At 64.0% G+C, this 56,274-nt stretch carries 50 protein-coding genes and 6 pseudogenes (2 of these 56 only partly in view); 35 read left to right on the top strand and 21 right to left on the bottom strand.

Annotation, left to right across the window (positions count from 1 at the left end; translation table 11 throughout):
- The 7 genes and pseudogenes from ACVDG8_RS07315 to ACVDG8_RS07285 all read left to right on the top strand — a co-directional run.
- A pseudogene (locus ACVDG8_RS07315) lies at positions 1-809 on the top strand (helicase HerA-like C-terminal domain-containing protein) (it extends 715 nt beyond the left edge of the window).
- Positions 810-1,215: 406 nt separating this feature from the next.
- A complete protein-coding gene (locus ACVDG8_RS07310) occupies positions 1,216-1,626 on the top strand; it encodes an AraC family transcriptional regulator (protein ID WP_447254116.1) in 411 nt (136 codons plus the stop codon).
- 210 nt (positions 1,627-1,836) lie between these two features.
- The gene (locus tag ACVDG8_RS07305) at positions 1,837-2,295 is read left to right on the top strand and encodes a hypothetical protein (RefSeq protein WP_455707604.1); all 459 of its coding nucleotides are present in this window, start codon (positions 1,837-1,839) and stop codon (positions 2,293-2,295) included.
- Positions 2,292-7,098 (top strand): annotated as a pseudogene (locus ACVDG8_RS07300) (YadA-like family protein). Before ACVDG8_RS07305 ends, ACVDG8_RS07300 begins: the two are co-directional and overlap by 4 nt.
- Positions 7,099-7,106: 8 nt before the next feature.
- A pseudogene (locus tag ACVDG8_RS07295) lies at positions 7,107-7,681 on the top strand (invasion associated locus B family protein).
- A 45-nt stretch (positions 7,682-7,726) separates the two neighbouring features.
- A complete protein-coding gene (locus ACVDG8_RS07290; protein WP_447254113.1) occupies positions 7,727-8,449 on the top strand; it encodes a hypothetical protein in 723 nt (240 codons plus the stop codon).
- Between the two features lie 49 nt (positions 8,450-8,498).
- On the top strand, positions 8,499-8,972 hold the full coding sequence (locus tag ACVDG8_RS07285) for a DUF4189 domain-containing protein (RefSeq protein ID WP_447254112.1): 474 nt from the start codon (positions 8,499-8,501) through the stop codon (positions 8,970-8,972).
- A gap of 22 nt (positions 8,973-8,994) precedes the next feature.
- Here the strand turns inward: ACVDG8_RS07285 and ACVDG8_RS07280 are convergent, their stop codons facing one another.
- A complete protein-coding gene (locus ACVDG8_RS07280; protein WP_447254111.1) occupies positions 8,995-9,645 on the bottom strand; it encodes a LysE family translocator in 651 nt (216 codons plus the stop codon).
- Between the two features lie 29 nt (positions 9,646-9,674).
- Entirely contained in the window at positions 9,675-10,298 is a 624-nt protein-coding gene (locus ACVDG8_RS07275; RefSeq protein ID WP_447254110.1) for an FMN-binding negative transcriptional regulator, read from the bottom strand.
- Positions 10,299-10,375: 77 nt separating this feature from the next.
- Here ACVDG8_RS07275 and pdxR point away from each other — a divergent pair, with 77 nt between their 5' ends.
- Positions 10,376-11,803 carry a MocR-like pyridoxine biosynthesis transcription factor PdxR gene (gene pdxR / locus ACVDG8_RS07270; RefSeq protein ID WP_447254109.1) on the top strand — a complete coding sequence of 476 codons (1,428 nt, stop codon included), beginning with the start codon at positions 10,376-10,378 and terminating at the stop codon, positions 11,801-11,803.
- A gap of 94 nt (positions 11,804-11,897) precedes the next feature.
- Here the strand turns inward: pdxR and ACVDG8_RS07265 are convergent, their stop codons facing one another.
- Both ACVDG8_RS07265 and ACVDG8_RS07260 read right to left on the bottom strand, forming a co-directional pair.
- Positions 11,898-12,725 (bottom strand): L,D-transpeptidase family protein, encoded by an 828-nt coding sequence (locus tag ACVDG8_RS07265; RefSeq protein WP_447254108.1) that lies wholly within the window; start codon positions 12,723-12,725, stop codon positions 11,898-11,900.
- Between the two features lie 171 nt (positions 12,726-12,896).
- Positions 12,897-13,559, bottom strand: a complete 663-nt coding sequence (locus ACVDG8_RS07260) for a haloacid dehalogenase type II (RefSeq protein ID WP_447254107.1) — start codon at positions 13,557-13,559, stop codon at positions 12,897-12,899.
- 153 nt (positions 13,560-13,712) lie between these two features.
- On the opposite strand from ACVDG8_RS07260, the gene ACVDG8_RS07255 reads away from it, so the two are divergent.
- From ACVDG8_RS07255 to ACVDG8_RS07240, 4 genes are all read left to right on the top strand, one after another.
- Positions 13,713-14,591: a branched-chain amino acid aminotransferase gene (locus tag ACVDG8_RS07255; protein ID WP_455707603.1), complete on the top strand. Its 879-nt coding sequence runs from the start codon at positions 13,713-13,715 to the stop codon at positions 14,589-14,591.
- Between the two features lie 209 nt (positions 14,592-14,800).
- A complete protein-coding gene (locus ACVDG8_RS07250) occupies positions 14,801-15,403 on the top strand; it encodes a superoxide dismutase (RefSeq protein WP_447254106.1) in 603 nt (200 codons plus the stop codon).
- A 274-nt stretch (positions 15,404-15,677) separates the two neighbouring features.
- The gene (locus ACVDG8_RS07245) at positions 15,678-16,115 is read left to right on the top strand and encodes a c-type cytochrome (protein ID WP_447254105.1); all 438 of its coding nucleotides are present in this window, start codon (positions 15,678-15,680) and stop codon (positions 16,113-16,115) included.
- Between the two features lie 9 nt (positions 16,116-16,124).
- The gene (locus ACVDG8_RS07240; RefSeq protein ID WP_447254104.1) at positions 16,125-17,072 is read left to right on the top strand and encodes a c-type cytochrome; all 948 of its coding nucleotides are present in this window, start codon (positions 16,125-16,127) and stop codon (positions 17,070-17,072) included.
- 30 nt (positions 17,073-17,102) lie between these two features.
- Here ACVDG8_RS07240 and ACVDG8_RS07235 read toward each other — a convergent pair whose 3' ends face one another.
- A complete protein-coding gene (locus ACVDG8_RS07235; RefSeq protein ID WP_447254103.1) occupies positions 17,103-17,492 on the bottom strand; it encodes an SET domain-containing protein in 390 nt (129 codons plus the stop codon).
- Between the two features lie 118 nt (positions 17,493-17,610).
- A pseudogene (locus ACVDG8_RS07230) lies at positions 17,611-19,709 on the bottom strand (S9 family peptidase).
- Between the two features lie 108 nt (positions 19,710-19,817).
- Here ACVDG8_RS07230 and ACVDG8_RS07225 point away from each other — a divergent pair.
- Complete coding sequence (locus tag ACVDG8_RS07225) at positions 19,818-20,186, top strand: SH3 domain-containing protein (RefSeq protein ID WP_447254101.1); 369 nt, start codon at positions 19,818-19,820, stop codon at positions 20,184-20,186.
- Between the two features lie 409 nt (positions 20,187-20,595).
- Positions 20,596-21,021, top strand: a complete 426-nt coding sequence (locus ACVDG8_RS07220) for a MucR family transcriptional regulator (protein ID WP_447254100.1) — start codon at positions 20,596-20,598, stop codon at positions 21,019-21,021.
- Positions 21,022-21,125: 104 nt separating this feature from the next.
- Here ACVDG8_RS07220 and ACVDG8_RS07215 read toward each other — a convergent pair whose 3' ends face one another.
- On the bottom strand, positions 21,126-21,554 hold the full coding sequence (locus tag ACVDG8_RS07215) for a SufE family protein (RefSeq protein ID WP_447254099.1): 429 nt from the start codon (positions 21,552-21,554) through the stop codon (positions 21,126-21,128).
- Between the two features lie 162 nt (positions 21,555-21,716).
- Complete coding sequence (locus ACVDG8_RS07210) at positions 21,717-22,103, bottom strand: DUF5330 domain-containing protein (protein WP_447254098.1); 387 nt, start codon at positions 22,101-22,103, stop codon at positions 21,717-21,719.
- Between the two features lie 554 nt (positions 22,104-22,657).
- Between ACVDG8_RS07210 and ACVDG8_RS07205 the strand changes: the two genes are divergently transcribed.
- The 3 genes and pseudogenes from ACVDG8_RS07205 to ACVDG8_RS07195 all read left to right on the top strand — a co-directional run bounded on the left by ACVDG8_RS07205 (position 22,658) and on the right by ACVDG8_RS07195 (position 25,757).
- Positions 22,658-24,400 carry a sensor histidine kinase gene (locus ACVDG8_RS07205; protein ID WP_447257257.1) on the top strand — a complete coding sequence of 581 codons (1,743 nt, stop codon included), beginning with the start codon at positions 22,658-22,660 and terminating at the stop codon, positions 24,398-24,400.
- Positions 24,375-25,163, top strand: coding sequence for a peptidoglycan-binding domain-containing protein (locus ACVDG8_RS07200; RefSeq protein WP_447254097.1), 789 nt, complete (start codon positions 24,375-24,377; stop codon positions 25,161-25,163). Before ACVDG8_RS07205 ends, ACVDG8_RS07200 begins: the two co-directional genes overlap by 26 nt.
- A gap of 247 nt (positions 25,164-25,410) precedes the next feature.
- Positions 25,411-25,757, top strand: a pseudogene (locus ACVDG8_RS07195) (DUF1491 family protein).
- Positions 25,758-25,763: 6 nt separating this feature from the next.
- Here the strand turns inward: ACVDG8_RS07195 and ACVDG8_RS07190 are convergent.
- The 5 genes from ACVDG8_RS07190 to ACVDG8_RS07170 form a co-directional block, all read right to left on the bottom strand.
- Complete coding sequence (locus ACVDG8_RS07190; RefSeq protein ID WP_447254095.1) at positions 25,764-26,780, bottom strand: DUF2336 domain-containing protein; 1,017 nt, start codon at positions 26,778-26,780, stop codon at positions 25,764-25,766.
- Positions 26,781-27,230: 450 nt separating this feature from the next.
- The gene (locus ACVDG8_RS07185) at positions 27,231-27,779 is read right to left on the bottom strand and encodes a DUF1254 domain-containing protein (protein WP_447254094.1); all 549 of its coding nucleotides are present in this window, start codon (positions 27,777-27,779) and stop codon (positions 27,231-27,233) included.
- Positions 27,772-28,356, bottom strand: a complete 585-nt coding sequence (locus tag ACVDG8_RS07180) for a DUF1214 domain-containing protein (RefSeq protein ID WP_447254093.1) — start codon at positions 28,354-28,356, stop codon at positions 27,772-27,774. The genes ACVDG8_RS07185 and ACVDG8_RS07180 overlap by 8 nt, the downstream gene beginning before the upstream one ends.
- Positions 28,357-28,426: 70 nt before the next feature.
- Positions 28,427-30,583 (bottom strand): transglycosylase domain-containing protein, encoded by a 2,157-nt coding sequence (locus tag ACVDG8_RS07175; protein WP_447254092.1) that lies wholly within the window; start codon positions 30,581-30,583, stop codon positions 28,427-28,429.
- A 160-nt stretch (positions 30,584-30,743) separates the two neighbouring features.
- Positions 30,744-31,373 (bottom strand): TetR/AcrR family transcriptional regulator, encoded by a 630-nt coding sequence (locus ACVDG8_RS07170; RefSeq protein WP_455707602.1) that lies wholly within the window; start codon positions 31,371-31,373, stop codon positions 30,744-30,746.
- Between the two features lie 113 nt (positions 31,374-31,486).
- On the opposite strand from ACVDG8_RS07170, the gene ACVDG8_RS07165 reads away from it, so the two are divergent.
- Positions 31,487-33,898, top strand: coding sequence for a GcvT family protein (locus ACVDG8_RS07165; protein ID WP_447254090.1), 2,412 nt, complete (start codon positions 31,487-31,489; stop codon positions 33,896-33,898).
- Between the two features lie 12 nt (positions 33,899-33,910).
- On the top strand, positions 33,911-35,464 hold the full coding sequence (locus ACVDG8_RS07160; protein ID WP_447254089.1) for a trimethylamine methyltransferase family protein: 1,554 nt from the start codon (positions 33,911-33,913) through the stop codon (positions 35,462-35,464).
- A 50-nt stretch (positions 35,465-35,514) separates the two neighbouring features.
- Here ACVDG8_RS07160 and groL read toward each other — a convergent pair whose 3' ends face one another.
- Together groL and ACVDG8_RS07150 are read right to left on the bottom strand one after the other, a co-directional pair.
- On the bottom strand, positions 35,515-37,140 hold the full coding sequence (gene groL / locus ACVDG8_RS07155; protein ID WP_447254088.1) for a chaperonin GroEL: 1,626 nt from the start codon (positions 37,138-37,140) through the stop codon (positions 35,515-35,517).
- Positions 37,141-37,256: 116 nt separating this feature from the next.
- Positions 37,257-37,625, bottom strand: a complete 369-nt coding sequence (locus ACVDG8_RS07150; protein ID WP_447254087.1) for a co-chaperone GroES — start codon at positions 37,623-37,625, stop codon at positions 37,257-37,259.
- 247 nt (positions 37,626-37,872) lie between these two features.
- Between ACVDG8_RS07150 and ACVDG8_RS07145 the strand changes: the two genes are divergently transcribed.
- From ACVDG8_RS07145 to ACVDG8_RS07135, 3 genes are all read left to right on the top strand, one after another.
- Positions 37,873-38,136, top strand: a complete 264-nt coding sequence (locus ACVDG8_RS07145) for a hypothetical protein (protein WP_447254086.1) — start codon at positions 37,873-37,875, stop codon at positions 38,134-38,136.
- Positions 38,133-38,399, top strand: a complete 267-nt coding sequence (locus ACVDG8_RS07140; protein ID WP_447254085.1) for a DUF1488 domain-containing protein — start codon at positions 38,133-38,135, stop codon at positions 38,397-38,399. Before ACVDG8_RS07145 ends, ACVDG8_RS07140 begins: the two co-directional genes overlap by 4 nt.
- Positions 38,400-38,575: 176 nt before the next feature.
- Entirely contained in the window at positions 38,576-38,962 is a 387-nt protein-coding gene (locus ACVDG8_RS07135; protein ID WP_447254084.1) for a DUF3168 domain-containing protein, read from the top strand.
- 17 nt (positions 38,963-38,979) lie between these two features.
- Here ACVDG8_RS07135 and ACVDG8_RS07130 read toward each other — a convergent pair whose 3' ends face one another.
- On the bottom strand, positions 38,980-39,366 hold the full coding sequence (locus ACVDG8_RS07130) for an ester cyclase (RefSeq protein ID WP_447254083.1): 387 nt from the start codon (positions 39,364-39,366) through the stop codon (positions 38,980-38,982).
- 41 nt (positions 39,367-39,407) lie between these two features.
- Complete coding sequence (locus ACVDG8_RS07125) at positions 39,408-39,800, bottom strand: RidA family protein (RefSeq protein ID WP_447254082.1); 393 nt, start codon at positions 39,798-39,800, stop codon at positions 39,408-39,410.
- 458 nt (positions 39,801-40,258) lie between these two features.
- Between ACVDG8_RS07125 and ACVDG8_RS07120 the strand changes: the two genes are divergently transcribed.
- The 8 genes from ACVDG8_RS07120 (at position 40,259) to ACVDG8_RS07085 (ending at position 47,427) form a co-directional block, all read left to right on the top strand.
- On the top strand, positions 40,259-40,558 hold the full coding sequence (locus ACVDG8_RS07120; protein ID WP_447254081.1) for a hypothetical protein: 300 nt from the start codon (positions 40,259-40,261) through the stop codon (positions 40,556-40,558).
- Between the two features lie 63 nt (positions 40,559-40,621).
- Positions 40,622-41,287: a response regulator transcription factor gene (locus ACVDG8_RS07115; RefSeq protein ID WP_447254080.1), complete on the top strand. Its 666-nt coding sequence runs from the start codon at positions 40,622-40,624 to the stop codon at positions 41,285-41,287.
- 22 nt (positions 41,288-41,309) lie between these two features.
- Positions 41,310-42,698 (top strand): ATP-binding protein, encoded by a 1,389-nt coding sequence (locus ACVDG8_RS07110; RefSeq protein WP_447254079.1) that lies wholly within the window; start codon positions 41,310-41,312, stop codon positions 42,696-42,698.
- Between the two features lie 152 nt (positions 42,699-42,850).
- Entirely contained in the window at positions 42,851-43,288 is a 438-nt protein-coding gene (locus tag ACVDG8_RS07105; RefSeq protein WP_455707601.1) for a hypothetical protein, read from the top strand.
- Positions 43,289-43,396: 108 nt separating this feature from the next.
- Positions 43,397-44,533, top strand: coding sequence for a c-type cytochrome biogenesis protein CcmI (ccmI, locus tag ACVDG8_RS07100; RefSeq protein WP_447254077.1), 1,137 nt, complete (start codon positions 43,397-43,399; stop codon positions 44,531-44,533).
- A 4-nt stretch (positions 44,534-44,537) separates the two neighbouring features.
- Positions 44,538-44,978, top strand: coding sequence for a cytochrome c maturation protein CcmE (ccmE, locus tag ACVDG8_RS07095; protein ID WP_447254076.1), 441 nt, complete (start codon positions 44,538-44,540; stop codon positions 44,976-44,978).
- A 2-nt stretch (positions 44,979-44,980) separates the two neighbouring features.
- On the top strand, positions 44,981-46,969 hold the full coding sequence (locus tag ACVDG8_RS07090; protein WP_447254075.1) for a heme lyase CcmF/NrfE family subunit: 1,989 nt from the start codon (positions 44,981-44,983) through the stop codon (positions 46,967-46,969).
- The gene (locus tag ACVDG8_RS07085) at positions 46,966-47,427 is read left to right on the top strand and encodes a cytochrome c-type biogenesis protein (RefSeq protein ID WP_447254074.1); all 462 of its coding nucleotides are present in this window, start codon (positions 46,966-46,968) and stop codon (positions 47,425-47,427) included. The genes ACVDG8_RS07090 and ACVDG8_RS07085 overlap by 4 nt, the downstream gene beginning before the upstream one ends.
- Positions 47,428-47,560: 133 nt before the next feature.
- On the opposite strand, the gene ACVDG8_RS07080 is transcribed toward ACVDG8_RS07085, so the two are convergent.
- On the bottom strand, positions 47,561-47,689 hold the full coding sequence (locus ACVDG8_RS07080; RefSeq protein ID WP_447254073.1) for a hypothetical protein: 129 nt from the start codon (positions 47,687-47,689) through the stop codon (positions 47,561-47,563).
- Positions 47,690-47,897: 208 nt separating this feature from the next.
- Here ACVDG8_RS07080 and ACVDG8_RS07075 point away from each other — a divergent pair, with 208 nt between their 5' ends.
- The 5 genes and pseudogenes from ACVDG8_RS07075 (at position 47,898) to ACVDG8_RS07055 (ending at position 55,139) form a co-directional block, all read left to right on the top strand.
- Complete coding sequence (locus tag ACVDG8_RS07075; RefSeq protein ID WP_447254072.1) at positions 47,898-49,448, top strand: Do family serine endopeptidase; 1,551 nt, start codon at positions 47,898-47,900, stop codon at positions 49,446-49,448.
- Positions 49,449-49,702: 254 nt separating this feature from the next.
- Entirely contained in the window at positions 49,703-50,377 is a 675-nt protein-coding gene (locus ACVDG8_RS07070; protein ID WP_447254071.1) for a response regulator transcription factor, read from the top strand.
- Positions 50,378-50,385: 8 nt separating this feature from the next.
- Positions 50,386-51,855 carry an ATP-binding protein gene (locus ACVDG8_RS07065; protein WP_447254070.1) on the top strand — a complete coding sequence of 490 codons (1,470 nt, stop codon included), beginning with the start codon at positions 50,386-50,388 and terminating at the stop codon, positions 51,853-51,855.
- 55 nt (positions 51,856-51,910) lie between these two features.
- Positions 51,911-54,870 (top strand): annotated as a pseudogene (locus ACVDG8_RS07060) (bifunctional [glutamine synthetase] adenylyltransferase/[glutamine synthetase]-adenylyl-L-tyrosine phosphorylase).
- Positions 54,867-55,139 (top strand): hypothetical protein, encoded by a 273-nt coding sequence (locus ACVDG8_RS07055; RefSeq protein ID WP_447254069.1) that lies wholly within the window; start codon positions 54,867-54,869, stop codon positions 55,137-55,139. The pseudogene ACVDG8_RS07060 and the gene ACVDG8_RS07055 overlap by 4 nt, the downstream one beginning before the upstream one ends.
- Before the next feature lie 8 nt (positions 55,140-55,147).
- Here the strand turns inward: ACVDG8_RS07055 and ACVDG8_RS07050 are convergent, their stop codons facing one another.
- The 3 genes in view from ACVDG8_RS07050 to ACVDG8_RS07040 are tightly spaced (at most 28 nt apart) and all read right to left on the bottom strand, a layout consistent with a single transcriptional unit that may run on beyond the window.
- The gene (locus ACVDG8_RS07050) at positions 55,148-55,585 is read right to left on the bottom strand and encodes a type II toxin-antitoxin system PemK/MazF family toxin (protein ID WP_447254068.1); all 438 of its coding nucleotides are present in this window, start codon (positions 55,583-55,585) and stop codon (positions 55,148-55,150) included.
- On the bottom strand, positions 55,582-55,890 hold the full coding sequence (locus ACVDG8_RS07045) for a type II toxin-antitoxin system prevent-host-death family antitoxin (protein WP_447254067.1): 309 nt from the start codon (positions 55,888-55,890) through the stop codon (positions 55,582-55,584). The genes ACVDG8_RS07050 and ACVDG8_RS07045 overlap by 4 nt, the downstream gene beginning before the upstream one ends.
- Before the next feature lie 28 nt (positions 55,891-55,918).
- Positions 55,919-56,274: the end of a PAS domain-containing sensor histidine kinase gene (locus tag ACVDG8_RS07040; RefSeq protein ID WP_447254066.1), read on the bottom strand. The gene runs 1,966 nt beyond the window's last position; only the last 356 of its 2,322 coding nucleotides appear in the window; its start codon lies off the right edge, out of view; its stop codon occupies positions 55,919-55,921.

Here is a 56,274-nt window from a genome sequence, read left to right as displayed (position 1 = left end):
AACCCGAGGCTCTACGCCACCTTCCTGCTCTGGCTGATGTCGGAGCTGTTCGAGGAACTGCCCGAGGTCGGCGACCTCGACCAGCCGAAGCTGGTGTTCTTCTTCGACGAGGCGCATCTGTTGTTCGAGGACGCGCCGAAGGTGCTGATCGACCGCGTCGAGCAGGTGGTGCGGCTGATCCGCTCCAAGGGCGTCGGCGTCTATTTCGTCACGCAGAACCCGCTCGATATTCCCGAAAAGGTGCTGGCCCAGCTCGGCAACCGCGTCCAGCATGCGCTGCGCGCCTATACGCCGCGCGAACAGCAGGCGGTGCGCACGGCGGCCGATACGTTCCGGCCCAATCCCGATTTCGACTGTGCCACCGCCATCACCCAGCTTGCCACCGGCGAGGCGCTGGTCTCGATGCTGGAAGACAAGGGTATCCCTGCAATGGTTCAGCGCACGCTGATCCGCCCGCCATCCTCGCGCCTCGGGCCGATTACGCCGGACGAGCGGCGCAAGATCATCGGCGAGAGCCCGGTCGCCGGCCAGTACGACCAAGTGGTTGATCGCGAATCGGCTTTCGAGATACTGCAGAAGAAGGCCAAGGAGGCGCAGGACGCCGAGGCCCAGGCGCCGCAGCAAAAAGTGGCGGCTCGCGCTGGACGATCCCCGGCTTCGACGATGTTTTGGGAACAGGCAACCGGCGCTCTTCCAACCGCCAGACCGTCGCCGAAGCCGCGATCAAGTCCGTGGTGCGCTCGGTCGGCTCCTCTGTCGGCCGCGCCATCGTGCGCGGCATTCTGGGCAGCCTGTCGCGCGGACGCTAACCGCGACTGGTGTAAAGCTCATCTGATCGGCCGGCCTTCGGCGCATTCCATTGTGCGACCGGTCGCACCCTTGCGCATGCGCGCCGCGCCTTTGCAGCACCAGGCAAGCCGGCCGGCATCAGACATCGGTCCGCCCACGGAATTGCCCTTGCTCATTTGTCAGAGTTATCGGGCTAATCTGCGGCAAATAAGCCATAGTTCGCGCAAGAAAAGATTTTCCCTTCCGAACCGCAATTTCATGAAATACCGTATGACCCAAATCGTGCCTCTTGCATGGTTGCCGTGGGGGCACGCTCGCCGGCGCCGCCAACCATGCGCCTGATCACGAATTGTTTTGCCGAAGGAACCGAAAACGCGTGTTCAGGTTGGGCCAAGACGAGCGGGGGCTGACCATCAGGAGGCCGAGTTGCGGCGCAATGATGATCTGCCAGACCGGCTTGCGCAAACCGCTGCTGATAGACGCCCGTTGCTGAACGCGAAAGGCGGCCTGTCGGCCAGGCACACCCATCAAGTACAGCGCTTCTTGAGCGAGAACTTCTCGCGCAAGTTGTCGCTGGCGGAGATGGCGGCTGTGTGCGGTCTCTCCCCCTACCATTTCGCCCGAGCCTTTTCCAAGACGTTCGGGGTATCGCCGCATCAGTACGTTCTCACACTGCGCCTGGACCTGGCCGAAAAGCTGCTTGCAGAGAGCAGCATGTCGATCACGGACATCGCCGATTTGAGCGGGTTTTCGAGCCAGAGCCACTTCACCACCATGATGAAGAAATACCGTCAGGTGACGCCTTTGCAGGCCCGGGCAAGGCAAATCCGCTCGTAGCTCAGAGAATAAGAGGATGCTAATTGATTGACGTCTAAAATTAAGGCTCCTCATTAAAGATACGACTAAAGTAATAGTAAATTAACTCAAGGAGTTACTGCCTGGTTTTTGTAGCAACTCAGCAATTTATTGAAATACAGCTTTCGGGAATCGTGACCTTTATGTGGCAAGTTCGGCTTATCCCGATTTTCCGAGGGGTCTACGGGGACAATGCGCGACGATACGACCATTCGTCGGAGCCTTTCCGAGGAGATCGGCTACTGGCTGGAGTCGGCCTCCAGGACGCTTGAAAAGCGTTACGGCAACAGCGTGCCGCCGGCCAAGCAAGACATCCTGCTTGCCCATTATCTTTACGGTCTCACCGCGGTGGTTCACGCGGGCGACGCGCCCGCCGCCCATCTGGCGGCCGTGCGATCCTATCTGGGGCAGTTGATCCCGCAGGAACGGGTCGCAAGCGCGCTCCAGACTGTCCCCGAGGAGGGCGACTTCTGGCTTGCGAACGCGCTCGATCGCGTCGAGGCGGTCGGCGAAAAGCAGGGCCATGCGCTGCTGCTGGCGCGCGGCGCCGATATCGTCATTCCATTTTCGAGCAGAAACGCTTCGGCGGCAGGGTCGGCGGAACCTGTTGTCATCGAGCGCGACCCACTGAAGGAGGCACTCCGGCAATGAACTTCAAGCAAGGACGAACCATCCGGCGCGGATCGGCGCATTTCGCCGCAAGCTGGACTTCCGGCGCTGCCGACAGCCGCTCGCTTCGCCGTCGGTTGATGGCGACGCTGCGCTTGGCGCATCGCGTACTTGGCCTCGGCCGCAGGAACATGGGACTCGGAACGCTGGGCGTCGGCGGAGTGCTCGGGGCACAGCTTGCGGTGCTGGGGATCATGATCCCGCAGGCGGCGTTCGCGCAGGTTGCCATTGGCAACGGGGTTCTGACCAACGTCGCGAACTGCACGAGTCCCGCCGCAGGGGGGCAAAGCGTAGCGATCGGTTGTGCCACCAGCGCCACGGGCTCCGCCTCGACTGCCATCGGTGATGGCGCCAAGACGAATGGCAACAACGGCGTGGCGATAGGCACCGGTAACACCGCAACTGGCGATGCAGCGATCGCAATCGGTTATACGATGAGTGCCACTGGCCTCAACGCCATAGGCATAGGTGTGTTCGCGAACGCGACCGGCGTCAATGCTCTTGCCGTAGGCGGGAACGCCCGCGCGCTCGTGGACGGAGCATCAGCCTTTGGTGTCAACAGCACCGCAAACGGGGCGAACGCCGTCGCCCTCGGCTCGACGGCCAGCGCTTCGGGCGGTGCCTCGGTGGCGATCGGCTTGTCCTCCAACGCCTCATCCGCAAACGGTGCCGCCATAGCCATGGGGGTCGGCGCCAAGGCGAACGCAGGAACGGGCGGCGGTTCTCCCGTTGCCATTGGCACGAATGCCAATGCAAGCGGCACCGCTCCTGCCGGCTTCACGTTCGAGGCGGTAGCGCTGGGCACCGCCTCAACCGCAACGGGGGCATGGTCGGCCGCCGTCGGTTCGAGTTCTTCAGCGACCGGAACCGGGTCGAGCGCGTTCGGAACCTCTGCCACAGCGTCGGCGAACCAATCCACAGCAATCGGAAACGGGGCCGTGGCCTCCGCTGCCGGGACCACAGCAATGGGTTACCTCGCCAACGCCGCCGGGACGAATGCCGTCGCTGTCGGCATCCAGGCGAACGCGAGTGCCTTAAACTCCGTCTATCTTGGCTCGCGCACCCTTGCAGGAACGGGCTCCACAGCGCAGAGTGCCATCGGCATCGGCACCGATGTGACGGCGTCTCAGGCCGACGCCATGGCAATGGGGCGCGCAAGCAAGGCGACCGGTGCCACCAGCACGGCATTTGGTTTTCAGAGCCAGGCCACGGCGACCAACGCCATCGCCATTGGTCCCCAGGCAAATGCAACGGCGCAAAACTCAGCAGCGCTCGGCAACGTCGCCGTGGCCTCGGGCAATTTCTCGCTCGCCCTGGGCAATTCGGCCACGTCGAGCGGCGTGGGCTCGGTCGCGGCCGGTTCTGGAGCCCAGGCCACGGACACCTCGGCCACCGCGCTCGGCAACAACGCCACGGCGACCGCCGCGGGCGCAAGCGCTCTAGGGCTTGGGGCTACCGCGAGCGGCATCCGTGCCAGCGCGATCGGCCAGTCGGCCAACGCGAGCGCGCAGGACGCCATCGCCATGGGCACCAGCGCCAAGGCCAATTCGGCCCAGGCAGTCGCCATCGGCACATCCGCGACGGCGACCGGCGGCAAGGCTGTCTCCATCGGCGCCGGCAACACCGCTTACGGCGACGGCGCTGTCTCTATCGGCGACCCGAGCTATGCCAGCGGCACGGGCGCTTTCACCGGCGGCGCCAACAACATCGCCAACAGCGACGGCACGGCGACTGCCACCGCGGCCAATATGGCCAATGGTGCCGTCGCGATCGGCAACAGCAACAAGGCGATCGGCCAAGGCTCGGTGGCGCTCGGCAACGGCTCGACAGCCGGTGCGGCCGGTCTTGCCGGCAACGTCGCGCTGGGCAATGGCGCTACCGCGGCGGCAAGCTCCGGCGACGTGGCGCTTGGTTCGGGCTCAGTGACCGCCACGGCGGTCGGCACCAGCGGCGCGACGATCGGGACCACGGCCTACAGCTTCGCCGGCACCAATCCGTTGAGCACTGTCAGCGTCGGCGCGCTCGGCGCGGAGCGGACCATCACCAATGTCGCGGCAGGGCGGCTCAACAACGGCTCGACCGACGCGATCAACGGTTCGCAGCTCTTCGCGACCAATCAGCAGGTGACGCAGAACACCAGCGACATCGCCGCCAACACCGCCGACATCACCAATCTCGGCAATCAGATCAACAGCATCAGCACCGGCGGCATCAAGTATTTCCACGCCAATTCGACTGCCGCGGACTCCTCGGCGACCGGTACGGACTCCGTCGCGATCGGACCCGTCTCGACGGCGACTGGGACGAACGCGATCGCAGCCGGTGTCAATTCGAGCGCCTCCGACGCCAATGCTTCGGCCTTCGGCAGCGGCGCCGTCGCATCGGCCCTCGACGCAACGGCGATGGGGTACATATCAAAGGCCTCGGGCCAATACAGCACCGCCATCGGCGCCAACGCCAATGCCACGGCCACATCCAGCACGGCGATCGGCCAGAACGCGTTCGCAACTGGCATTCAAGCGACCGCCCTCGGCGTAGGAGCGAATGCCGGTGCCCAAAACGCGATCGCGCTCGGCGCCCTCTCCGTCGCGAGCAATACGGGCGACGTTGCGCTCGGCTCTGGCTCCGTGACCGCCGTAGCGGTCGGCACGCCCAATGCGGTGATCAACGGCACTACCTATGCCTTCCAGGGCACCACTCCGACCTCGACAGTCAGCATCGGGGCGCCCGGTGCGGAACGCACGCTCACCAATCTGGCGGCGGGTCGCATCAGCGGTTCCTCGACGGATGCGATCAATGGGTCTCAGCTCTTCGCCACCAACCAGGCCGTCGATGCCATTGGCGCCACGCTGAACAACATCAATGTCGGCGGCGGCATCAAATATTTCCACGCCAATTCGACGCTCGCCGATTCCCAGGCGCTGGGGACGGATTCCGTCGCGGTCGGCCCCAACGCCGTGGCCAACAATGCGGGCGACGTGGCGATCGGATTGAATTCGGCGTCCCGCACCACGACCGCGACCGGCGGCACGACGATCGGCGGGGTGAATTACACCTTCGCCGGCGGAACGCCGGCCGGCGCATTCTCGGTCGGCTCGGTGGGCGCCGAGCGCCAGATCCAGAACGTCGCGGCCGGGCAGTTGAATGGCAGCTCGACCGATGCGGTCAACGGCTCGCAGCTCTTCGCCACCAACCAGCAGGTGACGCAGAACACCACCGATATCGCCGCCAACACAGCGGACATCGCCGCCAACACCACCGACATCACCAATCTCGGCAACGCGATCAGCAACATCGCCGGCGACACCTCGACCGCCTATACCGACGCCAATGGCGAGGGCATCCGCTATGTGCGCACCAACGACAGCACACTGCCGGTCACCGATGCCTTCGCGCAGGGGATAGGCTCTTCCGCCCTCGGCTACCAGGCGACCGCGTCAGCCGCCGATTCTGCTGGCGCTTGGCCGCGGCACCCAGGCCACCGTCACCGGCGGCGTGGCGCTCGGCTCCGGCTCGGTGTCGGACCGCGCGGTCGCGCCGGTGTCGGGATCGATCCTCTCCGGCACCGGCCTCATTCCCTTCAACACCACCGACGCAACCTTGCTCGGCGCCGTCTCGGTCGGCACCTCCACTTCCTATCGCCAGATCATCAACGTGGCCGACGGCACGGAGGACCAGGACGCGGTCACGCTGCGCCAGTTGAAGGGCGCGCTGAGCTCGTTCGCGGTGACGGGGACCATGTACTTCCATGCCAATTCGACTGCCTCCGACTCGCTTGCGGTCGGTGTCGATTCGGTTGCGGTCGGGCCGCGCACGACCGTCAACGGCGACAATGGCATCGGCATCGGCAACGGCGCCATCGTGCAGCAGACGGCGCCTGGCGGCATCGCCATCGGCCAGACGGCGACCGTCAATCAGGCCGACAGCATCGCGCTGGGCACCAACTCGACCGCCAACGGCGCCCAGTCGATGGCGCTCGGCGCCGGCGCCACGGCCAACGAGCCGGGCAGCGTCGCCCTCGGCGCCGGCTCGAAGACGGCGGCGGCTGTCGCCACCACCGGCACCACGATCAACGGCGTCGCCTACACCTTCGCCGGGACAAATCCGACGAGCACGGTGAGTGTCGGCGATGTCGGCAAGGAGCGCACCGTCACCAATGTCGCGGCAGGCAGGATCAGCGGCACCTCGACCGACGCCATCAACGGCAGTCAGCTCTTCGCGACCAACCAGGCCGTCGAAGCAGTGCAGGGCAGTGTCGGCAATCTCAACGAGTTCGCGGTCCAGTACGACAAGAACACGGATGGCACCAAATCCAACTCGCTGACGCTGGTCGGCGGCGACGTGAATGCGCCGGTCGTCATCCACAATGTCGGTGCCGGCACCGCCAACACCGATGCGGTCAACGTCCAGCAGCTCAACACCGGGCTGGCGACCACGTTAGACAGCTCCAAGACCTATACCAACCAGGTGGCGGCCACCACGCTGCAGACGGCCAATGCCTATACCGACTCCAAGCTCAGCCAGCTCAACATGGACATGGACGAGGCTCGCGGCGAAGCGCGCCAGGCGGCGGCGATCGGCCTGGCTGCCGCTTCGCTGCGCTATGACGACCGTCCGGGCAAGCTCAGCGTGGCGGCCGGCGGCGGCTATTGGCGCGGCGAAGGGGCCGTCGCGTTCGGCGCCGGCTACACCAGCGAGGACGGCAGAGCCCGGGCAAACGTCTCCGGCACGACAGCGGGCGGACACTGGGGTGTTGGCGCCGGTGTCAGCTTTACCTTGAACTGAGTTTCTTCATGACTGGGCGCGCTTTCTCTGCTGTCGCGATGTGCATCACCTGCCTGCTCCTGTCTGGTCCGCGCGCCATCGGACAGGAGCAGGCCCCGTCCGCCTATCGGATCAAGCCGTCCGACGTCGCGGTGCCGCCCGACGTGAAGCTTGGCGAATACCAGCGGACCACGCGTCCGTTCGAGAACTGGACGCTGATCTGCGACGAGAACCTGCAGGCCAGGAAAAAGTCTGCAACATCAGCCAGTCCTTTATCGACCAGAACCAGGCCCAGATCTTCAGCTGGTCGCTCGCAGCTGACGAGAAAGGCAAGCCGTTCATGATATTGCGCGCTCCCAGCGCGACCGGCGCGGGCAGCAAGCTTTCGCTCAACATTGCCGGCCGCAAACAGCCGGTCGACGTTCAACTGCAGGCCTGCGACGCGTCAGTTTGCGTCGGCTACCTGCCGGTAGGCCCGGTCCTTCGCGAGCAGATCGGCAAGGAGACCACCGTCCATGTTTCCTATTCCCTGCCATCGGGAACGGCCGTCAGCCTCGATGCGCCTTTCAAGGGGCTTAAGACCGCCCTTTCGACGATTAAGTAGAAGACTAGGCAAGTAGAAGACTGGGCAAAGTAGAAAGACCGGACAATGACCCGCCAATCCATCGAGGAGAGAATCCTGACCCGCCCCGAGCCCGTCCCGTCGCAGTCGCCGCCGGCGAATCCGCAGCCCGCGCGGTCGGCCTGGCGCGTGTTGCGAAATGCAGCCCTGCTTGGCGCGTTCGCCATGCTGGTCGCGGCGGCGGTCGTCGCCGCGTTCCGTTTCTATCCCGCGCTTGGCACATTCGTTGCCGGCACCGCTTCAGCACAATCGCAAGCAGCCGCCGAGACCAAGCCTGAGACCGGCAAGCCCGTGGCGGGAGATGCTTCGGCCGGCAACACGCCGTTCCAGACGCATGCGAACCAAGCCGGCGTCCACACCTGCGCCAACCTCTTTGCCGCGCTCGGACAGGCGCTGACGACAGGTTCGACCTATTCGATCGAGACGCAATGGGACAAAGCCTCGCCGGACGCCCACACCCTGCAGGCGGTTGCCGGAATGAGCTACGACCTGCCGGACTACAAGACGCAGGCTGCCGGCGTCGTCTTCGCTTCGCCGGTCGGCCAGACCTGCGAGGGCAGCCTGGTGCGCGTCGCTCCTTTCCAGAAGTCCTGCCAGCAAGTCGCGCAGACCCTGCCGAAGGGAAGTGTAGCTGCGGACAATCTTTCGAATGCGATGCTTTTCAACCTGGCCGACAATGGTGGGCAGGCGCTGCTCGTCCCGAACGGAAACAGCTGCATCGTCGTCTCGGTCGCGCGCATGGCCGGTTAGCGGCCGGTGTTGCGATGAGTTCATGAATAGCCACAAACGGAGCACGAATATGCCGTTCACTCGTCGCCTCTCGTTCCCGCTGCTTGCCGCCCTGGCCGCATTTACGATCGCGGGCCACGCCGCCGACCTGGTTTCGCCGCCGCCGGTGCAGACCGACGAGGAAAAAGGCATCTGGGGTGCGATCGCCTATTCGCCGGACGATGGTCGGCACGGCTTCTTCTGGGGCGCCGACAAGAGGCAGGAAGCGGAGGACATCGCGCTCAAATATTGCCAGAATGCCAACGGCGCCGGTTGCCGGGTGGTCGAAGTATTCCGCAACCATCGCCATTGGGACGATGATGACGGCACCGGCTTTCCCTATGAGCATTGCGCGGCGCTGTCGGTCGGCAAAAGCCGTGGTCCGGCAACGCCGTTCTGGGGCGCTGCGTCCGCCACGACCCGCCACGAGGCGGAGGACAAGGCCACGGCGCAATGCGGCGGCGAGCAAAGAGAGTGCAAGATCCGCGAGTGGGTCTGCACCTGACAGGAGAGTCCCGTGGCGCCAATCAGAGGGCGGGGCGCCTGGCTATGGCAAGTCCGACGCCGAGCGCGATCATTGCTCCGCCGGATGCTTCCCGCAGGCGCCGTATCGCGCCCGAGCGCCCTGCAGCGCCTTGCCTGATGCGGCTCGCCGCAAAAGCGACCACGACATCGGCAAGCGTGTTGAGCGTCACCGATATGAAGCCGAGGATCATGAACTGCAGGGCGACGTGGCCGGCGCTCAGCTTCACGAATTGCGGAATGAAGGCCAGGAAGAAGGCGGCCGTCTTCGGGTTCAACGCCTCGACCAGCACGCCTTCGCGAAACGCGCGCCGGGCGCCGACGGCAGGCGCCGGCGTCCCGCCTTCCAGCATCGTCTTTGCCTCGTGGCGCGCGGACTGGAAGGTCCGAAAGCCCAGCCAGACGAGGTAGACGGCGCCGATCAGCTTCAGCGCCGTGAACAGCTCCGCGCTGGCGAGCACGAGGGCTGAAACGCCCAGGCTGCCGGCAAGCACGTGGACCATGCCGCCCAGCCCCGTCCCAAAACTCGAGGTAATGCCTTCCGCGCGTCCTCCAGCCAGCGTGCGCGCGGCGACATAGAAGATGCCCGGCCCCGGTGTAATGGCGAGCAGAAACGCCGCGGCAAAGTACAAGGTGAAAGGGGCCAGATCTGGCATGTTGGCCTCGCTGGCTATGATGTCGGCGGTCACAGAGGAATGAGCGGCGCGACCTCGCGGTCGGACGGCCGCTCGCTTGCCGCCAGGCCGGCAAGCACACCGGCGCGGTCGGCGGCGTTGCGGTTCTGGCTCATCTTGCGCTTGCCTTCGAGCCTCGTGATCGGCATGCGCAGCCCGACAATACCCTTCAACTGGGATTGGATGAAATCCGGCGGCGCGTCCGACACGGCCCAGGGCGCGGCGCGCCCACCCTCATGCAGATTGGTCAGGCGCGTCACGACTTCGAGCAGCCTGTCGGCGTCCTCGAAAAATTCGATCGGCCCATGGGCGTGGACGGCGACGTAGTTCCAGGTCGGGACGACCTTCCCGGTCTCCTGCTTGGTCTGGTACCAGGCCGGCGTCACATAAGCGTCCGGCCCCATGAAGATCGCCAGCCCATCCCCCAGCGGCGGCGCGCGCCAATGCGGATTTGCCTTTGCGACATGGCCGTAGATCACGCCATGCTCGCCCTCGCTGTCGTCAAGGAAAAGCGGCAGAGGCGTCGCCAGCGGGCCATCGGCCGTGGCGGTGACCAGAATTGCCAGCCGCGCCTCGCGGATCGTGGCCGTGAGGCTCTCCCTGTCGTCGTCGCGAAAGGCGGGCGGCGTGTACATGACAAAAACTCCTTGCGTTGCAAGAAAAGATGCCGGATTTCTGGCTTGCTTGGAATATCCAGTTTTGAAGGTTTTGTGTGGTCCAGTTGAAGCGGGACGGTGTCGCGCGCCAGATCATCGCGGCGATCAAGGAGCAGATCCACTGCGGCTCATATCGGCCGGGCGATCGCCTGCCGTCGACGCGGGCCTTCGCGGCCGAGTGGGGGGCGTCGCGAACCACGGTAACGGCCGCCTACAATCAGCTCGACGCCGAAGGCTATCTGATCATCCGGCATGGCGCGCGCGCCATCGTTGCCCCAGGGCTGGAGAGGGTATCAGGAGAGGTGCCTGTCGCATCCGCTTCGCCACGCAACCTCTCTGCATTCGCGAGACGGTTGCTGGCCCTGCCTCCGCCGGCGGAAGCGCTGCCCGCCCAGATTGCGGATTTCCGCTATGGCGACCTGTCCGGAGCGGACTTCCCGGTGCTGGCCTGGCGGCGGGCGTCGAACAAGGCCATCCTGCGGCGCCCCGCGCGGCTGCGTTATGGCGATCCTCACGGATCTTCGGTTCTGCGCAACGCGGTTCAGGCCTATCTCTGGCGCGCCCGCGGCATCAATTGTACGCCGGACCAGATCGTCATCGTCAACGGCTCGCAGCAGGGGCTGGACCTCTGCGCGCGGCTGCTGCTCGACCCCGGTGACCCCTTTGTGATCGAGAACCCGGGCTATCCCCTGGCACGTCACGCCTTCGTGGCGGCCGGAGGCATAGCTCTACCCGTCGATGTCGACGCCGATGGGCTAAGGACGGATTCGCTGCCGCCGGCCCGGCTCGCCTATGTGACGCCTTCGCATCAGTTTCCGCTCGGCGGCGTGCTCTCGGCGACACGGCGGCAATCTCTCCTGGCCTGGGCCGCTGGCATGGCGGCCTATGTTGTGGAGGACGACTATGACGGCGAATACCGCCACGATATCAGCCCCATTCCGCCGCTGCAGGCTCGCGACGCGGACGCGGTCATCTATGTCGGGACACTGTCCAAGACGCTGTCGCCCACCTTGCGGCTCGGCTATCTCATCTTGCCGGTCAGCCTGCGCCAGGCATTCAGCGAGGCGAAGCGACTGACCGATCGGCATGCTCCGATGCTGGAGCAGGAAGTGTTGGCCGAGCTGCTGACGAGCGGCGCTTACGAGCGTCACGTCCGCAGCATCCGCAGAAAAAACGCCGAGCGCAGAGATATCCTGCTGCAGGCGTTGAGCGACCGACTGGGGCTGCGGGTCACGGTTGCCGGAGCCGATACCGGTCTGCATGTCGTTGCCTGGATGAACGGCATCGGTGCCGAACGCGAACCGGCGATCATCGCTGCGGGTCGCGACGCCGGGATAGGCCTCTATCCTGTGTCACCGCTCTATGATCCGAGCGGGCCGCGACCCGAAACGGCCGGCTTCATTCTGGGTTACGCCGGGCTTGACGCGGAGGCGTTGCGCCGTGGCGTTGCGGTGCTGGCCACCATATTGGCCAAGCACCGCTGACCGGCCGGTGCATGTCGCCCAAAAGTGTGCAGCGGTTTTGGGAAAACGGCATGCACAGGAACAAGGGCTCAAAGCGCATCGCGCTTTGAGCCGGTCAGAAAATCTCGTTGGTGAGCCGCTTCACCGGGCCAAGCAGGACCGAACCCGTCGGCACGCCATTGTCGATCGGAATGGCCTGCCGGTCCGGCGTGTCAGCCTCCGGCGCGCCGACATTGGCCGTCACGACGACCGGCGTCTTGGTCGGCACGCGGTCGTAGAGGTCGATGATGTCCTGGTTCATCAGGCGAACGCAGCCCGACGACACGGACTTGCCGATCGAGAACCATTCCGGCGAGCCGTGCAGGCGATAGAGCGTGTCCTTGTTGCCCTGGAAGAGGTAGAGCGCACGCGCGCCGAGCGGGTTCTTCAAGCCGCCGGGCATGCCGCCATTCTTGGAACTGTATTGTGTCAGTTCAGGCTGGCGCGCGACCATCTCATCCGGCGGCGTCCATTTCGGCCATTTCTGCTTCCACTGCACGACAGCGTCGCCCGACCATTCGAAGCCGGCGCGGCCAAGGCCGACGCCGTAGCGGATCGCCTGGCCGCCTTCGCGCACCAGATAGAGGAAGTGGTTGGTGGTATCGACGACTATGGTGCCCGGACGCTGTCCGGTCGGATCGGGAACGATCTGGCGCAAGAATTGGTGATCGATCTTCTTGATCGGAATGGCCGGCAGGTCGAAGCCATTGTCCGACATCGGGCCGTACATCGTTTCATAGTCGCCGAGCGGCGGCTCGACATAGGCCTGCGGTGGCGGCGTTTGGATGGGAGCAGGGCCTTGATCACTGGTGGTGGTGCAGGCGGAGACCGCAACCGACGCAGCGCCAAGGGCTGTGAAATTGAGGAAGCCACGGCGGCTGATGCGGAAGGAAGCGTCTGACATGATTGCCTTTTCTAGGTCTTAATTCGCAAAAAAGCATGAATCCGAAGGCACAGCGCCGGTGGCATCCATAACAATCGACAGCGATAGGCGGTTCCAATTCAGGCCTGACAGTGGACAGAAAAAGGCGAAGCTGTGATCGCGCCACAGCTGTTGCACTGCAGCAACAGCGGCTCACACTCCCGCCAGCAGCCCTTCAAGCGAGGGCAGGATCAGCCCGGGCGGGAAATCCCGGTACTCGTCGGGCTGGTTGGCGCGGTTGATCCACACCGTGCGGAAGCCGAACTTGGCAGCGCCTGCAATATCCCAGCGGTTGGACGACTGGAACGACACCGCGCCGGGGTAGAGCCGCCAGCCGGTGACGACCATGTCGTAGACCGATGGATCGGTCTTGAAGCGCTTGACCTGGTCGACTGAAAAGACGTCGTCGAGGATCTGGTCGAGTGCCGCCGATTTGACCGCGGCGTTGAGCATCTCCGGCGAGCCGTTGGACAGGATGGCGAGCTTGGCGCCCGATGCCTTGAGCGCCTTCAGCACCGCCGGCACTTCCGGGTAGCAGTCGAGCCGCCAATAGGCTTCGAGCAGTTTGGCCTTGAGCGCCGGTTCGGCCGAAGGCACCTTCTTCAGGGCGAAGTCGAGCGCCTGCTCGGTCAATTGCCAGAAATCGGCATAAGAGCCCATCAGCGTCCTGACCCAGGAATATTCAAGCTGCTTGGCGCGCCAGATGTCCGACAGCAATTGCCCGTTCGGTCCGATCTCGCCGGCATGGCGGCGCACGGCGGCATGCACGTCGAACAACGTGCCGTAGGCGTCGAAGACATAGGCCGCATGGTGCATGGAGAAGAGTTTTGAGGCGAGGAGGGGCGTCGCGCAAGCGCTGATTTCAGGCCAAGTGCCTCTGGCCTCAACGAATTTCACCCATGTCGGTTGACGCCGCCCGCCAAAGCATCGTCCTATGCCGGCCTGCAATCACCCACGGGATGACGAACGATGACATTGGCGGCAGCAGCGCTAACCGCGACTTGGACCTATGTGGACGGCGACTGGTACGAGGGCAACGTCGCCATACTTGGACCGCGCAGCCATGCCATGTGGCTCGGCACCAGCGTCTTCGACGGCGGCCGCTGGTTCGAGGGCGTGGCGCCGGACCTTGAGCTGCATGCAGCGCGCGTCAACGCATCAGCCACCGCGCTTGGCCTGCAACCGTCGATGACGACCGAAGAGATCGTCGGTCTGACCTGGGACGGCTTGAAGAAGTTCGACGGCAAGACCGCCGTCTATATACGGCCGATGTACTGGGCCGAACATGGCGGCTATATGGGCGTGCCGGCCGATCCCGCATCGACCCGCTTCTGCCTCTGCCTCTATGAATCGCCGATGATCCCGCCCTCCGGCTTCTCGGTCGGCGTCTCGCCGTTCCGGCGCCCGACCTTCGAAACCATGCCGACCAACGCCAAGGCCGGCTGCCTCTACCCCAACAACGGCCGCGCCATCCTCGAGGCCAAGAACCGCGGCTTCGACAATGCGCTGGTGCTCGATATGCTGGGCAATGTCGCCGAGACCGGCACGTCCAACATCTTCCTTGTCAAGGACGGCCATGTCATCACGCCGGCCGCCAATGGCACGTTCCTGTCCGGCATTACCCGCGCCCGCACCATCAACCTGCTTGGCGATTATGGGTTCAAGACGACGGAAAAGGCGTTGTCGATCCGCGATTTCCTTGAAGCCGACGAGATTTTTTCGACCGGCAACCATTCCAAGGTCGTGCCGATCACGCGCATCGAAAACCGCGATTTGCAGCCCGGGCCGGTGGCCAAGAAGGCGCGCGACCTCTATTGGGATTGGGCCCATTCGACGCCCGCCGCGTGAGCCGCCGGAGCGTTTCACCGTTTTCACGAAAAACAGCGAACCGCTTCGCCTCTCTATTTTTAAGCGATTCCGGGCGGAAAACCGTTTCACACTTTTCCTGGAATTGCTCTAAAAGTCGCTCGGCGCTCCATTCCGGAGTTGCCCCGACCCATTCCAGACCTATCTTACTCCGGTAGTTTCACCGGCTTTTTCCACGAGGGAGTACACCCATGGCTTTTGAATTGCCCGCTCTGCCCTACGACTACGAGGCTCTGCAGCCTTACATGTCGAAGGAGACGCTGGAGTATCACCACGACAAGCACCACAAGGCCTATGTCGACAACGGCAACAAGCTCGCCGCCGAAGCCGGAATGGGCGACCTGTCGGTCGAAGAGGTGGTGAGGCAGTCCTTCGGCAAGAATGCCGGGCTCTTCAACAACGCCGCCCAGCACTACAACCACATCCACTTCTGGAAGTGGATGAAGAAGGGCGGCGGCGGCAACAAGCTGCCCGGCGCGCTGCAGAAGGCCGTCGACAACGATCTGGGTGGCTATGACAAGTTCAAGGCCGACTTCATCGCCGCCGGCACCACCCAGTTCGGCTCCGGCTGGGCCTGGGTATCGGTCAAGGACGGCAAGCTCGCTATCTCCAAGACCCCGAACGGCGAGAACCCGCTGGTCCACGGCGGCTCGCCGATCCTCGGCGTCGATGTTTGGGAGCATTCCTATTACATCGACTACCGCAACGCGCGGCCGAAATACCTCGAGGCCTTCGTCGACAGCCTGATCAACTGGGACCACGTCCTGGAGCTGTACGAGAAGGCCAAGGGTTGAGCTTTTAGCGAAAAGCCCCGGCATGCCGGGGCTTTTCTTTTCTGACGAGGCGCTAGCAAAAGCGGCCTGTAAAATCGTCACGAAGAAAGGGAATAATCCCACTGCGACGCCCGTTAACGTGTTGAGCAATTCCAGGAAAAGTGTGGAACGGTTAAGTTCGGCGACTTCGCCGTAACCCTCCGTCCGGAATTGCGCCAAACAAGGAAATAAGCATTTCACCGCGAAACGGTGAAATGCCTTGGTCGCGAACTCTCTTCATCACGGAGCCAATTGAATGAGAAAGCTTGTTGTCGCCATCTCTATGCTCGCCTTTGCCGGCACGGCCGCCTATGCCGATCCGATCAAGGACCGCCGGGACCTGATGAAAGAGCGCGGCAATCTTGCCGGCCAGATTTCGAAAATGGTCAAGGGCGAGACGCCTTTCGACGGCGCCGCCGCATTGGACGCACTGAAGGCGATGCAGGCCAATGCCGAGAAGTTCGATGTCGACACGCTATTCCCGGCCGGTTCCGACAAGGGCGACACCACCGCATCGCCGAAAATCTGGGAAGACATGGCCGGCTTCAAAGCGGCCGGGGATAAGTTCCTGGCCGACACCAAGGCCGCCGCCGCTGCCGCGCCGGCTGATGCCGCCGCCCTGAAGACGCAGCTCGGCGTGCTCGGCGGCGACTGCGGCGCCTGCCACCAGACTTACAGGATCAAGAAGAGCTGATCGCCTGACATGGCCTGGCTGAAGAAGCTTGCCGGCGCCGTCATCGTGCTTGGCGGCGCCGGAGCCGCCGCCGGCTGGGTCCTGTCGGCGCCGGTCAGGCTTGATGCCGCGACTGTCGCGCAGCTCGGCCCCGGCGACGCCGCCAAGGGCAAACGCATCTTCTATGCCGGCGGCTGCACCTCCTGCCATTCCAAGCCCGGCGCCGAAGGCGACGCCCGGTTGGAACTGGTCGGCGGTCTGGAGCTCAAGACGCCGTTCGGCACCTTCGTGCCGCCCAACATCTCGCAGGACCGGAAGGACGGCATCGGCAGCTGGAGCGAAGAGGATTTCGCCAACGCCATGCTGAAGGGCGTCTCGCCCTCCGGACAGCATTTCTATCCGGCCTTTCCTTATGTGTCCTACGCCCGCATGAAGCCGGCCGACATCGCCGACCTCTATGCCTTCCTGAAGACGCTGCCGGCGGTTGCCGGCAAGGCGCCGGATCACAAGCTGTCCTTCCCCTTCAACATCCGCCGCGGCATCGGCCTGTGGAAGCTTCTCTATCTCAGCCCTGAGCCGGTAATCGCGCTGCCCGCCGGCGCGCCGGACAACGTGCTGGCCGGCCGCTACCTGGTCGAAGGCCCAGGACATTGCGGCGAGTGCCACACGCCGCGCGACTTTGCCGGCGGCGTCAAGAAGACTGAGTGGCTCGCGGGTGCGGTCGCTGCAGAAGGCTCGGGCGTCGTGCCCAACATCACCTCGGCCGGGGGCGGCGTCAAGGACTGGTCGGACGCCGATATCGCCAACTATCTCGAAACCGGTTTCACGCCCGAATTCGATTCCGTCGGTGGCGCCATGGTCGAGGTCCAACGCAACATGGCGCAACTGACCGCCGACGACCGCGCCGCGATCGCCGCCTATCTCAAGGCGGTGCCGCCGCACCCGAACGGCTATCCGGCACGGAAGCCGGCGAGCTAGCTGGACCCAGCGGCTTTGGCCACCCGCGCCTTACAGGTGGCGGTCGCCGAGAAAATCGAAACCGCCGTCGAAGAAGTGGTTGTAGTTGCAGGTCAGTTCCTCGCCGGCCGCGATGTCGCGCAGCGCATAGGTTTCCTCCGGCGTGGACACGTCGCAGTTCGGATCGTCGTCATGGTTCATGTAGCGTGCGTCATCGGCCTCGAAGACGATGAAGCTCGGGTCGCGCCGATCCGGGTAGGAATAACGGTCGAGATAGGATTTCACCGGACCTGTCTGGCTCTCGTAGGTGTCGACGGGAATGCGGCGGTCGAACCTTGCGTCGAGCTTCCAGACCAGGGTGCCCTTGGCGATGCGGTTCTTGGCGAAGACGCCGATGCCCTGGATGGCGGATTTGTCGAGATAAGTGTCGACGAGCAGCATGATAGACCTTGTAAATGAATGCGCGGCGCGGCCCTGAAACAGGCCGCGCCCAAATGGACGGCGCCCAAATGGACGGCGCACTGCGTAACGCGCGCGCCTGGCAATTGCGAGTGGAAAATCAGGCCTTGCCGGTCACTTTCAAGGCATAGGCGTAAATGTAGGCGATCTCCTCCAGCCGCGAGAACCTGCCAGATGCGCCGGCATGGCCGGAGTCCATGTTGATCTTGAACAGAACCGGGTTGCCGCCCGCCTTGCGCTCGCGCAGCTTCGCCACCCATTTCGCCGGTTCCCAATAGGTGACGCGCGGGTCGGTCAGGCCGGCCAGCGCCAGGATCGGCGGGTAATCGAGCGCCGCCACATTGTCATAGGGCGAATAGGCGGCGATCGTCTTGTAGTCATCGGCGGACGCGATCGGGTTGCCCCATTCGGGCCATTCCGGCGGCGTCAGCGGCAGGCTGGCGTCGAGCATGGTGGTGAGCACGTCGACGAACGGCACTTCGGCGACGATGCCGCCGAAGTCGCCCGGCGCCATATTGGCGATCGCGCCCATCAGCATGCCGCCGGCCGAGCCGCCTTGCGCCACGACGCGGTCGTGCTGCGTGTAACGCTCGGCGACGAGATGGCGTCCGCAGGCGATGAAATCGGTAAACGTGTTCATCTTGTGCGAGCGCTTGCCGTCGTCATACCAGCCATAGCCCTTGTCCTTGCCGCCGCGCACATGCGCGATGGCGTAGACGAAGCCGCGGTCGACCAGCGAGAAACAATTGGTGTTGAACGCTGCCGGCACGGTGATGCCGTAGGAGCCGTAGCCATAGAGCAGGCAAGGCGCCGAGCCGTCGAGCGGCGTGTCGCGGTGATGCAGAAGCGAGATCGGCACCAATTCGCCATCGGCCGCCGGCGCCATCAGCCGGCGGGTGACGTAATGGTCCGCATCGTGGCCGGAGGGCACTTCCTGCGTCTTCAGCAAAACGCGTTCGCGCGTGCGCATGTTGTAGTCGAAGATCTGCGCCGGCGTCGTCATCGACGAATAGGTGAAGCGCATTGTCTCGGTGTCGTATTCGTAAGAGCCGGACAGGCCGAGCGAGAAGGCCTCCTCGTCGAAGGAGATGAAGTGCTCCTCGCCGCTTTTGCGGTCGCGCACGACAATGCGCGGCAGGCCGTCCTTGCGCTCCAGCCTGACCATGTGATGCTTGAAACCGAGCACCGACAGGATCAACCGTCCCGGCTCGTGCGGCACCAGTTCCTGCCAGTTGGCGCGCACCGGGTTTTCGACCGGCGCGGTCATGATCTTGAAATCCTTGGCGCCGTCGGCATTGGTCAGGATGAAGAAGACGTCGCCGCCTTCCTCGAGATCGTATTGCAGCCCGGTTTCGCGCACCGCCACCAGCCTGGGCTCAGCGGTTGGATCGTCGGCCGGCAGCAACGGTACTCCGACGTCTCATGGTCGTTGATGCCGATCATGATCCAGTCATTGGCACGCGTGCCGCCGACATCCATGAAGAAGCCGTGATCGGTCTCCTCATAGATCAGCCGGTCGTTTTCATGCTTGTCGCCGAGCGCGTGGAAGAACACTTTCGACGGGCGATGGTTGTCGTCGAGCCTTGTGTAGAAGAAGCCGTCATCGCCGGCGTTCCATACGCCGCCGCCACCGGTATCGGGAATCTGGTCGGCGAGTTCCTTGCCGCTCGCAACATCGCGCACGCGCAGCGTGAAGAACTCCGAGCCCTTGTCGTCGAAGGCCCAGAGCAGCCTCTTGTGGTCGGCCGAATGATCGACGCCGCCAAGGCGGAAATAGGCCTTGCCCTCGGCTTCCACGTCGCCGTCGAGCAGGATCTCGTCCGCCCCGCCGTCGCGCGGCGTGCGGAAATAGCGCGGCTGCTCGCCGCCTTGCCGGAACGACGAGCCATAGGCGAAAGGCCCGTCCTTCGTCGGCACGGTCGAATCGTCCTCCTTGATGCGGCCCTTCATCTCGGCAAACAGCTTGCCGCGCAGCTCCGCCGTGTCGGCCATCAACAGTGCCTGATAAGCGTTCTCGGCCTCGAGATGGGAGCGGATCCGGCCGTCGAGCAGGGAAGGGTCCCGGAACACCGCCTGCCAGTTGTCGGCCCGCATCCAGGCGTAGTCGTCGCTCCGCGTGATGCCGTGATGCGTATCGGAGACCGGATGTTTTTCTGGGATCGGCGGGGTCGCGATCGGGAAGGCTGAAGCTCTGGTCATTACGTCTCGCTGCGGAATTTGCTTGAATAACGAATGAACGCGCCGCTCAGCGGCCGTTCAAGGGTGGGATGCAAAGTGGTCTACAGAAGGTAAGTTCAAGGGGAATAGATGAAATCCTGTGCTCGCATAGTCGTGGCCGTCGCTGTTGCCGCGACGCTTCTGGCGTTTTCGGCCCAATCTCATGCAACCGCATTCGCCGCCTGGCAAGTGACGGGCGTGCCCTTCGGCGACACGCTCAATGCCCGCAAATACCCTTCCAACGCATCGCAGAAGCAGGCCGCCTATCCGAACGGCACGGTGCTGCAGATGACTGGACGCTGCACCGGCGGCGTGAACCTGCTCGACATCGCCGGTCAGCCGAAATCGAAGCAGCGCCAGACGATCCGCTACCGCTGGTGCGAGGTCTGGCACGATCCGGCGCAGAACGGCAACTTCGTCACCGGCTGGGTCTACGGCAAATACATCGCGCCCTATTGAGGATTTCTATTGCCTTGCGGTTGGGCTGACACAGATATTCATGCGCGCGGTGCACGGCAGGATTCCAGGCAGGCATAAAATGGGGGTTCAAGCATTGGCCAAGCATTGAGTACAGCGTGCAGTTGCGCCCGGATGTCTAAAGCGCGACTGACGCAACGTCAGGGCATGCCTTTGCGGCGGGAGAAATCTCGCGAAGTTACACGGTGCACGAATTTTTGAAGCTGAATCAGCAATATTTGATGAATATCGGTGAATAGAAGTCAATATGCGAATTGACTTACTTGCAACTCGGCGGCATGAAGATAACCGACGCGAATCGCCGGGCCTTTCCTGATGAAATTCGCGCGATGCCCGTTCCTAGAAAAAGGGCGCAGTTTTTAGAAACAACTCTCGTTGGGGCTTTAGAACTATGGAAATCGTCGAAACACCTTCGAAAAACGGTGATGCACTGATCGAGCTGACCGCCGATGTCGTCGCCGCCTATGTCAGCAACAACCCGGTACCGGTTGGCGAACTGCCAAACCTGATTGCCGATGTCCATGCCGCGCTCGGCCGTGTCGGTGGCACGCCGGAGCAGCCGTCGGCCGAGAAGCAAAAGCCGGCCGTCAACCCGAAGCGTTCCGTGCATGACGACTATATTGTCTGTCTTGAGGACGGCAAGAAATTCAAGTCGCTGAAGCGTCACCTGATGACCCACTACAATCTCACGCCCGAAGAATACCGTGAGAAGTGGGGCCTCGACGCCAACTACCCGATGGTCGCTCCCAACTATGCGGCTGCCCGTTCGCAGCTCGCCAAGAAAATGGGTCTCGGCCGCAAGCGCAAGGGCCGCTGACAAGTCAGCGCCTAGCTGACAAGCCAGCGCATAAAGCAGTTCGACGGCGCCCTTGTGGCGCCGTTTTGCATTAGAAGGTTCCCTGGTGTGTCGTTCGGTTCGGATCAGGCCGTCTGCTTCAACGCGGCTTCCGCATCGCGCTTGATGCGCTTGACCATCGAACGCAGGCCGTTGGCGCGCTGCGGCGACAGATGCTCGTCGAGGCCGAGCTCCTTCAGCGTCGCTTCGGCATCCGTCTTCTGGATTTCGCTTGCTGGCCGGCCCGAAAACAGCGCCAGCATGATGGCCACAAGGCCGCGCACGATATGGGCGTCGGAATCACCCCTGAAGCTGATCACCGGGTCGGCACCGGCGGCCTGTTCCGTGGTGAGCCACACCTGGCTGACGCAACCTGGCACCTTGTTGGCCGCGGTGCGCTCCTCATCGGGAAAGGGCGGCAGGCTCTCGCCGAGCTCGATCACATAGCGATAGCGATCTTCCCACTCGTCGAGCAGGGAAAAGTCGTTGCGGATGGTTTCGATCGAGGCGGTCATTGTCCCGCATATAGTGACGCGGCGCCGTCGCGTCACGGAAAAGAGAGCGCCGCGGGCGTCGAGAGGTCGGACGGGCCCGCGGCGTGAGCAATTCCAGGAAATGTGTGAAACCGTCCGGAGTTGCAACAAACTGAAGAGATCGAATGACGGTTGAGGATTGTCTTAGTTCTTGGCGGTCAACAGCACCGGGATGTTAACCTTGGCGGGCAGCACGATGTCCTCGACGCTGGCGGTGGTCATCTTGGCCGTATCGGTAACCTTCGTCTCGACCGCGCCTGCCTGCTCGGACTTGTCGTCGATCATGGCGGCGGCAATCTTGGCCGTTTCCTTGGCGCGAACGGTAATGGTGTACATGGCCGATTTGCCGGTCTCGCAGACGTCGGGCTTGCGCTCGCAAAGGCCGGCGATGTCGCCGACCGCCTCACGTGCCGCAAACAGCGCCTGGATCGGTCCGACGCTCTGCTGGCCATCCTCGCCAGGGCCGACGCCGAGCGGCAGCGCCAGCAGCACCAGCGAAAACCAGAAAGCCATCCTGATCAGAAAGCCCATCTTACTTGCCTCTCATCCGGGACGGATATGCATCCATCCGCAACGGATCATGCATCCATCGGCATGACCTCTTTTATGGGCACGATAATGGCACGGCCGCGCAAAGGACGGCTTGCGCGGAAGCCGCCAATTTTCCTCAAATTTTAGGCAAATTGGAAAGGACCGGTTTTTGGTTTCGGTTTGCCTTAAGTCTCATCAACTGCATTAACTTTATGATAACCATATATCTCATTGTTATTGAATGATTTTTCAAGAAATCTGAGGTAGCCGGCTTTTGTTTCTGGCCCATCCCGGCACAGGCTTGCGGCTAACCCGCCGTTTACCATGCCGCCAACTCGGCGTGCATTGGCGGGCCGGCGCGACAATATTTGGCGGGGGCGGGGCGTCGAGCTCGTTAGCCTTATCCATTCCTTAAACGCTGGATGCGAGTTTCAAGCCAATTAATGAGTCACCTGCGAAGCAGGGCGTTTTCACGACCGGGTACGCGTGCGTTGAGTTCGATTTCGGCCAGATACGTTCAATTGCCTGGCGCGGTTGCCGCCGGCTGCGAGCGCATGGTTCACCCGACTGTCACGGGTGAGGCCGAGCGCTTGCGCCAACTCCGCTTCATCGGCGTCATGCTGGCCGCCCCCTTCCTTGCCGCGGGCGCCGCGGTCACGCTGGTCACCTCGAGCCTGGGCGCGGCCGTCACGATCGCTGCCATCTTCGCCGCTTTCGGCCTCTGCTGGTTCGCAGCACTTCTGGTCGCGGCGACCGGCCATATAGCGTTAGCCGGCCGGGTTGCGATCGTGCTGGGCGGCATGGCGCTCGCCGGAGCCATCGCGGCGGCGGGCGGGTTGGCCTCGCCGGTCGCGCTGCTCGCCATCGCCTTGCCTGTCGAGGCGTGGTGGATCGCCGGATCGCGGCGCGCGGTCTTGTCCGGCGCGCTCGCCGCGCTTGCCGCCATTTTGTTACAGCCCTTTGCCGGCGAGGTCCTGCCGCTCGGCTCGACCAGCATCGCGACGTGGCACTGGCTGCTGCCGCTCGGCTGGGCATTGACGCTTCTCCCGCGCGCCGCCGCTTTGGCCAATACGATCGTGCGCCATCCGGCAGAGCCTTCAAGCGATCGCCTCGAGGATGTCATCGACGCGGTCGTGCTGCGCGTCAGCCCGCAGGGCGAGGTGCTGGATGCGTCTGCCAAGACGCGTTCGCTGCTCAAGCTGGCGCCGGAGCTTCTGCTCGGCACCGGCCTGTTCGACCGCGTGCATCTTTCCGACCGTGTCGCCTATCTCACGGCGCTGGCCGATATGCGCGAGGGCGCGCCGAAGCGCCGTCTCGATCTGCGTATCCGCTTGCCGCGCGAGAACGCCGGCAACGCCGACAATTTCCGGCCTTTCAGTCTGGATCTGATGCGCGGCGAACTGGATCGCGACGTCGTGACCCTGCTCCTGCGCGAAAATGACGATGTCGCGGCACTTCGCGAGGAGCTTAAGCAAGCCAGGGACGCGGCTGCCGCCGCCGAAGTGGCCAAGGGCCGGTTCCTGGCGGTGGTCAGCCATGAACTGCGCACACCGCTCAACGCCATCATCGGCTTTTCCGACATGCTGCTGCATGAGATGTTCGGCGCCTTCAAGGATCCGCGCCAGAAGGAATATGTCGGCCTGGTGCGTGAATCCGGCCAGCATCTGCTGTCGGTCGTAACGTCGATCCTCGATGTCTCGCGCATCGAGGCGGGCGCCTATGCGACCGAGCTGGAACCGTTCCGCTTCGTCGAGGCGGTCGACATGTGCCGCTCGATGATGCGCCCGCTGGCTGACGCAAAGAGCATCGTGCTTGCCACGCAGATCGCGGCCGATACCGGCGAGATCAACGCCGACCGCCGCGCCGTGCAGCAGATCCTGATCAACCTTGTCTCCAACGCGGTCAAGTTCACCCCCGATGGCGGCTCGGTGATGATCGGCGCCAAGCGCGTCGGCTCGCGGCTGCATTTCTGGGTGAGCGACACCGGCATCGGCATAGCCGAGGAGGATTTCGCCAATCTCGGCAAGCCATTCATGCAGATCCAGAACGACTATACCCGCCGTTTCGAGGGAACCGGGCTTGGCCTGTCGCTGGTCAAGGGGTTGGTGGCGCTGCACGAGGGCACGATGTCGATCGAAAGCGCGCCGGGCGAGGGCACCACGGTGACGATCGGCCTGCCGGTCAACGGGCCCAAGCGACGCTCCGGCGCATCGGTCGACGTGCTGGCCATGCCCGCGACGAAGCCGAAGGGGGATACAGATGGGGAGAGAAATGGCTCGCTCCGTAAAACGGCCTAAGGTGATCGAACCCGAGCGCGGCGTCCTTGCCGAGGGCGCGGTCGCCGTCGGGCAGATGATCGCCAGCAATCCGGTTCTGGTCGGCGGCTCGACCGCTTTCCTGGTGACGCTGTTCTACGTCTCGGCCAACGCACTGTGGTATCAGCCCTTTCCGCATGCGGGCGCGTTCTTCGCCACGCGCAGCATCGAGAATTTTCCGCACACGGTGTCGGACGAACCGGAAACCACCATCAACATCGTGCGCCAGGCGCCGGCGCAGCCCACCGTCAAGCCGGATCCGGTCGTCCAGCAGGTGCAAGGCATCCTGAAGGACCTCAGCTTTTACGACGGCGCCGTCGATGGTCTTACCGGGCCGGCGACACGCAAGGCGATCCAGGCCTATCAGCTCAAGGTCGGGTTGCCGGGTTCGGGCGAGATCGACAACGCGCTGCTCGACCAGCTCGGCGCCAGGCAGACGACGGCGGCGATCCCGCATCCGGCGCCGCGGCCGGCCGATGCCACCGTTACCCCCTCCGCCAAGCCGGCGATCATCGCGGTCTCCGCTCCCGCCGATGGCGCGACGCAGTTGCCCGACGCCCGCATCGTCAAGATCCAGGCCGGCCTCAAGGCCTTCGGCAATGACGACATGCAGCTCGATGGCAAGGTCGGCGCCCGCACCAAGGCGGCGATCAAGGAATTCCAGGCACTCTTCGGCCTGCCAGAGACCGGCGAGCCGGACGAGGCCGTCTACGTCAAGATGCGCCAGATCGGGCTGACGAACTGAGGCTTCACAACCCCGGTCATTGCCGGGCTATTCGTTCTGCCTTTAGAGCGCTCAGAAAGGCAGCGCGGTCTAGGCACTGCCCTTCACCACTTGCCATGCCTTCGCAATATGCGCGCTTGAGCTGCTTCAACTCCTGTCCTTAAGACTTGGCCTTTGGTGACAAGACTTGGCCTTTGGTGACATGTTGCTCGTTAGCGGGCGCACATGTATCCAGTTATAGAGCTGCCATGTTATTCGGAACCTTCTCATGCGTGTGACCACCGATCTCTGGGTTTCGGCCCTTGTGCGCCGCGTGTTCGGCGCCAGCGGTTTTGCCGCCGTGGTCAAGCGTGGCGCGACCGAGGCGGGCGCGGTTTTTGTGTTGTCGCGCGGCCGGTTGGGCGAGGTCGCTCTCTACGGCCCGGCGCCGCAGACGAGCTACGATTCCGCCAAGCCGGACGACCGCCTTTTTACCTTGCTCGGCGCCGGCGACGACAGCGCGATGTTCGACGCGCGGCTGGAGCGGGAGAAAAATTCGACCCCGACATCTGGGTGGTCGAGATCGAGGCCGGAACCATTCCGGTCGAGGAGCTGCTTTCGGTAAAGACCGACTAAGACAGATCAAGACGCCTTGAGGTTGGCCGTCGCGGTGTCGCTGTTTGACGCCTGGCGTTCGGCATCGGCCGCATTGCCGCGGATCGCCCGCGACAGGGTCTCGGCCTTCCAGGCGCCCACCTTGTCGCGCGCCGCCTCGTGATGCAACAGCCGGTAGCGGTCGAGGAACAGCCGGATCGCCTGCGGATGCGGGAATTCGCCGGGAAAAACGGCGACTGCGATCAGAAAAGCCCTGTCCTCGCTGAGATCGAGTGCCCTGAGCGCCGCAAGCAGGCCCGCGTAACTTGACTGCTCGGTTACCGAGCGTGCCGTCGCGAAATCGATTTCCAGCGCGTCGGCAAGAGCCGTCTGGAAGAAGGCGGCATTGCCGGTCAGCGCAGTCTCGCGCAGTTTCACATAGGCCGGCTGGCCGAGAAAGCTGTTGATGGCGGCGCCGTCCTCGGCAGGCCGCATCATCGAGCGCAGCCGACGGCGCACATTGTCGGCCGCTTCACCCGGCGCGGGGCGGCTGTCCTCCACTTTTGCGGTGGGCTCCGTCTTCGCGGCGACTTCCGGCTTTGCCGGTTGCAGCCTGGCGACCGTCTCCGGCGGCTTCGAGCGCACCAGCGTCGGCTTCTCCAGCGCGCGGATCAAGGCAGCGATGGTCGGGTTGAGCTCCTTGCGGCGCGCGATCGCGCGCGCATGCGGCAGCCCGTGGCGGCCGATCAACGCGATCAGGTCGATGTCGCTCAGCGCCCTCGAGCGGGTGAGCAGGGGCGCCGCGATCTCGACCGGTTCTTCCGCCAGCCGGCGCACCAGGGCGGTCGGCGCGTATTCGCATTCGGACAGAGCGGCCGCGACATAGCGGCGGGACTCGACCGAGACGTCGTCGAACAGCGGCAGCGTCAAATCCTCGAGCTGGGCGATCTCGCGCCGCGAGGGGCGCGTCAGGCAGCAGAATGCCGACACGGCGGCGCGGAACAGCCTTTCAGCTTTTCCAGCCTCGGTCCGGATAGCGATTTGCCTGAAATCCGAAGATGACACGGAGGATACGCCCGACACTCGACACAATCCCGAACCGCGCAATCCGGCTGGCCGGCTTCGCGTCTCCAGGAAAAACAAACATCAAATTAGCCGCGATCCGTTAGCGCTCCGTTAACCCTCTAGGTCCCTTAATCAATATTGGAGGCGTTGCGTTGTGCTCCGGGAAAACCGAGAGAGGAATGCGCGAACCATGGGCATGGTCCTGTCATTTGTGCCGCGCGCGGCACCAGTAAATCGGGTAAACCACGACACCAGCACGGCGGCGGCGGTCATCATTTTCCCCGGCGTTCGCTACGAGCTGCGCCCGCATACCAGCGAAGCCCAGCCCGGCGGCAGCAGTCCGGACCAGCCGGGCTCTCCACCACCTCCTGCGCCGCATCACTGATCGGCTTGCCTTCCCCGGAGTATGATCTTGTCCGAAAACCGGTTCCCACTTTTCGGGATCATGATCTAGTAATCCTGCAACTCGCATGCGCTCTGCTCGAGGAAGCGTGACACGATCGGCTTCCAGCTTTCGTCCGGAACGAAGGCGCGCACGACGAATATGCCTTCCTCGATCGGCGCCTCGACGAAAATCGCGCCCTGCAGATCCTCCGGCAGATCGCGCCGCACATCGATCATCTGCGCCGGCGTCAGCACAACCGTGTCGAGCTTCTCGCCATTGGCGTTGTGATCGTTGAAGGAATAGATGTTGTGGCCATTGCGGTCGTAGACCGAGGCTGACCAGAACGGCACGTCGCCCGGCGCCTTGATCCGCACCAGCCCGTCGGCAAGATCGAACCGGCAGGCGGCGGCATAAAACATCGGATCGACGGACTTCACCACCGGCGCGCCGCCGGCTTCGGCGTCCAGTCGGGTCATCCTGTAGAGGTCCGAGGCCATCGCCAGCCGCGACCAGGCATCGCGCTCGGAAAACTCCGGCACCAAAAACAGCACCGCGATGTGCACGATGCCGGCGCCGAGCAGTCCGAGGATGAGCGCATGCAGCAGGCTACGCATTGCAGCCCGCCTTTAGGATGCGTGGCAGCGTCACGTCGGACAGGCCGGTGCTCGAGGCGATCGGCGTGTCGTAGAAGGTGAGCACGAAATACATCTTGCCGGAGCCGTTGGTGAGCAGCCAGTTGCCGGGCGCGGGACGGCTGCCGACGGAAATGACGACCGCATTGTCGGCCTGGCGCAGCACCTCGTAGGATTGCAAGGCGGCCTGCCTTGGCTTGCCGGTGCCGATGACGCCGAGCGACTGATCGGCGGCATAGAGCGTCCAGAACCGGGCGGTCGGGTAGCTGCCTTGGATCGTATAGGCGCATTCGCGCTTCAGCGGCTCGCCGGCCTCGTCGCGCTCGGCGACGAAGGTGAGCCCTTCAGCGCGGCCGAGCGCCAGAACGCCTTCGCGCGCCACACGCGCCTTCGAATAGGGGTCGGCGGCCAGCGAGCCCACATCCGGAAAGGCCGTCCATCGTCCGATGCGGATCGCGCCGACGCCGTCTTGCGCGTTGAGCGCATACCACACGCTGTAGCCGCCAAGCCCGATGGCGATGGCAAGCGAGATGAGCGTGAGGAGGGCGGTCTTGAGCATGAAGGCCGGAAACAGAGAGGTTGCTCGGGATATCGCGGCGTGGGGTGCCGTGGCAAGCCGGCTTGCCCGTCTAGAGTGCCGACAATGTCTCCGGTGGCGCTGGGGCGTCGAGCATTGGCGCCGCCTGGAACACCTTGGTCATGTCCCGCAGCGTCTGCGTGGTGCGGCCCGAAAGCACCGGCGGCCGCTCGGCCTCGGCTTGCGCCGCCTCCGTCTGGGCCTCTTTCTTGGCCGCCTCCTCGGCCTTGGCCGCTACCTCGGGGTCGACGAACGGATGATCGATGCCGGGGATCGGCTTCAGGTCGATGTTCTGGTGCGCGTAGACCATCAGCCGCTGCCACACCATCGCCGGCAGCGTGCCGCCGGTCATGTTGCGGGTCGGGGTGAAGTCGTCATTGCCGAGCCAGACGGCGGCTGTGTAATTGCCGGTGAAGCCGACGAACCAGGCGTCGCGGTAGGACTGCGTCGTGCCGGTCTTGCCGGCCACCACGATGTTGGGGATCTGCGCGCGCCTGCCGGTGCCCATCACCGGCACGGCGGCCAGCATGGTGTTCATCGATTTCAACGCCTGCTCGGACAGCACGCGATGCGGCGGCGGCGCGTCCTTGGTCCAGTCATAGACGACATCGCCGGTGCGCGTGACGAGCTGCGTGATGCCGTGGCGGGAGCCGACGAAGCCGTTCTGGGCAAACACGCTGTAGCCCGTCGCTTGGTCCATCACGGTCATGCCCGAGGTGCCGAGCACCATGGTCTTGTGCGCTTCCAGCGGCGATTCGACGCCGAATGACTCAGCCATCGCCTTGATCGGCGCGATACCCAGATGGTCCTTGGCCAGCCGCACCGGCACCGTGTTGATCGATTTGGCCATCGCCACGATCAACGGGATGTTGCCCGCCGATTCGCCGTTGTAATTGTGCGGCGACCAGTTGCCCCAACTGATCGGCCCGCCGGAAATGATGGTATTCGGCGTGAAACCATGCTCCATCGCCGTGGCGTAGACATAGGGTTTGAACGACGAGCCTGCCTGGCGCAGCGCCTTGGTGGCGCGGTTGAACTGGCTGGCGCCATAGTCGCGGCCGCCGACGATGGCGCGCACCGCGCCATTGGTCTCGATCACCACCACCGCGCCCTCGGTAACGTTGTATTCCTTGCCGAACTGGCGAAGGTGGAACTCGACCGACTCTTCCGCCGCCTTCTGGATGTTGGCGTCGAAAGTGGTGTGGGCGACCAGCGAATGCTGTCCCGGCTTGGCGATCTTCTTGACCTCGTCGAAGGCCCAGTCGAGGAAATAGTCGGGGCTCTTCTGCTCGCCGCGGTCGACGACATCGGCCGGGTGCAGGCGCGCCTGCAGCACCTGGCCTTCGGTCATGAAACCGGAATCGACCAGGTTGGAAAGCACGACGTTGGCGCGGGCGCGGGCAGCCGGCAGGTTGATATGCGGGGCGTATTTGGTCGGCGCCTTGAACAGGCCGGCCAGCATCGCAGCCTCGGCGAGGCTCAGGTCCTTCACGCTCTTGCCGAAATAGAAGTCCGCAGCCGCCTCGATGCCGAAGGTGCCGCCGCCCATATAGGCGCGGTCGAGATAGAGCTGCAGGATCTCCTTCTTGGAGAGATTGGCCTCCAGCCACAGCGACAGGAAGGCTTCCTTGATCTTGCGCTCGAAGGTGCGCTCGTTCGACAGGAACAGGTTCTTGGCGAGCTGCTGGGTGATGCTGGAACCGCCTTGGACCACGGAATTGGCGCGCACATTCTCGAAGATGGCGCGCGACAGGCCGAGCACGTCGATGCCGTAATGGTCGAAGAAGCGCCGGTCCTCGGTCGCCAGCACCGCCTTGATGACGATGTCCGGCATCTCGTCGACCGGCACGGAATCGCGCTGGATGATGCCGCGCTGGCCGATCTCGTTGCCGTAGCGATCAAGGAAGGTGACGGCGAAGTCGCCCTGGTTGCGCCAGTCGCCGGTGGTGATATCGAAGGCCGGCATGGCGAGCGCCAAAAGCACCACGAAACCGCCGGCGCCCATGGTGAAACCTTCGCTCAGCACCTCGACGATGGCGCGGCGCCAGCCATGCAGGCGGAAACGGCGCGAAAAGATGGTCGCCGCTTCCCAGAATTCGCGCGCCTTGAAGCCGATTTCATAGAGCGTTGAGTCGAGCCACGCATCGACGGCGAGCAGCGCCGAAGCGATCCGGCCTCTTCTCCTGCGTGGTTTCGAAGGACTTGCCATTCCGGAATTCCACCCTGGACGTCCCCGGCTGCCTCCACGGGCGTTTCAGGACCGTCTTGCAACGACTATTCGTCCATTTTGAGCCCGCTCACAAGGGCGGCGAAGCCACACAGCAAGAGTTGTTGATCGGGATTGCCACGGCCGTGAACGTCCGGTGATATCACCTGGCGGCGATGAAGCGCATGAAATGCGCCACATCCGCCTCGCTCGGCTCCAGGCCGGTGAAGGCGCGCAGATAGGCGGCGAGATGGCTGACACGCGCTTCGACCGGTTCCTTGAGGTCGAGCACATAGTAGCCGATCTGCATGTAATAGAGCACGCGGGCCCGGATGAAGGCGTCCTCGCCGTCATAACCGTGGCGGCAATACATGTCGCGGATGGCCAGCAGGCGCTCGTCATCGGCCCGGTCGATCATGCGCCGCACGTCGTGCGAGCGCCGCGCCCATTCGCGGACGGCAAAATCGAGCCGCGGATCGAACAGGCGCTCGTCGGCCCAGCATTCGAAGACGTTCATGACGCCCATGATGATGGTTTCGGCCGGGCGCAGCGCACGTTCGACGATCGCATTGGTGTTGGTGTCGTGCCAGTGGTTGAGCAACTGGTCCAGCAGGTCCTGCCGGCTGTTGAAGTACCAGTAGAAGCTCGAGCGCGACACGCCGAGCTTCTGGCCAAGCGACAGGATGCGCACGCTTTCGATGCCCTCGGCAATCAGCGTCTTCAACGCGATGTCGATCCAGTCCGCGCGGGTCACCTTGATGTTGCCGGGCGCTTCGGCCTGTGAGGCGGTCATGACGCCACAAGTGGCATGGCGCGAAGTGACGTGCAAGCGGCCCGTACACAAGTGTCTAGACACATATGTACAGGCGCTGTATGGTGATGGTCTCCAACGAGAGGGAGAGGCTCGTGAAGTCACATTATCGCGCGGTCGTTATCGGGGGCGGGGTGGTCGGCGCCTCGGTGCTCTATCACCTGACGCGGTTCGGCTGGAGCGACGTCGCGCTCATCGAGCGCGCCGAGCTGACGGCGGGCTCGACCTGGCATGCGGCCGCCGGTTTTCATGCGCTCAACGCCGATCCGAACGTCGCGGCGCTGCAGGACTACACGATAAAGCTCTACCGCGAGATCGAGGCCGAGTCCGGCCAGAATGCCGGCCTGCACATGACCGGCGGCGTCAACATGGCGAGCGACCCGCAGCGTTGGGAATGGCTTAAATCCGCATGGGCCGTGTTCCAGTCCGTCGGCATCGAGACCGCGCGGCTGGTGACGCCGGAAGAAATCAAGGAGATCTGCCCGATCGTCGACGTAAATGGCGTGCTCGGCGGCCTCTACGATTCCAACGAAGGCCATCTCGATCCTTATGGCACTACGCATGCCTATGCCGGCGCCGCCAAGAAGCGCGGCGCCGACGTCATTTTGCGCAACCGCGTCGTCGAGCTGAAAGCGCGTGCCGATGGCGGCTGGGATGTCGTCACAGAGAAGGGCACCATCGTCGCCGAGCATGTCGTCAATGCCGGCGGCCTGTGGGCCAAACAGGTCGGGCTGATGGCCGGCGTCGACCTGCCGGTGACGCCGATGGAGCACCATTATTTCGTCACCGAGGACATCCCGGAGGTGGCGGCGCTCGACAAGGAGCTTGGCCTTGCCGTCGACCTCGACGGTTTCTCCTACCTCCGGCAGGAACGAAAGGGCGTGCTGCTCGGCGTCTATGAGCAGAACCCGAAACACTGGAACATGGATGGCGCGCCCTGGGATTACGGCATCGAATTGATCCCCGAGGACATCGACCGCATCAGCCCCGAGCTGTCGAAAGCCTATGAGCGCTTTCCGTGCCTGGCGAATGCCGGCATCCGCAAATGGGTCAATGGCGCCTTCACCTTCACGCCGGATGGCAATCCGTTGGTCGGACCGGTGCGCGGCCCCAAGAACTATTGGGTCGCCTGCGGCGTCATGGCCGGCTTCAGCCAGGGCGGCGGCGTCGGCAAGTCGCTGGCCGAGTGGATGATTTACGGCGAGCCGCAGGCCGACATCTTCGGCATGGACATCGCCCGTTACGGCGCCTTCGCCGCCAACCGCGAATATCTCGGGCAAACCACGCGCCAGTTCTACGCCCGCCGCTTCGTCATGACCTTCCCCAACGAGCGGCTGCCGGCAGGGCGGCCGCTGAAGCGGCCCGGCGCCTATGACGGCATGACCGCCGCCGGCTGCGAGTGGACCGCGTCCTGGGGGCTGGAGATCCCGGCCTATTTCGCGCCGATGGGGTTCCGCGAGGAGACGACGCTGAAGCGCTCCAACGCTTTCGACATCGTCGGCGACGAAGTCCGGCAGGTGCGCCGCGCCGCCGGGCTGGTCGATACCACCGCCTTCTCGCGCTACGCCGTGTCCGGCCCCGGCGCCGAGGCCTGGCTCGACCGGCTGCTCGCCTGCAGCCTGCCGAAGTCCGGGCGTGCGAAGCTGGCGCCGATGCTCGGGTCCGACGGGCGCCTCAAGGGCGATCTCACCCTCATCAACTGGGGCGGCGGCGAATACTGGATCATGGGCTCCTATTATCTGCGCGAATTCCATATGCGCTGGTTCGAGGCGCATCTGACGGATGGCGTCACTATCACCGACATCTCCGATGCGGTCTCCGGCTTCCTCGTCACCGGCCCCAACGCCAGGACGCTTGTCGAACGCACCACGCATCAGGACGTCTCGGCCAAAGCCTTGCCGTTCATGGCTTGCGGCGAATTCGACATCGGCATGGTGCGGGCCCGCGTCGCGCGGCTCTCCATAGCCGGTGAGCTTGGCTTCGAGATCAACTGTCCCGCCACCATGCATTCGACCTTGCGCGAAACCTTGCTTGCGGCCGGCGAGGATCTTGGTCTGGCCGAGATCGGCTATTACGCGCTGAACTCACTGCGGCTGGAAAAGAGTTTCGGCATCTGGTCGCGCGAGTTCGCCCAGGGCTACACGCCCGGCCAGACCGGGCTCGACCGCTTCATCGCCTTCGACAAGGGCGACTTCATCGGCCGCGAGGCGGCGCTGAAAGAACGCGAGGCGGGTGTCCGGCGGCGGATCGTGACGCTGGAGATCGACGCCGTCGATGCCGACGCCAGCGGCTTCGAGCCTGTCTGGCATCAGGGCCGGCGCGTCGGCTTCGTCACCTCGGGCGGCTATGGTTACACGATCGGCAAGAGCGTCGCGCTGGCGTTGCTGGACGACGATTTCGCCGGCGAGGGTACAGTGCTTTCGGTGCACATTGTCGGCGTCGAACGCAAGGCGCGCGTTATTCCGGCCTCGCCCTACGACGCGCAGGGCAAGGCGATGCGGCAATGAGGAGGAACGACCATGGTTGACGAGGCTGCACGCGATGTGAGGCGCGAACGCCGGCGAGGACGCACCGGCGAGGCAGGCTCGGAGTCGAGCCGCCATCCGAACTACCGCGCGCTGAAAAACCCGTTCCTGCCGCAGCCGATCTTTTCGCAGGATCAGGTCGCCGCCATCCATGACACCGCGCTGCGCGTGCTGGAGGAACTCGGCATTAAGGTGCTGCTGCCCGAGGCCCGCGCCGTTTACGCCAAGGCCGGCGCGCTGGTCGACGGGGACAGCCAGATGGTGAAGATCGGTCGCGACATCGTCGAGGCCGCACTTGCCTCGGCGCCGCGCTCCATCCATGCCCGCGCCGGCGCCCGCGAGCGCGACCTGACGCTGGAACTCGGCTCCATGGCGTTCCTTGCCGGGGCCGGCGCGCCCAACGTCACCGATCTCGAACGCGGCCGGCGCCCTGGCACCTTCGCCGCCTTCGAGGAACTGACCAAGCTGGTGCAGCATTTCGACGTGCTGCACATGCTTTGCCCTTCCGTCGAGCCGCAGGATATCGACAACCGCTTTCGTCATTATGCCGCCAACCGGGCGCAACTGACGCTGTCGGACAAGCTTCCCTTCGTTTTCGCGCGCGGCACGCCGCAAGTCGACGACAGTTTCGAGATGATCCGGCTGGCGCGCGGCTTGTCGCAAGACGAGTTCCGCGCCGGCGCCCATTGCTACACGGTCATCAACACCAATTCGCCGCGCCAGCTCGATATCCCGATGGCGCAAGGCATCATCGACTTCGCCAAAGCGGGCCAGATCTCGATCATCACGCCCTTCTGCCTGGCCGGCGCCATGGCGCCGATCACCGTCGCCGGGGCGCTGACCCTGCAGCACGCCGAGGCGCTGGCCGGCCTGGCCCTGGCCCAGATCGTGCGGCCAGGCGCGCCGGTGGTCTACGGCTCCTTCTCCTCCAATGTCGACATGAAGTCCGGCGCGCCGGCCTTCGGCACGCCCGAACACGTCAAGGCGACGCTTGGCGCCGGCCAGCTGGCGCGTTTCACCGGCCTGCCGTGGCGGTCCGGCGGCGGCAGCGCCGCCAACATCTCCGACGTGCAGGCCGCACATGAGACGCAGTTTGCGCTATGGGGTTCGGTGCTCGCCGGCGCCACCGTCTGCATCCACACCGCCGGCTGGCTGGAAGGGGGCTTGAGCGTCTCCTATGAAAAGCTGATCACCGATATCGAGGCGCTGCAGACCGTCGCCGAGCTCTGCGCCAGGACACCGGGCGATGCCGACGCCATCGGCTTCGAGGCCATCGCCGAGGTGCAGCCCGGCGGCCATTTCTTCTCGGCCGGCCACACGATGGCGCGCTATCGAACCGCCTTCTATGAGCCGCTGGTGGCCGACTGGTCGAATTTCGGCAACTGGACGCAAGGTGGTTCGAAGACCGCAACGGAACGCGCCACCGGCGTCTGGAAACGCGCCCTTGCCGATTTCCAGGCGCCGCCTTCCGCGGCCGCCACGACCGGTGTTCTTGACGAGTTTATCGCCAGACGCACGGAAGAGGGCGGCGCGGCGCCGGTGTCGTGACCGCGACAAGAGCCCGTTAGATCGGGCGCTTGTCGCGACAGAGCCAGTTTCTAGTAGCCCATGCCGCCGGCACCGCCCGCGGGCGCTGCGTCCTTGGCCGGAATGTCGGTGATCATCGCTTCGGCTGTGATCAGAAGCGCGGCGATCGAGCCGGCATCCTGCAACGCGGTGCGCACCACCTTCGCCGGATCGACGATGCCGGCCTTGATCATGTCGACATAGGTCTCGTTCTGCGCGTCAAAGCCCTGATTGTGGTCCTTGCTGTCGGCGAGCTTGCCGACCACGATCGAGCCTTCGACGCCGGAATTCTCGGCGATCTGGCGGATCGGCGCTTCGAGCGCGCGAAGCACGATGGAGATGCCGGCGGTGACGTCGGCATTGGCGCCGTTGAGGCCCGATAGCGCTGAGCGGGCGCGCAACAATGCCACGCCGCCGCCGGGCACGATGCCCTCCTCGACCGCCGCGCGCGTCGCGTTCAGCGCGTCGTCGATGCGGTCCTTCTTTTCCTTGACTTCCGACTCGGTGGCGCCGCCGACGCGGATGACGGCAACGCCGCCGGAAAGCTTGGCCAGCCGCTCCTGCAGCTTTTCCTTGTCGTAGTCGGAGGTCGTCTCCTCGATCTGGCCCTTGATCTGGGCGACGCGCGCCTGGATCGTCGCCTTGGTGCCGGCGCCGTCGACGATCGTGGTGGTGTCCTTCTCGATCAGCACGCGCTTGGCGCGGCCGAGCATTTCAAGGGTGACGTTCTCGAGCTTGATGCCGAGATCTTCCGAAATCATCTGGCCCGATGTCAGCACGGCGATGTCTTCCAGCATCGCCTTGCGGCGATCGCCGAAGCCCGGCGCCTTGACGGCCGCGACCTTGAGGCCGCCGCGCAATTTGTTGACCACCAGCGTGGCAAGCGCTTCGCCTTCGACGTCCTCCGAGATGATCAGCAGCGGCCGGCCGCTCTGCACCACCGCTTCGAGGATCGGCAACATCGCCTGCAGATTGCCGAGTTTCTTCTCATGGATGAGCACATAGGGCTCTTCCAGCTCGACGCGCATCTTGTCGGCATTGGTGACGAAATAGGGGCTGAGATAGCCACGGTCGAACTGCATGCCTTCGACGACATCGAGTTCGGTTTCGGCGGTCTTGGCTTCCTCGACGGTGATGACGCCGTCATTGCCGACCTTGTCCATCGCCTTGGCGATCATGGCGCCGACGGTTGCATCGCCATTGGCGGCGATGGTGCCGACCTGGGCGATCTCGGCCGACGACTTGACCTTCTTGGCCCTCGCTTTGATCTCGACGACGACGGCGGCGACGGCCTGGTCGATGCCGCGCTTGAGGTCCATCGGATTCATTCCGGCGGCGACCAGCTTGGCGCCTTCGCGCAGGATCGAGGCGGCCAGCACCGTGGCGGTGGTGGTGCCGTCACCGGCAAGGTCGTTGGTCTTCGAGGCCACTTCGCGCACCATCTGTGCGCCCATGTTCTCGAACTTGTCGGTGAGTTCGATTTCCTTGGCGACAGTGACGCCGTCCTTGGTGACGCGCGGCGCGCCATAGGCCTTGTCGATGATCACGTTGCGGCCCTTGGGGCCAAGCGTCACCTTGACGGCGTTGTTGAGGAGCTCGACGCCACGCAGCATGCGGTCGCGCGCGTCGGTGGAGAATTTGATTTCCTTGGCGGGCATGATTTTTATCCAGTTCGTATTTGGGGTGGATCAGTCGCGGCGCGGAACGCGCAGCGCTGTGGTCTCTAAAGTCTTGCAGCGTCCTTACGCGTCCCGAAGGACGGGCGCCGCGCTGATCAGGCAGCCTTCTTGGCGGTCACGGACTTGGTGGCCACGGTCTTGGCGGCACCGGTTTTCTCGGTGGCGGCCGTCTTGCTCTTCTCGATGACACCCATGATATCGGTTTCCTTCATGATCAGAAGGTCCTCGCCGTCGATCTTGACCTCGGTGCCCGACCATTTGCCGAACAGGATGAAGTCGCCTGCCTTGACGTCCAGCGGAACAAGCGCGCCGTTTTCGTCGCGTGCGCCGGGACCGACGGCGACGACTTCGCCTTCCTGCGGCTTCTCCTTGGCATTGTCGGGAATGATGATGCCGCCCTTGGATTTGGTATCGCCTTCGGCGCGCCGGATGACGACGCGGTCGTGGAGTGGCCGAAACTTCATGAGAACTTCTTTCTGGGGCCGGCATAGGCGGCCACGCCGCTCTTTATAGGCGCGTTGGCACTCGATAGATAGGAGTGCCAAAAATTATTCGTGCTCAAAATTAAATATTGAAAAGTATTATGCCGTCTGCCGGTTTCGAAATGTCGCAAGGCGCCTAAATATTTCAAAAAATTGAATTTTAAGGCCGGAGTGACTATTTAACTCATAAGTTCGATTCCACGATTTCAGGCGCGAAGGGATTTAAGCGATGGCCGAAAGCAATCAGACTATCATGGAAAAAGCTGAGGCTCGTTTCATGGACAAACAGAAGAAGACGGCCGAGCGCAGCAAGGCAACCGCCGATTACGTATCCGAGGCGAGAGCCAGGGAGATCAAGACGGCAAGGCTCAGGGGGCTGCGATTGGCCAAGGAAGAGGCCGACCGCGTGGCGGAAGCCTTGAACCCGACACCCAAGAAGAAGCGGGCGGCAGTCAAGAAGGCCGTCGCAGTGCCGAAGGGAGCGAAGTCATGAGCCTTACATTCCCCAACCGAAGCCGCAGCTATGACGAGGCTGGCAGACGAATTCGCTTCGTCGGCCATGACGGCATGTTCCAGATTTCTTTCTCTGTCGCCGCGGATGCCATTTCCAATGCACCGTCAGGAACGGCGACGGCCGAAGCCACCTATCTGGCGGCCTTCGACACGGCTTCCGGCCCTATCCATGACGTCGCCAGCAAGGCCTACGCCCGCACGCGCAGGAGCATATACGTGCTGACCGCCGCCGATTTCGCCTGAATGGGATCGTCGCGTCTTTTGATTGCCGCGCGCTACCCGCAGATGTAGACGGTGCCAGACCTGCGAATGGCTGATCGCTGAGGTCTTGTGATCTGGCGCGGCAACTTGAAGGTGGTTACGCTACGCTGTGAAGGCTTGTTGGCAATGGACGGGAAATGACGGCGCCTGGCGATTTGATGCAAGCCTTGTTCATGAGGTTGAAGAGCGATCGTTCGCTTTCGGCGCTGCTTGGCGGCTCAGGCCTGCTCGAGCGCGCGAATGACAAGGCGGCCTTTCCGCACGTCACCTATGGCCGCACCAGTGCTTTCAATCTGGAAACCGGCGCCGACAACGACAATGATCAGCTTGTCACCTTCCACGTCTGGTCGAAGACCCAGGACGAAGCCGAGACGCGCCTGATCATGGACAGCATCCGCACCCGCCTCGACGGCGCGGCTTTTTCCATCGGCTCGCGTGCCCAGACGCGGCTGTCGCTCGAATTCGCCGAGGCCGGCTACGACCAGGACCTAGCCGTCCACCACGGATTGCTGCGTTTTCGCGCCCTGACGCAGGACAGCGCCTGATCGGCCATCGTATCGGTCTAAAGCTGTGCCTGGATAGCGGCCTTGTCGATGACCGACCAGACCTCGCGGATTCGGCCATCCTGGAATTCGTAGAAAACATTTTCTGCAAAAGTGACACGCTTGCCGTGCACCGGCAGGCCGAACAGCACGCCCTTGGGATGGCAGTCGAAATGCAGGCGGGCGGCCACCCGTGGCGGCTCGCAGACCAGCAACTCGATGTTGAAACGCAGATCGGGGATCGCCGCGAAATCGCCTTCCAGCATCCGGCGATAACCCAATAGCCCGATCGTCTCGCCATTGTACTGCACGGCATCGCCGACAAACCGGCCGAGATTGTCCCAATCCTGGTCATTCAGGCAGGCGATGTAGCCCCGGTAGAGATGGGTGAGCTGATGATCCGCCACGGTGCGCTCCGATTTTTCGAAAATAGCTTCTGACGATCTCGTCAAATGACCGCTATCGCGTCGACCTCTATGAGGTAGCCTGGGGACATTATCGCTACCCCGATCACCACATTCGCTGGTTTGTGATCTCCAAACAGCGAAATCTGCGCGTCTTCGAGGATCGGAACGTGTTCATCGCGCTTATAGTCGACAATATAGATTGTGATCTTGCAAACCTGCTCAGGCCGCGCACCTGCCGCACTGAGCGCTCGGCCGAGATTGCCGAATGCCAGGCGCGCCTGCGCGGCAAAATCTCCGTATCCAACGAGCTTGCCGTGGATGTCTTCGGGCTGCTGACCTGAGACGAATACCAGCTTGGATCCGGTCGCGACGACAACCTGTGTGTACATCTCCGGAGTTGGCAGATCATGGGGATTGATGAGTTCGAGCGACATTGAAATGATCTCCCTGCTTCGTTCGACTGAAATGGACATTGGTGATCACCGCGTCGCTTGCACACGATGGCAAAGCGTCGGTGCTGGTGCGCGTGGCGGTTTAGCGAGGTCGATGAACATACGTTGGCGGTCGAGCTGAGCCAAGCCGAGCTCGACGAGTCTGTACCGGGTTCGCAGCCGAGTCGATGCTTCTTCAACCAATGAAGGAGGCTGCCGAACCGAGCGGACCGGCGCTGCCATGAACCGTCACGATCCTCGCAAGGGGGCGGGTTTCCCGTATCCGAAAGGCGTAGCCGGAGCATCGATTTTCCGGCTATGAATCCCTTGCCCAGGCTTGAGGGAGCCAGGGCTGCAGGATCATAGTCGTTCGTCTCGCGTTAAGGGGGTATGGCGGGCATGGATTTCGGGTCGTTCACCGTTCATTTCACGTTCAGCCCACATGCGTTAGAACCGTGATCATGAAGAACTTTGGCTCTCATCTCCGTTCCGTGACGTTGGCGCTGGCCGCAGCCGGGCTTTTCGCGTCGCAGGCGACAGCAATGCCGGTCATCCAGCCATCGGTCGACCAGCCGGTCGTGCTGGCCGCCGGCGACTGCTATGCGATCGGCCAGCAGGTGGCGGAGCAGAATGGCGGCACCTTGGCCAAGGCATCCCAGGCCAACCGGGGCGGCCAGCAGGTCTGCGTCATCGTCGTGCTGGTGCCCGGCAAGGACGGCCAGCGTCCGCGCCGCTCGGAGATCGTGGTTCCGGCAGGCTGACGCTCTCGATTCCCAGGCCATCGGAATCGGCCTATAGCTTTACCCTCAACAGGCTCAGAAATCATGCGCGTGCTCGTCGTCGAGGATGACAAGGATCTCAACCGGCAGCTGGCCGATGCGCTGGTCGATGCCGGCTATGTCGTCGACCGCGCCTATGATGGCGAGGAAGGGCATTTCCTCGGCGACACCGAGCCTTACGACGCCGTCGTGCTCGATATCGGCCTGCCGCAGATGGACGGCATCAGCGTCGTCGAGCGCTGGCGCCGCAATGGCCGCAAGATGCCGGTGCTGATCCTCACCGCGCGCGACCGCTGGAGCGACAAGGTGTCGGGCATCGATGCCGGCGCCGACGACTATGTGACAAAACCCTTCCATATCGAGGAAGTGCTGGCGAGGGTCAGGGCCCTGATCCGCCGCGCCGCCGGTCACGCCTCGTCGGAGCTCACCTGCGGGCCGCTCAGGCTCGACACCAAGGCCTCCAAGGCCGATGTCAACGGCGTGCCGCTGAAGCTCACCTCGCACGAGTTCCGGCTGCTCGCCTATCTGATGCATCATATGGGCGATGTGGTGTCGCGCACGGAGCTGGTCGAGCACCTCTACGACCAGGATTTCGACCGCGATTCAAACACCATCGAGGTGTTCGTCGGTCGGCTTCGCAAGAAGATGGGCATCGACATGATCGAAACCGTGCGGGGCATGGGCTATCGCATGCGTGAACCGGAGGCGTGACGCGGAACCGCTGCAGCCAACTATGACGACATGGCTTTCGCGGCTGCGGTTCTGGCCGCGCTCGCTGACCTTCCGCGTCATCGCCTTTTCCACCATCTGGGCGATCCTGACGCTCGTCGTCATCTTCACCCTGATCACCACGCTCTACCGCCAGGCCAGCGAGCGCGGCTTCGACAGCCTGTTGTCGGCGCATCTGTTCAACCTGATCGGCTCTGTAGGCATTTCCGACAATGGCGCGCTGACCGGCACTCCCGATCTGGGCGACCTGCGCTTTTCCGAGCCGAATTCCGGCTGGTACTGGTCGGTCGAACCGGCTTCCGAAGGCGTCCATGGCGAGATCCATTCCTCCTCGATGACGACCTCGATCCTGTCGCCAACAGTCGCCGACGTGCCCTTCAACTCGAACTTCCAACGCAGCTACTCGACGGCAGGCATCAAGGGCGAGCAATTGCAGGTCTTCGAGAGCGAGTTCGTGCTCGATGCCAAGAACCGCGCCGCGCGCTTCCGCGTCATGGGCAATCACAGCGAACTGGAACAGGAGATCGGCAGCTTCCAGCGCCGCCTGCTCACCTATCTGTCCCTGTTCGGCATCGGCATGATCGCCATCAACGCCATCGCCATCCTATTGGGCCTGCAGCCCTTGCGGCGCGTGCGCAACGCGCTGGCCATGGTGCGCGAAGGCACCGCGCAGCGGCTCGACGGCAGTTTCCCGGCCGAGATCGAGCCTCTGGCCAATGAGACGAACGCGCTGATCGAGAACAACAGGCGCATCGTCGAGCGTTCGCGCACGCAGGTCGGCAATCTCGCCCATTCGCTGAAGACGCCGCTGGCCGTGCTGATCAACGAAGGCCGCGCGCTGGGTGGGCCAAAGGGCCAGCTCATCGCCGAACAGGCCGCTTCGATGCGAAAGCAGGTCGACCATTACCTGCAGCGCGCCCGTGTCGCCGCCCAGCGCGACAGCGTCGTCTTCCGCACCCCGGTTTCGCCGCTGGTCGAGCGCATGGTGCGCGTGCTGCAGAAGCTCAATCCGCAAACCAGATTGTCGCTGTCGCTGCCGCCGATCGAGATTGTTTTTGCCGGCGAGCGCGAGGATTTGGAGGAATTGCTCGGAAATCTGCTGGATAATGCCGTGAAATGGGCAAAGAGCGCCGCGATGGTGTCGGTCGCCGCCGTGCCGGGAAGCATCAACCTGTTTGAAATCGTTATAGAGGATGACGGTCCGGGCATACCCGAAGACAGCGCGCGGGAGGTGTTGAAGCGTGGCAAGAGACTGGACGAGACGAAGCCGGGAACAGGACTTGGCCTTGCCATTGTGGCCGACCTCGTCAACGAGTATGGAGGCGCCCTGGCGCTGGAACGGTCCGGCATGGGCGGCTTGAGGGCGGTGGTGAGATTGCGGAGCCTCCAATAATGTTTTTTATCGATTTTCGGGCGGGTGGTCGCGGCCAAATTTCCGACAAATATCAATACTATGGCCGTGACCACTCCCCCGATGGCGCGACCCTCAATCCATCTCGCTCAAGAAGTCCATCAAGATCTCGCTCAAGAGAACCGGTTGTTGGCATGAAGATTCGCGTCGCGCTCGTTTCCGTCCTGCTCGCCGTTTCCGGCTGCACGACGCTGGGCAGGGGTGGCCCGACCTCTCCGGTCACGCCCGTGTCCACGCCGCCGTCCGGCGGCAAGGTGTCGACCAGCATCGTTTCGGCGATGAATGGCGGGCTGATCGGCGGATCGATCGGCTCGGGCCTGAGCGATGGCGAAAAGCGCAAGGGGTTGGAGGCCGAGTACAAGGCGCTGGAATACAACACCAGCGGCCAGAAGGTGACGTGGAAGAGCGACAACTCGACCCGCTACGGCGAGGTCGTCGCCGCCCAGCCTTACCGGGTCGGCTCGCAGGATTGCCGCCAGTACACCCACACCGTTTATACAAACGGCGCGGGCGTTACCGCGCGCGGCACCGCCTGCCGCAACACCGACGGCAGCTGGACGCCGCTGAGCTGACAAGTCGGCGGGATTGACGTCGATCAAGGTCAGACAGTCGATCTGCCGCCAAAGCGTCGCAGGACATCCGTGTTGGCAGGGCAGGGCTCTGCCTTTATTGGAAGAGCCATGCTGTTCTGGGTCATAGCCGCAATCCTTACGCTGGGCGCCAGCCTGGCGGTGCTTTTGCCGCTCACCGGCGGCTTGAAAGGCGCGTCGTCAGCCGGCGAGCACGATCTCGAAGTCTACCGCGACCAGCTCTCCGAACTCGACCGCGATATGGCGCGCGGCCTGATTCAGCTTGGGGAAGCGCAAGAGGCGCGCGCCGAGATCGGCCGCCGCATCCTGCGCCTCGGGGCGACAGCCGAGCCAGGCGCCGCAACCGCCAGCCCGTCGCGCAGCGCCAGGCTGGTCGCCAGCGCGGCGGTGCTTGCCGTCCCACTGTTGAGCTGGGCGCTCTACGGCGTGCTCGGCTCTCCCGACCTGCCTTCGCAGCCGCTGGCCGAACGTCTCGCCAAGAACCCGGCCGACTCCTCCGTTGATGAGCTTGTTGCCCGCGCCGAGGCGCATCTTGCCGCCAATCCGCAGGACGGCAAGGGCTGGGACGTGCTGGCGCCGGTCTATCTGCGCCTGCAGCGCTATGCGGACGCGATAACCGCCTATCGCAATGCCATCCGCCTCGACGGCGACAGCGCCGCCCGCCAGGCAGGGCTGGGCGAGGCGATCGCCAGCGCGGCCGGCGGCATCGTTTCGGCAGACGCTCAAGCGGCCTTCGAGGCGGCGCTGAAGCTTGACCCCGCCAACGCCAAGGCGAGTTTCTATCTGGCCGTCGGGCTTGCCCAGGAGGGCAGGAAGGCTGAAGCTGTCGCCGCCTGGCAAAAGATGCTTGGCCAGCTGGCGCCGGATTCGCCGTGGCGCAACGCTGTACAACAGGCGCTGGCGGAGGCGGCGACACCCGCGGTCGCCGCTGATACACCGGCCAATGGCCCGGATGCGCAGCAGGTGGAAGCGGCCCAGCAAATGGCGCCGCAGGATCGGCAGGCGATGATCGAGACCATGGTTGCCGGCCTTGACGACAAATTGAAGCAGAATCCGCGTGACGAGGAAGGATGGATGCGGCTCATTCGTTCCTATGTCGTGCTCGGCAAGGCCGACCAGGCGCGCGATGCGCTCGGCCGCGCCGTTGCCGTCTTTGGCGCCGGCAGCGAGCAGGCCAGGAAGTTCACCGCCTTCGCCGCCTCCCTCGGCGTGACGGCGACGGAGTAGAATGATGACGCGCAAACAGAAGCGATTGTCGGTGATCCTGGCCGGGCTGGTATTCCTCGGCGCCGCCGCCGGGCTCACCTTCTACGCGCTCGGCCAGAAGGCCTCCTATTTCTACATGCCGGCCGATCTTGCCACCGCGAGCGTGCCGCCCGGGCAGCGCATCCGCCTCGGCGGCCTTGTCGAGAAAGGCACCGTCGTGCGTGGCCAAGGCGCCACCGTCGCCTTTTCGGTCACCGACAAGCTGAAGTCGGTCAAGGTCACCTATACCGGCATCCTGCCCGACCTGTTCCGCGAGGAGCAAGGCGTTATCACCGAGGGCGCGTTCGGCCAGGATGGCGTCTTTGTCGCCGACAGCGTGCTTGCCAAGCATGATGAGCGCTATATGCCCAAGGAAGTCGCCGACGGGCTGAAGGCCAAGGGCGTCTGGCAGGAAAGCACCAACTGACAATGGTTGAGACCGGACATTTCGCGCTCGTCCTCGCCTTCGCGCTGTCGCTGGTCCAGATGTTGGTGCCGCTGATCGGCGCCCGCACCGGCAACCAGCGGCTGATGGCGGTCGGCGGTCCGGTCACGGTCACCGGCTTCGCCTTGACGGCACTCTCTTTCGCGGCGCTGGCGAGCGCCTATGCCAGTTCCGATTTCTCGGTGGCGAGCGTGTGGGAAAACTCGCATTCGCTGCAGCCCATGATCTACAAGGTCACTGGCACCTGGGGAAACCACGAAGGCTCGATGCTTTTGTGGGTGCTGATCCTGACCTTCTTCGGCGCGCTGGTCGCCGTCTTCGGCAACAATCTGCCGGCGACGCTGAAGGCCAATGTGCTTGCCGTGCAAGGCATGATCGGCGCGGCCTTCTTCCTGTTCATCCTGGCGACGTCCAACCCGTTCATCCGGCTCAATCCGGCGCCGATCGAGGGCCGCGACTTGAACCCGATCCTGCAGGATCTTGGCCTCGCCATCCATCCGCCGATGCTGTACCTCGGCTATGTCGGCTTCTCGATCTGCTTCTCCTTCTCGGTCGCGGCGCTCATCGAGGGCCGCATCGACGCCTCCTGGGCGCGCTGGGTACGGCCCTGGACGCTGGTCGCCTGGATGTTCCTGACCGGCGGCATCGCGATGGGCTCCTACTGGGCTTATTACGAGCTCGGCTGGGGCGGCTTCTGGTTCTGGGACCCGGTCGAGAACGCCTCCTTCATGCCATGGCTTGCCGGCACGGCGCTGCTGCATTCGGCGATCGTCATGGAAAAGCGCTCGGCGCTGAAGATCTGGACGCTGCTGCTTGCCATCCTCACCTTCTCGCTGTCGCTGCTCGGCACCTTCCTGGTGCGCTCAGGCGTGCTGACTTCGGTGCACGCCTTTGCCACCGACCCGACGCGCGGCGTCTTCATCCTCTGCATCCTGACGCTGTTCATCGGCGGCTCGCTGGCGCTGTTTGCGCTGCGCGCCTCGAGGCTGACGGCGGGCGGCCTGTTCCAGCCGATCTCGCGCGAGGGCGCGCTTGTGCTGAACAATCTGTTCCTCACCACCGCTACCGCCACCGTGCTCGTCGGCACGCTCTACCCGCTGGCGCTGGAGGCGCTGACCGGCGGCAAGATTTCGGTCGGCGCGCCGTTCTTCGACCTGACCTTCGGCCCTCTGATGCTGCCGCTGCTGGCCATCGTGCCTGTCGGTCCGCTGCTTGCCTGGAAGCGCGGCGACATCCTTGCCGCCTCGCAGCGCCTGATGGCGGCCTTCGCGCTGGCGCTCGCCGCGATGCTGGTCACCGGTCTCTTCATCAACGGGGCGTCGGTGTTCGCCGCGCTCGGTGTCGGCCTTGCCGTCTGGCTGGTGGCCGGCGCGCTGACCGACCTGGCCGTCAAGGCGGGTGTCGGCTCGGTCACGCCGTCGAACATACTTCGACGCTTCATCGGCCTGCCGCGGTCGGTCTTCGGCACAGCCCTTGCCCATCTGGGCCTAGGACTGACCTTGCTCGGCATTGTCGGCACGCTTTGCTTCGGCACCGAGAAGATCCTCACCATGAAACCGGGCGAGACGGTGGAACTGTCCGGCCACAGCGTTCGCTTCGAAGGCCTCTTTCCGCAGAAGGGTCCCAATTTCACCGAGGATCGCGGCCGCTTCATACTGATCTCGAACGGATTCGACGACGGCGAGATCACCTCGGCCAAGCGCTTCTATCCGGTGCGGCAGACGGTGACGACCGAGTCCGGCATCCGCACGCTCGGCTTCAGCCAACTCTATCTGTCGCTCGGCGATGAGAGCAGTGACGGCTCGGTCGTCGTGCGCCTGTGGTGGAAGCCGCTGGTGACGCTGATCTGGGGCGGCGGCCTGGTGATGATGGCGGGCGCTGCGATGTCGCTGCTCGACCGGCGCTTGCGTGTCGGCGCGCCGGCAAGGCGGCGCAAATTGGCGACCGCTGCGGCAACCGCGAGCCAGACATGAAGGCGAGGTTTTCATTCGCCTCGCTGGTCCTGCTGCTGGCCTTGCTTTTTGCCGGGGCCGCGCAGGCGGTGAAGCCCGACGAGGTGCTGCAGGACCCGGCATTGGAAGCGAGGGCGCGCGCGCTGTCGGAAGGCCTGCGCTGCATGGTCTGCCAGAACCAGTCGATCGACGAATCCGACGCCGACCTCGCCCGCGACCTGCGCATCCTGGTGCGCCAACGCCTCACGGCCGGCGACACCGACCAGCAGGTGATGGACTACATCGTCTCGCGCTATGGCGAGTTCGTCCTCTTGAAGCCGCGTTTCAGCCTGCGCAACGCGCTTTTGTGGGGCACACCGGTGCTCCTGCTGCTCGTCGGCGGCGCCTTCATCTTATTCAGCGCCCGGTCGCGCCGTCCATCCTCGCCGGCGCTTTCAGCGGAAGAGCAAGCGGCGCTCGAAAAGATATTGCGCAACTAGTGCCATCGCGAACTTTGGTGATGCCTGCAACAGTTCTTGTGGTGGTCGCCATCCCAGGGTCTCCGCGACGGAGCTTTGCTCTGGGACGGCGACGTCGCGGGCGCTTTCCGCTATGCCTCCGGGTACGGTCGCCTCACACCTTGCTTGCACGCTCGGCTTCTACGGCGTCGGTGACCGCGTCGATCTCCGCCATTGCTGCTACGTGAGGCACCAAACGACCGGCCTTTGCGTCGGCAATTCCGTGCTTGATGCCTTCGATCATCTTAGTCTCCCAATCGGTTGAGACTCGAATTCGTGTGTTACGGCCTGTGGTCATTTTGAAACCTCGTGATTTCACGCGTGCCTTCCGCCCGCCAACATTACAAAACTTTCATGTAGCGGAAATGGCGCCGTAATGTGCGGCTCTCTAATCCTCTTGGCCGAGGATGCATCGCCTGAGCGCATCCACGTCTATAGAGGATAAGAACTCGATGAATATTGCCCCCAATTCATATTCCGGTTCCCGCAAGCGTCTGATGGCGGCTGTCGCGTCCCTGGCCATTATCGGTGCCGTCGGCGCCGGCGCGCTTGCCACCGGCACCGCGCCGGTGCTGGCCGATGCCGTGCGCGTCGAGGCTCCGCAGATGCCTAGCTTCGCCGATGTCGTCGAGCACGTCTCGCCGGCTGTCGTCAGCGTCAAGGTCAAGTCCAAGATTCAGCCGACCGCCGATGACGGCTCCGACGACCAGAACGGTTTCGACAACCTGCCCGACAATCCGCAGCTGCGCCAGTTCTTCAAGCAATTCCGCGGCTTCGGCGACCAGGGCCAGGGCGGCCAGTTCGGCCAGCGCCACTTCAATCATCGCAATCCCGGTAACGGCCAGCCGCGTCCGGTGGCGCAGGGGTCGGGCTTCTTCATCTCCGAAGACGGCTATCTCGTCACCAACAACCACGTCGTTTCGGAAGGCTCGGACTATACGGTCGTCACCAATGACGGCAAGGAGCTCGACGCCAAGCTGGTCGGCACCGACCCGCGCACCGACCTCGCCGTGCTCAAGGTCGATGGCGGCGGCAAGTTCACCTATGTCGACTTCGCCGACGATTCCAAGGTCCGCATCGGCGACTGGGTGGTTGCCGTCGGCAATCCGTTCGGCCTCGGCGGCACGGTGACCGCAGGCATCGTCTCGGCCCGTGGCCGCGACATCGGCGCCGGACCTTATGACGACTTCATCCAGATCGACGCTTCGGTCAACCGCGGCAATTCGGGTGGCCCGACCTTCAACCTCAACGGCCAGGTGATCGGCATCAACACCGCCATCTTCTCGCCCTCGGGCGGCAGCGTCGGCATCGCCTTCGACATCCCGGCCTCGACCGCCAAGCAGATCGTCCAGGACCTGATGAAGAGCGGCTCCGTCCAGCGCGGCTGGCTCGGCGTCGAAATTCAGCCGGTCACCTCCGACATCGCCGAGTCGCTCGGCCTGAAGTCGGACAAGGGCGCGCTGGTTTCGAGCGCCCAGGACGCCGGTCCGGGTAAGAAGGCTGGCATCGCCGCCGGCGACGTCATCACCCAGATCGACGGCAAGGATGTCGACTCGCCGAAGGATCTCGCCCGCACCATCGGCGCCTATGCGCCTGGCAAGTCGGTCGATGTCACTGTCTGGCGCGGTGGCAAGTCCCAGTCCGTCAAGGTCGATCTCGGCACGCTGCCCGCAAGCGACAAGCAGGCCTCGAACGACGACGGCAAGCAGCAGGCGCCCGCCGCCAAGGCCGACACACTGGCCGATCTCGGCCTGACCGTCACCAAGGCTGAGAGCGGCAAGGGCCTCGTGGTCACCGATGTCGATCCCGACAGCGACGCGGCCGATCGCGGCATTCAGCCGGGCGATGTCATCACCTCGATCAATTCGAACGATGTCAACACCACCGATGATGTCTCGAAGGCCATGGCTGATGCCACCAAGGCCGGCCGCAAGGCCGTGCTGATGCAGATCACCCGCGACGATAGCAACCGCTTCGTGGCGCTGCCGGTCGGCAAGGGCTGATAAGTTTGTTTTGACGCAATTCCGAACGGAAAACCGCCTCACATTTTTCCTGGAATTGCTCTCTCGACTTTTCCCTGCGGCGGTATCAACACCCCCGAGCCGCCGCCGGGAAAACATGGGGCCGAACACGTCAGTCAGTCACCGTGTTTCGCTCCCGGCGGCAGCGGGTTCCCATCCCCGCTGCCGCTTTAACATAAAGGCTAAGAGCCATGGCTGCCCCTCAACCTTCCGGTGAAATCGCGTATAACGGGTCCATGAAGATTCTCGTCATGGAAGACGATCGCGAGGCGGCGGACTATCTGCAGAAAGCCTTCGCCGAGGCGGGCCACACCGCCCATGTCGCCGGCGACGGCGAGACCGGTTTCGCGCTGGCCGATGCCGGTGACTATGACGTGATGGTGGTCGACCGCCTGATGCCGCGCCGCGACGGCCTGTCGGTGATCGCAGCACTTCGCTCGCGCGGCAACGCCACGCCGGTGCTGATCCTGTCGGCGCTGGGCGAGGTCGACGACCGCGTCACCGGCTTGCGCGCAGGCGGCGATGATTATCTCACCAAGCCCTATGCCTTTTCCGAACTGCTCGCCCGTGTAGAAGTGCTGAACCGCCGCGCCAGCGCCCGGGAATCCGAGACGGTCTACCGGGTCGGCGATCTCGAGCTCGACCGGCTGTCGCATTCGGTCAAGCGGGCCGGTCGCGAGATCACGCTGCAGCCGCGCGAGTTCCGCCTGCTCGAATATCTGATGCGCCACGCCGGCCAGGTGGTGACGCGCACCATGCTGCTCGAGAATGTCTGGGATTATCATTTCGATCCGCAGACTAACGTCATCGACGTCCATGTCTCGCGGCTGCGCGGCAAGATCGAGAAAGGCTTCGACAAGCCGATCCTGCACACCATCCGCGGCGCCGGCTACATGCTGAAAGGTGGGTAGAGCCTACTATGGCATTATCCCTGCCGGCCATCATGAAGACGACGGCGGCGCGGCTTTCGGCGCTTTATCTCCTGCTTTTCGCGCTCTGCGCCGTGCTTTTGGTCTTCTATATGACCTCGCTGTCGGCGCGCATGCTGCTGGCGCAGACGCAGGATACCATCAACGACGAGGTGCTGGGCCTGGCGCGTGCCTATCAGCGCGGCGGCCTGCCGGTGCTGGTGCGCGTGGTCGAGAACCGCTCGCGCCAGCCCGGTGCCAACCTTTATCTCATCGCCGACGCCAACGGCCAGATCCTGACCGGCAACGTGCAAAGCCTTGAGCCTGGCGTGATCGAGACCGAAGGCTGGACCACGGAACCCTTTTCCTATCAGCGTTTCGGCGAGGGTGAGCTCGACCGGCTGCGCAGCGGAGACCAGAGCGCGCCTTCGACCGGCACGGGCGGCGCGCAAGCCGAGGGCGAGAAGGGTCACAACGCCATTGCGCTGGTGTTGCGGCTGCCCAACCAGATGATCATGCTGGTCGGCCGCGACCTCGGCGAGCCCGAGCGCTTTCGCGCCGTCATCAAGCGCGCCTTGATGCTGTCCCTTGGTATGATGGGGCTCGGCGGGCTCTTGATCTGGTTCTTCGTCGGCCATGCCGCCCTGAAGCGCATCGACAACGTCTCGGAGGCGAGCCGCCGCATCATGGGTGGCGACCTGTCCGGGCGGCTGCCGGTGACCGGCGCCGGCGACGAGTTCGACCGCCTGTCGGAAAGCCTCAACACGATGCTTGCCCGCATCGCCATGCTGAATGAAGGCCTGAAGCAGGTTTCCGACAACATCGCCCACGACCTCAAGACGCCGCTGACCAGGCTGCGCAACCGCGCCGAAGCCACGCTTGCCGGAAAGCACAAGACGGACGACTATCGCCAGGCGCTAGAGGGCACGATCGCCGAATCCGACCAGCTGATAAAAACCTTCAACGCCATCCTGATGATCTCGCGGCTGGAGGCTGGTTATTCGTCGGAGACCACCAGTCCCGTCGACCTCGCCGCCACGGTGAGCGATGTCGTCGAGCTCTACGAACCGGTGGCGGAGGAGGCGGGAGTCGCGCTGGAAGTCTCGGCGCCGGATGCCCTTGTCGTCAACGGCAACCGCGAGCTGATCGGCCAGGCGCTCTCCAACATTGTCGACAACGCCATCAAATATTCGACGGACGCCACCGAGAGCCCGAAGGTGCGGCTCACGCTGGCGCGCGTCGGCAACGAGATCAAGCTTGCCGTCGCCGACAATGGCCACGGCATTCCCGACGATGGCGACCGCGCGCGTGCCACCGAGCGCTTCGTGCGGCTGGAGAAGAGCCGCTCGCAACCGGGCTCGGGTCTCGGTCTCAGTCTCGCCAAGGCGATCATGACTTTCCACAACGGCAGGCTTGATCTTGCCCCCGCCAATCCGGGATTGTCCGTGGTCATGAGTTTCCCGGCGCGGGAGACGCATTGATGGCGGTGAGAATGGCGAAGAAAAAGCCGGATCCGAGTGGCGGCTTAGCCCGGCGCTGGCGCTTCAGCCGCAGGACAAGGCCCATGCCCGGCGCGAGCTGTCGGAGATAGCCGATGCAGCCGAGGAGGAAGGTCTTTCTCGTCTCGCGGGCTTCCTGGCCGGCGAGGGAGCTTTGCAGGCCCTGCTCGCCGCCATCTTCGACCTGTCGCCTTTCCTGCGCGATGTCGCGCGGCGCCGGCCAGCCATCCTCGACACGTTGTTCGACCAGACCATCGAAAAACGGCTGCTGGCCATTGGCGAAGCGATCGGAGATGCCGCCAGGGCGGAGGACGTCTCGGAATCGGCGCTGATGATGGCGCTGCGGCAATGGAAGACCGAAGCACATTTCCTGATCGCGCTCGCCGACCTTTCAGGCGAGGCCGAAACCTCGGTCACCGTGCGCCGGCTCAGCGACCTTGCCGATGCCTGTACCGGTGCTGCCGTCGATTTCCTGCTGCTCGACGCGCACCGCCAGGGCAAGCTGAAGCTGCCCGATGCAAAACATCCGGCGCGCGGCTCGGGCTGGATCCTGCTCGGCATGGGCAAGCTCGGCGCGCATGAGCTGAATTTTTCCTCCGACATCGATCTGGTCGTCTTCTTCGATCCGGAGGCGCCAGCCGTAGTCGACCCGCTCGACGCGACGGAGCTGTTTTCGCGGCTGGCGCGGCGCCTGGTGCGCATCCTGCAGGACCGCACCGAGCACGGTTATGTCTTCCGCACCGATCTCAGGCTGCGTCCCGATCCCGGCTCGACGCCGCTGGCGATCCCGGTCGAGGCGGCGCTTCGCTATTACGAGGCGCGCGGCCAGAACTGGGAGCGCGCCGCCATGATCAAGGCGCGTCCGGTGGCCGGCGATCTTGAAGCCGGCGCTGCCTTCCTCAAGGAATTGCAGCCCTATGTCTGGCGCAAATACATGGACTATGCGGCGATCGCCGACGTCCATTCGATCAAGCGCCAGATCCATGCCCATAAGGGCCATGGCGAGATCGCGGTCAAAGGCCACAACGTCAAGCTTGGCCGGGGCGGTATCCGCGAGATCGAGTTCTTCGTCCAGACGCAGCAGCTGATCGCCGGCGGCCGCTTCCCGGAACTGCGCGGCCGCGAGACGGTGCCGATGCTGGCGGCGCTCGCCGCGCGCGGCTGGATCACCGCCGAGGCGCGCGATGCCCTTGCCCGGCAATACTGGTTCCTGCGCCGTGTCGAGCACGCCATCCAGATGGTGGCCGACGAGCAGACGCATGTCCTGCCGGACAGCGACGAGGAGCTTCGGCGTATCGCCCTGATGCTGGGCTTTGCCGGCGAGGCGGAATTCGCCAAGGCCTTCCGCGCAGCGCTGCAGGAGGTCGAACGCCACTATGCGGCGCTGTTCGAGACCGCGCCCGAGCTCTCCGCCGGCGTCGGCAATCTGGTCTTCACCGGCGATGTCGACGACCCGGACACGCTGCAGACCTTGCACGGGCTTGGTTTCCAGCGGGCGAGCGACATCTGCCGCGTCATTCGCGGCTGGCATTTCGGCCGCTACCGCGTCACGCAATCGGCCGAAGCCCGCGAACGGCTGACGGAACTGACGCCGGCGCTGCTCAAGGCCTTCGGCCAGACGCGCCGCGCCGACGAGGCGCTGGTGCGTTTCGACGGGTTCCTCGCCGGTCTTCCGGCGGGCATCCAGCTCTTCTCGCTGTTGCAGTCGAACCCGGCGCTCTTGAAGCTGATGGCGACGATCATGGGCGCGGCGCCCAGGCTGGCGGCCATCATCACGCGCCGGCCGCATGTCTTTGACGGCCTGCTCGATCCGGCGTTGCTCACCGAGCTGCCCAACCGCGCTTATCTCTCGGCGCGGCTTGCCGCCTTCATAGAGGGCGATCGCGCTTATGAGGATGTGCTCGACCGCCTGCGCATCTTCGCCTCCGAGCAGAAATTCCTGATCGGCGTGCGCCTGCTCGCCGGCTCGATCGATCCCGCGCGGGCGGGCCGCGCCTTTTCCGACCTCGCCGACCTGACCATCGAAGCGGCGCTCAACGCGGTCATCGCCGAATTCGCGCTGCGCCATGGCAGGATCGCCGGAGCGAGGGTAGCCCTGCTCGGCATGGGCAAGCTTGGCAGCCGCGAGCTGACCGCCGGCTCCGATGTCGATCTCATCCTGCTCTACGATCATGACGCCGATGCCGAGGAGTCCGACGGCGACAAGCCGCTGGCGCCTTCGCACTACTACACGCGCATGACGCAGCGCCTGATCGCCGCCGTCTCGGCGCCGACGGCCGAAGGCGTGCTCTATGAGCTCGACCTGCGCCTGCGCCCGTCCGGCAACAAGGGACCCGTCGCCACCCATATCGACGCTTTCAAAAAATACCAGCGCCAGGAGGCCTGGACCTGGGAGCACATGGCACTGGCGCGGGCGCGTCCCATCGGCGGCGATGCCGGACTTTGCGCCGAGCTTGAGGAAGAGGTGGCGGCGGTATTGGCGCAGCCGCGCGATGCCGCCAAGGTGAAGGCCGAAGCGTCCGAGATGCGGGCGATGATCGAGAAGGAGAAGCCGCCGCGCGACCTCTGGGACATAAAGCTCATCCCGGGCGGCCTCATCGATCTCGAATTCATCGCCCAGGTTGCGGTCATAATCGGCGCTGTCGAGCCTGGCCGTCGGGCGACGGCGACAGCCGACATCCTGGCGCGGCTCGCCCCGCTTTCGCGGCCACCGATATCCGCGAAGAGCTTGGTGAGGCCTATCGGCTCTATCTGGCGCTGACCCAGATGATCAGGCTTTGCCTCACCGGCGAGTTCCAGCGCGACGATGTCCCGCCAGGCTTGTCGGATCTGCTCCTGGCGGTGACCGACCTGCCGGATTTCGCCGTGCTCGAGGCACATCTCAAGGAAATGTCGCGGAAGGTCAGAAAGGATTTCGACCTTCTGCTTCATGCCGGAGCGCGAAAAAGCGCGCCCGGTCGCATCGGGGGTGACGATGCAACAGGAGAAGACCCATGAAGAAATCCACCAAGCTTGCCCTTGCCTTCGTGGCCCTGGCCGGCGCCGTCGGCACGGTTGCTTATGCCGAGAACAAGGCCGCCGGCGGCGAGCGCGTGCCAGGCGGTACAACGGCGCGGCTCAGCAAGGCGACCGGCGGCACCATCGGCTTCGACCAATTTTCCGATGCAGTGGAGGCACGGCTGAGAGAGCTGGCCGCCGGCAAAGGCGGAAGATTGACGGTGGCAGAACTCGCCGAAGCGCTGGAGAAGGTGCGACTAGAATCCTAAGATCGCGGCTACTCGGTGCGTTGGACCTGATGCAGCCTCCGACGTGCATACGCCTGCAGAATCCGGTCGCGCAGATGGGCGTAGAAGCGTGGCGGCAGCATGCCGTAATGGAAGCGGGATGGATTACTTCCCGGGGTAGGCCTGAGATCGGGACCGGGCCAAAGGAAATCATTGGTTTCGCTGACCATGACCCAAGACGGCAGATGGTCGAGTCCTAGATGTGCCTTGAGAGCCGCGGGCATTTCTATTGCATCGTTAGGATTTGACGGAGGCGAGTGTGTGATTGGAACGACCGTCACAACTTCGCGGCCCTCGACAAATCGACGCGCGGCAACGATGGCGCAGGGCCTGTTCTTGCGCCCCTCTTCAAGGCCTTCCTTCTGCTCGTCCGACCAAAGGTAGGAATACGAAATCACCAGACCGGGGACAGGCTTAGGCAGGCTCACGGCGTCCAGTCTTTGAGCATTGCATCCATCTCATCAAATTCGGATGGCACCGCGCTTTCCGCAATGGCGTTCAGCGTCTCGTCGTCCAACTCTTCGACGGGGCGGGCGACCCTGCCTTTGACCAGCACTTCAAACATTGCCGCCGAGAGGAGCACCGTGTGGGCTCGGCCGTTCTTCGTTATCGCCACAGGGCTCCGTTGGGCGGCGTCCTGAAAGCGGCCCACATTCTGCTGAAATTCTGTCGATGTTACGCGCATAAAAGTCACCTCTTTATCCAAAATAGATAAAATAGATAACTTTTTCAAGCCTACCGCAGCAGCGCAGGTTTTTGTGTCACGCCGCTACCTTTACCGCCGGTGGCGACTTCTTCAGCGGGATGCGCACCGACACGATGGTGCCGACGCCTTCGGTCGAGCGGATCTTCAGCGCGCCGCCCTGCAGTTCGGCGAGCGAGCGTGAGATGGCGAGCCCAAGGCCGGAGCCGGCATGGTTCTTGGAGAACTGGTTCTGCACCTGCTCGAACGGCCGGCCAAGCTTGCTCAGCGCCGTCTTCGGGATGCCGCAGCCATTGTCCTCGATGGTGAGGACCAGCGCCCCCGACGTGTTGCGCGCCCTGACCGTGATCCTGCCGCCCTGTCCGGTGAACTTCACCGCGTTGGAGAGCAGGTTGATGGCGATCTGCTTGATCG

Source organism: Mesorhizobium sp. ORM8.1 (assembly GCF_053005525.2).
This window is presented reverse-complemented; position numbering and strand designations above follow the sequence as displayed.

Excerpts from the sequence above, each read along its gene's own strand:
- ACVDG8_RS07305 (WP_455707604.1), top strand. The coding sequence starts at position 1,837 with ATGCGCGACGATACGACCATTCGTCGGAGCCTTTCCGAGGAGATCGGC.
- ACVDG8_RS07290 (WP_447254113.1), top strand. The coding sequence starts at position 7,727 with ATGACCCGCCAATCCATCGAGGAGAGAATCCTGACCCGCCCCGAGCCC.
- ACVDG8_RS07285 (WP_447254112.1), top strand. The coding sequence starts at position 8,499 with ATGCCGTTCACTCGTCGCCTCTCGTTCCCGCTGCTTGCCGCCCTGGCC.
- ACVDG8_RS07280 (WP_447254111.1), bottom strand. The coding sequence starts at position 9,645 with ATGCCAGATCTGGCCCCTTTCACCTTGTACTTTGCCGCGGCGTTTCTG.
- ACVDG8_RS07275 (WP_447254110.1), bottom strand. The coding sequence starts at position 10,298 with ATGTACACGCCGCCCGCCTTTCGCGACGACGACAGGGAGAGCCTCACG.
- ACVDG8_RS07265 (WP_447254108.1), bottom strand. The coding sequence starts at position 12,725 with ATGTCAGACGCTTCCTTCCGCATCAGCCGCCGTGGCTTCCTCAATTTC.
- ACVDG8_RS07260 (WP_447254107.1), bottom strand. The coding sequence starts at position 13,559 with ATGCACCATGCGGCCTATGTCTTCGACGCCTACGGCACGTTGTTCGAC.
- ACVDG8_RS07255 (WP_455707603.1), top strand. The coding sequence starts at position 13,713 with ATGACATTGGCGGCAGCAGCGCTAACCGCGACTTGGACCTATGTGGAC.
- ACVDG8_RS07250 (WP_447254106.1), top strand. The coding sequence starts at position 14,801 with ATGGCTTTTGAATTGCCCGCTCTGCCCTACGACTACGAGGCTCTGCAG.
- ACVDG8_RS07245 (WP_447254105.1), top strand. The coding sequence starts at position 15,678 with ATGAGAAAGCTTGTTGTCGCCATCTCTATGCTCGCCTTTGCCGGCACG.
- ACVDG8_RS07240 (WP_447254104.1), top strand. The coding sequence starts at position 16,125 with ATGGCCTGGCTGAAGAAGCTTGCCGGCGCCGTCATCGTGCTTGGCGGC.
- ACVDG8_RS07235 (WP_447254103.1), bottom strand. The coding sequence starts at position 17,492 with ATGCTGCTCGTCGACACTTATCTCGACAAATCCGCCATCCAGGGCATC.
- ACVDG8_RS07225 (WP_447254101.1), top strand. The coding sequence starts at position 19,818 with ATGAAATCCTGTGCTCGCATAGTCGTGGCCGTCGCTGTTGCCGCGACG.
- ACVDG8_RS07220 (WP_447254100.1), top strand. The coding sequence starts at position 20,596 with ATGGAAATCGTCGAAACACCTTCGAAAAACGGTGATGCACTGATCGAG.
- ACVDG8_RS07215 (WP_447254099.1), bottom strand. The coding sequence starts at position 21,554 with ATGACCGCCTCGATCGAAACCATCCGCAACGACTTTTCCCTGCTCGAC.
- ACVDG8_RS07210 (WP_447254098.1), bottom strand. The coding sequence starts at position 22,103 with ATGGGCTTTCTGATCAGGATGGCTTTCTGGTTTTCGCTGGTGCTGCTG.
- ACVDG8_RS07205 (WP_447257257.1), top strand. The coding sequence starts at position 22,658 with ATGGTTCACCCGACTGTCACGGGTGAGGCCGAGCGCTTGCGCCAACTC.
- ACVDG8_RS07200 (WP_447254097.1), top strand. The coding sequence starts at position 24,375 with ATGGCTCGCTCCGTAAAACGGCCTAAGGTGATCGAACCCGAGCGCGGC.
- ACVDG8_RS07185 (WP_447254094.1), bottom strand. The coding sequence starts at position 27,779 with ATGCGTAGCCTGCTGCATGCGCTCATCCTCGGACTGCTCGGCGCCGGC.
- ACVDG8_RS07180 (WP_447254093.1), bottom strand. The coding sequence starts at position 28,356 with ATGCTCAAGACCGCCCTCCTCACGCTCATCTCGCTTGCCATCGCCATC.
- ACVDG8_RS07175 (WP_447254092.1), bottom strand. The coding sequence starts at position 30,583 with ATGGCAAGTCCTTCGAAACCACGCAGGAGAAGAGGCCGGATCGCTTCG.
- ACVDG8_RS07170 (WP_455707602.1), bottom strand. The coding sequence starts at position 31,373 with ATGACCGCCTCACAGGCCGAAGCGCCCGGCAACATCAAGGTGACCCGC.
- ACVDG8_RS07160 (WP_447254089.1), top strand. The coding sequence starts at position 33,911 with ATGGTTGACGAGGCTGCACGCGATGTGAGGCGCGAACGCCGGCGAGGA.
- groL (WP_447254088.1), bottom strand. The coding sequence starts at position 37,140 with ATGCCCGCCAAGGAAATCAAATTCTCCACCGACGCGCGCGACCGCATG.
- ACVDG8_RS07150 (WP_447254087.1), bottom strand. The coding sequence starts at position 37,625 with ATGAAGTTTCGGCCACTCCACGACCGCGTCGTCATCCGGCGCGCCGAA.
- ACVDG8_RS07145 (WP_447254086.1), top strand. The coding sequence starts at position 37,873 with ATGGCCGAAAGCAATCAGACTATCATGGAAAAAGCTGAGGCTCGTTTC.
- ACVDG8_RS07140 (WP_447254085.1), top strand. The coding sequence starts at position 38,133 with ATGAGCCTTACATTCCCCAACCGAAGCCGCAGCTATGACGAGGCTGGC.
- ACVDG8_RS07135 (WP_447254084.1), top strand. The coding sequence starts at position 38,576 with ATGCAAGCCTTGTTCATGAGGTTGAAGAGCGATCGTTCGCTTTCGGCG.
- ACVDG8_RS07125 (WP_447254082.1), bottom strand. The coding sequence starts at position 39,800 with ATGTCGCTCGAACTCATCAATCCCCATGATCTGCCAACTCCGGAGATG.
- ACVDG8_RS07120 (WP_447254081.1), top strand. The coding sequence starts at position 40,259 with ATGAAGAACTTTGGCTCTCATCTCCGTTCCGTGACGTTGGCGCTGGCC.
- ACVDG8_RS07115 (WP_447254080.1), top strand. The coding sequence starts at position 40,622 with ATGCGCGTGCTCGTCGTCGAGGATGACAAGGATCTCAACCGGCAGCTG.
- ACVDG8_RS07110 (WP_447254079.1), top strand. The coding sequence starts at position 41,310 with ATGACGACATGGCTTTCGCGGCTGCGGTTCTGGCCGCGCTCGCTGACC.
- ACVDG8_RS07105 (WP_455707601.1), top strand. The coding sequence starts at position 42,851 with ATGAAGATTCGCGTCGCGCTCGTTTCCGTCCTGCTCGCCGTTTCCGGC.
- ccmI (WP_447254077.1), top strand. The coding sequence starts at position 43,397 with ATGCTGTTCTGGGTCATAGCCGCAATCCTTACGCTGGGCGCCAGCCTG.
- ccmE (WP_447254076.1), top strand. The coding sequence starts at position 44,538 with ATGACGCGCAAACAGAAGCGATTGTCGGTGATCCTGGCCGGGCTGGTA.
- ACVDG8_RS07090 (WP_447254075.1), top strand. The coding sequence starts at position 44,981 with ATGGTTGAGACCGGACATTTCGCGCTCGTCCTCGCCTTCGCGCTGTCG.
- ACVDG8_RS07085 (WP_447254074.1), top strand. The coding sequence starts at position 46,966 with ATGAAGGCGAGGTTTTCATTCGCCTCGCTGGTCCTGCTGCTGGCCTTG.
- ACVDG8_RS07080 (WP_447254073.1), bottom strand. The coding sequence starts at position 47,689 with ATGATCGAAGGCATCAAGCACGGAATTGCCGACGCAAAGGCCGGTCGT.
- ACVDG8_RS07075 (WP_447254072.1), top strand. The coding sequence starts at position 47,898 with ATGAATATTGCCCCCAATTCATATTCCGGTTCCCGCAAGCGTCTGATG.
- ACVDG8_RS07070 (WP_447254071.1), top strand. The coding sequence starts at position 49,703 with ATGAAGATTCTCGTCATGGAAGACGATCGCGAGGCGGCGGACTATCTG.
- ACVDG8_RS07065 (WP_447254070.1), top strand. The coding sequence starts at position 50,386 with ATGGCATTATCCCTGCCGGCCATCATGAAGACGACGGCGGCGCGGCTT.
- ACVDG8_RS07055 (WP_447254069.1), top strand. The coding sequence starts at position 54,867 with ATGAAGAAATCCACCAAGCTTGCCCTTGCCTTCGTGGCCCTGGCCGGC.